Genomic DNA, 57,671 nt, shown 5'->3' on the forward strand with positions numbered 1-57,671 from the left:
GTTCAATTTTTTTTACATTTATTAAAAATAATTTGAAGAAAAGAGAAATTTAGCGCGAAAAGTATTTTTTGATATCTCTCGCAGCCCTTGTATAGCTTGAAAATTATTTTCACCGAGAATTGCTGTAAAGCAATCGAGGTTTGCTATGAACTGTTCCTTTGTTATATTCAAGTATGATAAAAAATCAGGGGTATATTTCCAAGGTACTTGTCCTTCGCTAGAGTCTCTTAATGCTTGGACAGCTTGTTCCCGCGTCATTCGCCCGGCTCGAATTTCAATACAAAGTTGGTCAGTTGCTCGCCCATACCCATATTTAATAAACTTCATATAGTCATGAAGTCCACCAATCCATTTACAATCCAGATTTTCAATATCATTAAAAGCACCTTCTACAGGGCCATCAGGATTTTTATTCCACCCTAAACTGCAGCATAAATCACTATTTCTTTTAGAGTCCCACTTTTCGAAATACCCTAAAAATAACCCTGTAACACCAACCTGTTCAATATCTTCATCGCTGGGATAAATTAACGTTTTAATGCTTTTTAAATCTATACCATCATGAACAACATCTGACAATCTATGACCACTCATCTGAAATTGCTCTAGCCAATTACGATCTAAATAATTATTATCTTTTTTTGCAGCTGGGCCTCCATATTCAAACTGAGAATTTTCCCCCCAGATAAGTAAAGGTATCTTATAATTTACAGCAACTCTAACAGGTGCAGTAAAAATACCGATATGCTCAGGCCAACAACAATCTCCTAACTTAAAGAAACCGAGCCTAACTAATTCCTTATAATTTTTACGGTTTGCTGATATTTGGATTAAATCAAAACCTTGATCTCGTAAGAAATTTAAATTTTTCAAACCAACGTCGGTCAAATCGCAAGGAGTATGAGTAACACAAAGAGGCGTCATCCCATATTTATCTCTCATTGTTATCGCTTGATAACAACTATCTTTTCCCCCACTGACAGGGATAATACAATCATAATCACTACCATCACCACGATACTGATCCAAAATAGATCGAAACTCAGTTTCTCTTTTCTGCCAATCAATGTGGATATGTTTATCAACAGCTGAATGACAAGCATCACAGACACCATCAGTGAAAACCTGCTCGGGTCTCGTTGTTGGCATAATACATTTCGTACAATATCTCATAAAAACTAACCTTGTGTTACATTCGACATTTAGTATTTTGCAGGTTTATTATAATGTGCTTTTAATTCTTCGAATGACCATTTTAAATGTGTGTTCATCGTCATTAAGCAAAATTGAATGTACTCTTCTTGTTGAGTTTGCTCTGAGTATAAATATACGTTGCTCATAATGTTTGCTTGTAAGTAATTCAATGAACCACGCATAAATTTACTGAATAACCTTTTACTTTTAGACTGTTGACAGTCTTCAATAAATTTATACTGAGCGCTAAACATTTCGGATAATTCAACTCTTGAACGTACATTCTGAGAAAAATCAAGTAATTGATTTAAATATGCTTGCATTTTAGGTAATAGCTTTTCAAACTCTTCAAACAAATCAGTTTGTGAATAGTCATTATTATCAAAACTTTCAAGTAGTATTCTTTTAACTAACTCAGATTTATCTTCAAAGTCTTTAAAATCTGGTAAATCATTTATTTGACAAGGTGTAGAAAGCTCTACCATAGCGCCATCACTGGTATTCACACAGTTGATATCAGGGTTTGCTTGTAAAAGCATTTCAAGCATCATTCGCGAACTATCGAACGTTTGCGTGGCAAAGACCTCCCCACCAAAATTCCCTGGAACTTTTAATTGCCCTTTAATAACACCTAAGTCGAGATCTTGATTTGTTTGCTCTGTAAAATATAAGCTGTCTTTAGAATGATGATGATCTTCGCTCTTAAAACCATAGTCGACACCAAACAGATACAAATTTTTAAAACCAAGAGCCACGACCGAAGAGGTGGCTGCATTTGAAACCGTTGGGTTACAATAATATATTTCAGGATATTTCTTGGAAATATAATCTCTAATAAAGAGGCTTCCAGCATCTTCCGGTTTTAATATCAAATGCGCCTGTTTAAACAATTTCAATACTTCTGGGTACACTGTATTCAAACAAATAAGATCAATTTTTTGCAATTGCTCTTTTTTTCCTGCTTTTATTACCCAGTCATACAAACTTGCTGTACGTTCCATTTCAATGTGAATATCAGGAACAATCCCATTATCTAATAATGGTTTTAATGCACTGCCACATGAAATGAAAATTGCTTTCTTTTTATTCGTTTTTAAATATGTAAAACTCTCATCAAGAGATGGTCCATTACCAATAATAAATACAGGTTGGTCTTTTGATTTTTCTTTTGCTGAGGCTAATATTATAGGGAATTTATGTATTCCAATATTAGAAAGTGTATGACTTATTCCAATCACTTCATCTTCACAAAATCCCCAGCCACCGGCATATCGATAAGCAAGGTCATGCACCATTTGGAATGCTTCATTGGTCTGCTCACTTAGATAATGGCGGTAAAGGAACATTTTGGATAGGTTAAAGTAACCTTGACGTTTAAATATTCTCGATATTTCATTTACAAAACCGTTAGCGTTACCACCAATTTGTAATGTTAACTGCCCCCCCCTAGAAAAACATTTTTTTATCATGTCACCAATATCTACACTGTGTAATGTGCAATAAAAACAATCAGGATCAGGTTCATAAACAAAAGCATAGCGAATATCATTAGTGACAAATAAACTTTGTAAATGATATCCCAATCCGGTTCCCATAAAAGCGATAAAATCTATTTGTTCATTTTTAGGGAAAATAGCCGTGTTATTAAAACCGGCTTCTTTTTGACGGCGTTCACATATATTGACAAGCACTTTTTCATGTTCAAAATTATAACTACCATCCTGCGCCACGTGATAAGTCAAGTTATGTGGCTTTTCTAAAAACTCAGCAACTTGCTGATCACTTAATTTTTTAGGATCGCCTTGATAAATTAAATTGCCATTGGAGACAAGATTGAGATGCCCCTTGTCATCAAAAGTTAATTTCACACGCGTTGGGGTATAACTTTCATAGAATTTAAAGACATCTGGCATATATTTCTTCAATACTGCCATATTATTAATAAAAGTTGCGCGTAACACTTTGGTTTGAATATCCAATAAAGGATCAACTTGTGCGGTCATATTAAAACTCACTTCGGGGAGGATGCATTGATTATATCTAATGATTATATAAATATATGCAAGTTGCTATCCACAATTAGATATTTGCGACTAGAAACAAAAAAATGTGTGCTTTATCTGGTAAAAATTTAACAAATAGCACACCAATTGACTATGCCGATAGAACTAGCTTAATTATCTCGGGTGTAACCCGGTAGGGCTTCTAATGCACCGGTAAGGTAGTTCATGGTATTATTTAAGCTAGAAACCGCTATATCCATGGCATTAAAGTCTTTATATAGGCGAGCTTCCAGCTTATCGGTACGATAAATTAAATTCTCTTCCTGTTTTTCGAGATCTTGCATCTTTTTATAAAGTGAGTCGACTTTACTGTCTAACAAGCCTTCACTTAAATCGACATCGCCACTGGTTGATGTCACACTTTTATCTATAATACTGCTCAGCAGATTATTCATGACCGTGGTCATCCCCTCTGCATAGGTAACATCTCCTCGATCCCCCAAGACCCCACCTTCAATCAGTAATTTAATCCCACTTGAATCACCACTTTCAGAAAGTAAAAACTGACCATCACCCAAAGCAGGGACACCAGCAATGCTTCCTTCAACATTCACACCCGCTGTACCCGATTGTACATCAATACCTAAATCAGCTAAGAAGTTAGTGTCCACTTCTGTAAATGCAACGTTAGAGGAGGAGCCATATTTAGTAGAAGTAAATGAAAGTTTACCTGCATCTTCAATCACTTTGATACTGATCCCTTTATCAATAAAGGTCGAGTCTGAGTTTATTTTTGACTGTAACTCTGTCGCCAGATCAGAAATAGAAGCATAAGAGGCCTGAGACAAAGTAATATCGTTAGATAAAATACCATCCATGCGCATTTTAAAAGTGTCGTTATCTGCATCAATAGTCAGATTATTGACAATCAAGCCATTTAAGGTGCCTTGTGTTGCCAGTTGCGTAACCTCTACCGAGTATGTCCCAGGTTGGGTTAAACTATTACTGCTGTCAAAGGAAATAAATGAATCATTGGCGGCACCCGATGCGGTAAAAAAGTTAGCCACACTATCCATATTATTTTTTAGCACATCAGCCAATTTTGTTGCGTCTAACTCCAGTGTGCCGTCTCTTTTTGTTAACATTCCTAAATCAGCAAAGCTTTGTACTGCACCGCCAATATGATCGACACGAGTATTCAGCACGCCACGCATTAGACCTTGTATATTACGCACAGTCGCATCGCCATTAAGAATACCATTTTCAGTACCTTCGCCGTTGAAGGCGGTCAGCTCATTCATTTTAGCAATGGTGCTATTGTAGTTATCAACAAAGGCTTGTATCTGCTCTTCCACTTTGCTGGTATCCTGTGTAATAGTGAGTTTGACTGTTTTACCTATTTCAGTTTCACCGTTGATATTTAATGTCACGCCTTCGATCACACTCGTGATCTCATTGCTATCACGAGCAATGGTAATACCATTCATAATAATTTTTGCATCTTGTGCAACAGAAGTTTGATCTAAATTCTTATCCGCCGCACTGTAGGTAAATCGGGAAAGTCCTAGCCCGTCATTCACTAAACCGCCATCATCATCCGCTACCGTCATTTCCACCGCATTTTGTTCACCAGTCTCTTTACTGGTCAGTACTAAACGATAATTGCTACCATCATTAAGGATAGAAGCCGTAACACTGTAATCCCCCTCATTAATGGCATCTCGCATAGCGGAAAGTGAATTATTACTGCTATCAATAGTCAGCGTTTCGATAGGTTTATCGGCATTAACAGAAAAAGCATCACCAATAAAATCACCATTTACGTCTTTATTGTAACTACCAAAACGAAAAGAAATGACCCCTGTACCAACAGGTTCATTGACACTAGAGAATTTATTCGCTTCAGCTGACACTAAGGTTTGCGATTCGGCGCGCTGCTTAACTTCGAATTCCCAACTACCAGTTTCTGCACCAACACCTAATGTTGTATCCAAAATATCACTGTCGCTACTGGATGAACTGGCCGCTGAAAAGCTTGAACTGCGACCAAGATCGCTGTAAGAGGATTTAAAACTAGAAAGTTCACTGTTAAGCATACCGTAGGCAGAAATCTGCGCAGTGGCTGTTGCCGCTGATTTAGTCATCTTTGCCAAGGCGGGATCTTTTTCAGCGCCAACAATCGCGGTCACGATACTGTTGATATCAAGCCCTGATCCGAGACCTGTTGAGGTAATTGAAGACATGACAACTCCTTACTGTGCAGAAAAATAGTTAACAGAAAAACAGTTCACACTTAACTTAGTAAATGTAACTATAGCAATCCAATTCGTAATAAGATGCAATATTCGCACCATGTAGCTTGAGTTAAGTACCTAAAATAAATAATTTAATTTTCACTATGACTTAAATAATGCGTTTGCAACTATTAAACTTTAGTATCAAATAGGATGCCGACCACATCATCCATTTTTTTACGCAGTACGACTAATTCCTCTGATGGAATTTGGCGAATCATTTCATGTGTTTCCGCATCCGTTACAGAGATGATTTCCTGCCCCAGCTGTTCATCGATAGTGAAAGAGAGATTGCGTTGCATGCTTTGCATAAAGGCATTTATCTCTTGTACCGCCACCTCAACTTCAGCAGGCTTGAGGTCTTTATTTGCATTGGCCGCAGTGATATCGACTGTTTTTTCTGCGTCTTTATTTTCCACTTTTTCGGTTTTATTTGTTGTTGTGGTTGCTGTTTTTTCAGACTCCAAACCGATAAACCCTGTTGCTGATAGTGAGACAGTTAAATCAGACATACACCCTCCAGATTTATTAACCCGTTAATGGCAAAAAAGCCCCCTACGGATAGGGAGCTATTATTTGACCAGATTATAAGCTACCTAGTATTACTAACCAAGCATTGACAATACACTTTGTGATGACGCATTTGCTTGCGCTAACATCGATGTACCTGCTTGTTGTAAGATTTGCGATTTACTCATTTTTGAACTTTCAGCTGCGAAATCAGCATCTTGAATTCGTGAGTTTGCCGCCGAGATATTTTGCGATACGTTTTCTAAGTTAGAAATCGTAGAGCCTAAACGGTTTTGAATCGCACCCAGGTTGGCTCTAGATTCTGTGATTTTATCCAACGCATCATCAATACGGTCGATACTGTTTGATGCATTTGCCGCGCTGTTTACGCTTAGCCCCATACCAACAGCAACTTCACTACCACCTTGCGAGGTTACTCCCAATTTGTCTAATGCTGCATCTTTAAGTGCTTCATCATCTGCTGTACTGGTAATCACAACATCTTTACCCGCTTCACCCGTTAAAGTGAGTTGACCATGCGTAATATCGTCTGTATCAAGGGCTAAACTGTCCACAACAGAGCCAACAGTTACACTTTTCACTCCAATGTCATTACCTGCGTTGGATGTTAGTACCAATTTACCTGTATCTGCATTTGCAGATGCAACAACACCTTGTACACCGGAGGCATTTATCTTAGTAACAAGATCATCCAAGTTTGTCACAGGTGCTGTTTTCAAATCGATGCTCACACCATTAATTTGGAAATTCGATTCTGTCGCTGCAGCAGATATTTGCACCGAGTACTCAACAGTAGTTTTTGCAGAAGCAGTGACCCCTGATTCATCAGAAATCGCATTAACCGCAAAGGCTTTATCGGCAGCAGTTAACCCTGAAACAGCACCTAAATCGACGCCATTAATTTGCACTCCATCATTGGCACTAATTGTACCTGATGTTGCATTTACAGCCATGCCTTTCACTACATCCGATCCGGTTGACTCATTTAGCCCCAATGCTTTTAAACTTGTAGCTGTATTAGCTGCAGTTTCTAACCCAGTTGAACCTATTTCAATTGTTTCGCCACCAGCACTGGTTAATGAAACATAACCTTGGTATGTATCTGCGGTTAGTCCAACATCAGACGCAGCGGCACCAGCGATAACAATCTCATTACCTGTATCATTACTTAATACTAACGCCCCTTCACTGCTCAGAGTTGCCGTTACCCCTGATACATCACGGTTAATTTTGTCCACCAAATCTGAACTACCCGATGTTGCACTAATTGTTGTACCGTTGACACTCAATGAACCGTTTGTAACACCTGAAATACCACCAGTACCTTCGACTGTATTGTAAGCAGATGCCGTTACCCCTGTTAAACCTGTTTTGGTATTAATATTATCTTTCATTGCGGCTGCCGCATTAGCAGACGCAGCTTCAGCACTCAATGTAACGCCATTAACCGTTACGGCACTTGCTATAATTCCACCTGAATTGGCACGACCACCATTTAGCTCACCCGTACCAGATACAGCGTTTAAGTTAAGATCTTTAGTCGTTACTGCATCGATAGAGAAAGACAGGGTTTCACCGGAATTTGCACCGATTTGTAGTGTGGTTGATTTAGTTGAACCATCAAGTAAGTTAATACCATTAAACTGAGTAGTTTCAGCGATACGGTCAAGCTCACCATAAAGTTGATCCACTTCTTTCTGGATTGATGCTCTGTTTGAAGAAGAGTTAGTATCATTCGATGCTTGTACAGAGAGTTCACGCATACGTTGTAGTATGTTGGTCATCTCATCCATTGACCCTTCAGCGGTTTGCGCCATTGAGATACCATCGTTAGCGTTACGCACACCTTGGTTGATACCTTTAATTTGTGATTGCATGCCTGTTGAAATTGCAAGACCAGCCGCATCATCTTTTGCACTGTTGATACGTAAGCCAGAAGATAAACGTTCCATAGCTTGGTTACTTGTTGCTTGTGATTTGCCTAATTGACGCTGTGCGTTCAAAGACATTACATTGGTATTTACTACTGCAGCCATGATGTGCTCCTTGGTTATTTATTTCTGACTTAAGTCGTTTATAAAACTTTTAATCAGTTTGATTAAGTATGTATCTCTTATCGACCGCTTAAAAAATAACTTTAATGTTTTTTTAAACTTATTTTAAACTTTTTTATTTCTTTAACGGTTCATTTCTAAACAGTCGAATGTTCAGACTTAATAACTTTATCGACAGGTCAATAAATAACTTTAGAAGAAAGTCGAAATTAATTTTATTTTTTTACAGCCGCCTGAAGTCCACACCCCTTGCCTGCACTGCAATTCTGGATGTGAACTTTAGTCACACGGGCCGCGGACTTTAGTCGGATTGTTGCATGGTAAGGCATTCAAGCCGCGGACGTCATATTAGATGGTAGGGAATTCGGGGCGCGGACTTCATATTAGATGGTAGGGAATTCAAGCCGCGGACTTCATATTAGATGGTAGGGAATTCAAGCCGCGGACTTCATATTAGATGGTAGGGAATTCAAGCCGCGGACTTCATATTAGATGGTAGGGAATTCGGGGCGCGGACTTCAGTCCGCATTATTGCCTGGTAATATAAATTTAAAAATAAACACGCACCACTGAAACAGCAACACAACCGGGTCGGCGCATATTTTTTATTTCGATGGAGATCTCTTTTTCTATTTCCAGACCGCGTTTAATTGGCGTCACTTTAATTAAACGACTATGGGCACGCACCACACTGCCCGTTTTGACCGGATAGGGGAAACGCACTTGGTTAAGACCATAGTTCACCGTCATTTTTGCATTGGGATAAAGCGGCTTTTCAGGGTTAACACTGTCGGTTAATCGCGGTAATAACGACAGAGTCAAAAAACCATGGGCAATCGTGGTTTTAAAAGGAGACTCTTGTTCAGCTCTAGCAATATCATTATGCAGCCATTGATGATCTTCAGTGACATCGGCAAATTGATCAATGCGCTGCTGAGAAATAGTAAGCCAATCGCCAACATGCACCTCTTCACCAATTTGTCCCCGTAGTTGAAAAAACAGCTCAGTTGCTTCGGGCGAAAGCTGTACTGGTTTTTGGGCAATATTGATGGAACGACCATCTTTTAAAATGGAGTACTCTTTAACCCAAGAAAGTAACTGACTGCGATTATTATTTGCTTTTTTGATAAATAATGAATAATAATCTCGAATCGCAGGCGACATCCACTCTTTAAATTCAAAAGTAAATTTTTCCATAAATTCAATTTTATATTTATTAATATCAATTTTTTTCATTAAGCAATTCCAATAATAAAATAGAAGGCATTAGGCCTTCTATTTATCTGTTAGTTATTAAGTTTAGTTAAGCTAAGCTTGCATTTATCTCATTTAATATCAGCACCGGATTTTTAGCTTGCGTAATCGGGCGACCAATTACTAAATAATCAGCCCCAGCATCTAGCGCTTGCTTTGGTGTCATAATTCGACGCTGATCACCTGCGTCAGCGCCTGCGGGACGAATACCAGGGGTGATCAATTTAAAATCGCTACCCAGTAAGGCTTTTAGTGCAGCAGCTTCATGAGAAGAGCAGACAACGCCATCGAGCCCCGATGACTTGGTTAATAACGCCAAACGTGTAACTTGCTCTGCGGGTGAAAGATTAATTCCCAACTCTGTTAAATCAGACTGATCCATACTGGTTAAAACAGTGACAGCAATAAGTAGGGGCGCCTTTTCACCATAGGGTGCGAGGATGGCTTTAGCAGCTTCCATCATGCGCCGCCCGCCACTGGCATGTACATTCACCATCCACACACCTAAATCAGCCGCTGCTTTCACTGCGTGTGCAACGGTATTTGGAATATCATGAAACTTAAGATCTAAAAAAACATCAAAGTTTTTTGCAACAACTGCCCGCACAAAGTCAGGACCAAAATGGGTAAACATCTCTTTGCCTATTTTTAATCGACAGCAAGCAGGATCGAGTTGATTGATAAACTCCATAGCTTGTTGCTGTGAGGCATAATCTAAGGCGATCACGACTTTTGGATCTGATAGTTGGTTCATTTTTTTCCTTATATTATTTTTTAGCGATCAGCTATCAGCCAACAGCTTTCAGTTAAAAGCAAGGCGTCGATAGCTATCAGGTATTCTAATAAGCTGACAACTGACAGCTAATAACTTCTCTATCTAATAATTGCATTGTGCTAAGTATTTTAATGCAAGTTCAAGGCGAAAGCGCGGAGCTTGGCTTGCCAAGTGAGCACTTTCAACGCAGTAAATTGCTTTAAAAGACGACGCACAATCCATTATTCACCGTCGAGGCCACGAATAGGCTTTATCCTTCCCCAGCTTTTACAAGAAGGGCACAGCCAAAATAATTTTTTACTTGAATACCCGCATTTTTGGCAACGATACTGCGGCCGAAGGGTAATCTGTTCTGAAACTAATTTATGTAAGAAAGATAAACTCTCTTTTTCATTTTCCAACTCTGCCAAACGTAGATGATAAGTCATTAAATGGTTAAAACCTTTCATCGTCGGGTTACGCCGCAACTCTTGTAACATAAACGCTTGTGCTTTATCAATGCTTTGATATTTAGCGATCAATTTAGCTAATAATATAACCGCGCTTGCGCCCCCCCCTGAGCTGACAATCTGATACAGATAAGTGATCAAAGCCTGTTCACTGCCTAGCTGCTGGTGTAATGCTAATAACTTATCTAGAATAACTTCTGTAAAATCAATATCTAGTTCAGGTATCGACTGTAAAATTTGGAGGGCTTTTTGCGGTTTCTGTTGCTGCGAATAATGGTCAGAAAGTGCGATGCTAGCACGGATCCCCTTAGGAAATATATGCACCGCCTTTTGATAAAGTTTTATTCTTTGTTTCTCATCACTCGGTTTTTTTAATTGATCAGCCAAACTGCAGTAAAGATGCGCTAACGTTCTTCTGTTGGTTTTACCTTTAGTCAGTTTATGCAGTAATTCCGCCACTGAAACTGCTTCTTCCCAATCTTTAAGCTGCTGATAAATGAGCAAAAGATTCTCAAGTGCTACATCTTTATATTCGGGGGATTCTTTAAGCTGAATAAATATTTTTTCGCTTCGATCAAATAAACCAGACTGGTAAAAGTCTTTTCCTAATTGCAATAAAGCGAGGTCACGCTGCTCTCTTGTTAAGGCCGGACGGGCAATTAAGTTCTGATGAATGCGAATAGCGCGTTCGACCTCGCCGCGTTGGCGAAATAAATTGCCTAAGGCGAGATGGGTCTCAATGGTTTCATTATCAACTTCTAATAAAGCAATAAAATGATCAACCGCTTTGTCGGGTTGCTCACTTAATAAAAAGTTCAAGCCTTTTACATAATCTCGGCTAAGTTTATTACCTTTTTTTTGATTTTTCTGATAAACGCTTCTTACCCCCATATACCAACCATATAAGGCGGCCACTGGGAGTAAAAGAAAGAATATCTCTTGCACTAAGAATTACTCTTTTTCAAAAGTATTGGCGATACGTAGTTGTTCAAGCTCTTTATACTGCTTTTTATTAATTTTGCATAACTTCCTGTTTATTACTTTTAATTTCAAATAAAAAAATACGCCAAAAATAACTGCAACGACAAATCCCAGCAAAAACGTAATAGCCAATAGCGTCGAAAGCCGTATTTCACTTTGTGCAACTAAATAATCAACATTCATTAATTGTTGATTTTTCAAACCAAGAACAATAGCAATAACAAAAAGAAAGACCGTAACAATTAGCGTTAGAAAGCGTTTCATGGCAACACCTAAAAGAAAAGTATGAATGTAACAGTGTATTATAAATACATTTTGGAATAAATCATTGATATAGATAGTTTGAATATTTTTACTTAACGACTCCCCCGCACGACTCATTAGATGATCTATTGAAGCGTCAAAAAAATGAATAAAAGCAAGCAATCAATCGCAGTAGCTAGGGTTCTACTTGAAGGGGAAAAATAGTAGGTAGAAAAATGGTGCTATAAAAGCACCATTTTTAATTAAGCATTTGCGGCATTTACTCGCTCTCTCAATGCTTTGCCTGGTTTGAAATGAGGTACATATTTCCCCCCTAGTTCAACTTTCTCTCCCGTTTTGGGATTACGTCCAACGCGTGGGGCTCGAAAATGTAATGAAAAACTACCAAAACCTCTGACTTCAATTCGCTCACCATTAGCCAGTGAATGAGTCATTAACATCAGTATCTCTTTTACACTATCCTCAACTTCTTTAACCGACAATTGAAAGTGCTTGCTGGTTAGTCTTTCAATCAGATCAGACTTAGTCATAACTTACCTCGTGTTCATAAATGAATGCAGTAAACCGACTCCAGTTAATGCTAATTAAGGGCAGCAGACAAGCTGCTGCCTGATTAATTATTTGCCTTTAGCAGCATTAAACGCGTCAAGCATTGCATTACCCATGCTTGCTTCGTCTTGTTGTTTTAAGCTATCAATCGCTTCTTTCTCATCAGCTTCATCTTTCGCTTTAACAGAAAGGCTAATTACGCGGTTTTTACGATCTACACCAACGAATTTAGCTTCAACAGACTCACCCGCTTTTAGTGCTGTAGATGCATCTTCGATACGCTCACGAGAGATATCAGCTACACGAATGTAACCTTCAACGCCGTCTGCAAGTGTAACCGTTGCACCTTTTGCATCAACTTCAGCAATCGTACCTACAACAATAGCGCCTTTTTTGTTTTCTGCTAGGTAATTATTGAATGGGTCTAAAGCAATTTGCTTGATACCAAGAGAGATACGTTCACGCTCTGGGTCAACTTGTAGTACAACAGCTTCGATTTCATCGCCTTTTTTGTACTCAAGAACTGCTTTTTCGCCTTCAACATCCCAGCTGATATCAGAAAGGTGCACAAGACCATCAATGTTACCGTCAAGACCGATAAAGATACCAAAATCTGTAATAGATTTAATCTTACCAGATACTTTCTGACCTTTATCATGAGTTGAAGAGAATTCTTCCCATGGGTTAGGTTTACACTGTTTAAGGCCAAGAGAGATACGACGACGTTCTTCGTCAATATCAAGCACCATTACTTCAACCATGTCACCAAGGTTAACAACTTTAGATGGGTGAATGTTTTTGTTTGTCCAGTCCATTTCTGAAACGTGAACTAAACCTTCAACGCCTTCTTCGATCTCAACAAAACAACCGTAATCAGTCAAGTTAGTCACTTTACCTGTTAAACGAGTTGCTTCAGGGTAACGCTTAGCAATTGCTACCCATGGATCTTCACCAAGTTGCTTAAGACCTAATGATACGCGAGTACGCTCACGATCATATTTAAGTACTTTAACGTTGATTTCATCACCAACATTAACGATTTCACTTGGATGTTTAACACGCTTCCAAGCCATATCTGTAATATGTAGTAGGCCGTCAACACCGCCTAGATCTACGAAAGCACCGTAGTCTGTTAGGTTTTTAACGATACCTTTAACGTCTTGACCTTCTTGAAGGTTCTCAAGTAGTTCATCACGCTCAGCACTGCTTTCAGTTTCAATAACAGCACGTCGAGAAACAACAACGTTGTTACGTTTTTGATCTAGCTTGATCACTTTGAATTCAATTTCTTTGTTTTCAAGGTGAGCAGTGTCACGTACCGGACGTACGTCAACTAATGAGCCAGGTAAGAATGCACGAATACCGTTTAATTCAACAGTGAAACCGCCTTTAACTTTACCGTTAATAACACCGATAATAGTTTCTTGGTCTTCGTATGCTTTCTCAAGCTGGATCCAAGCTTCATGACGTTTCGCTTTTTCACGAGAAAGTTTAGTTTCACCGAAACCATCTTCCACAGCGTCAAGTGCTACATCACATACATCGCCTACAGCAACTTCTAATTCGCCAGCTGCATTTTTAAATTCTTCAACTGGGATTGCAGCTTCAGATTTAAGACCTGCATCAACGAATACTAGGTTGTTACGAATTCCTACGATTGTACCTTTAACAATCGTACCCGGGCGAGTTTCTACCTGTTGAAGAGATTCTTCAAATAGTTCAGCAAAAGATTCCATCATCTATTTATTCACACTTATTTTATACAACCACATACAATCCATTAGTAAGGGAGGCAAGAAAGATTACCACTTCATCCATAAAGTAGTATTTTAAAAGCAGTGGATTATTCCACTGCCAAGTTTAATTTAAGTTTAGTTAACTCAAGAACCTGATTAACAACTTCATCAATAGTTAATAACGTTGAATCGATTACCAATGCATCAGCAGCAGGCCGCAAAGGCGCTACAGCGCGATTTCGATCTCGATAATCTCGTTCTTTTATTTCGCTTAAAATTTGCGCGATGTTAACATTAAAGCCTTTATCTTGCAACTGATTAAAGCGCCGTAAGGCCCTCTCTTCAGCGCTAGCATCTAAAAATATTTTCACTGGCGCATCCGGGAAAACCACGGTCCCCATATCACGGCCATCGGCAATTAACCCTGGCTCTTGGCTAAAGTTTTGTTGTCGAACCAGTAGCGCATCGCGAACCACCTGCAATGATGCAATTTGAGATGCTATTTTACCGATCGTTTCTGTACGTAATTGATCGCCAACGTTTTCACCCGATAACAGCGTATCGACTCCGCTGCCATTAGATTGGAAAGAAACCTCTAAGTTTAGGGCTAATTCAGCTAATTCAGCGGCATTATCTAAACTCACTTTTTGCTGTAATGCTGCATAGGCTAAAATCCGATACAGGGCACCGCTATCAAGCAAATTCCAATTCAGTTTTTTTGCCAAAATATGACAAACGGTTCCTTTTCCTGAGCCACTTGGGCCGTCAATGGTAATTAAATTAATGTGGACCACTCCCTAATGTTAGTTTGCATCTATCTGTATTGCTTTTAAAGACAGAGCAACTTAATTGATTTCATCCATAAAGTCTTCCAAATCAGCATTCAAAGTCTCTTTTTTCTGTTGTGATTTTGGTTGCATCGACTGATTGATATTTTCATTATGCGAATAAAATTTAAATGCTTCATATTGTATATAAGTTTCTTTAATATAGATGTAAGGATCAAGTGACTGTTCAAGAAGTGGCTCTTTCCCTAGCACGCTTTCACGCTTATCTAAACCATCAAGTCCCATGAGAGTATACGTTTGCCAAGTGGTAAAGTAACTGCCTGGAAAATACAGCCCATCAACGACGTTCCCCACCAGTTTACGAGTACTACTAGGCCCTAACACAGGAAGCATTAAGTAGGGTCCATTTGGCACTGACCAGCGTCCAAGTACATTGGAAAAAGTCTCACGGCGGCGCTCAACGCCCATTTTTTCAGCCACATCTAAAAATCCCAATAGGCCAAATGTTGAATTAACTGAAAAGCGAAATAACGCTCTCACTGAATGCTTAAGCTCTAGTTGAACTAAATTATTAACCATGGTTGATGGCTCGTCAAAATTGTGAACGAAATTGTTAATCGCTTGACGCCCTTTTCCCGGTACCCAATCGACATAGCTTTGTGTTACCGGACGATAGATATAAACATCTAAAACTTGGTAGTTAAAATCCCAAATCAGGCGATTGATAGGTTCGATGGGATCGCTCATTTGATGCTGAGAATCACCATTTGCCGTTTGTGCCACAGAAAAGCAGGAAAACAGGAAAGAAAAAATAAAAAAAATTCGTTTTAACATAAAAAAATAATATTCCCCAAAGAAAAAGAAAGTCAGTATATTTGATAAATACCCGCTATCCAACTAAAAAAGTATAGACTTATACGCGCATAATTTATTGGCTATAAAATAAATCGTTTTATAACGGTTGCGCAATATGCACTTTAATCGCCCCCTTTTCACCGGTTTTTATTAAATCGCTCTGCCCTTGCCACTTCCCTGAGGTAATACTGCCGTCTGATGAAATGCGCGCCTTAATAATAAATTCAGGATACAAGCTGAGTTTATTCCCTGCCACCATAGAATTAGCATCAGAGAGTTCAACCGCAACAGGAAAGCGGGTTATCTTAATTTTCACTGCTGCAATGGGCATCTTTGCGCCGACTTGTTGCGCAAAAACAAATAAGTATCCCGGCTCAGGAATAATCACTCTGTCAGCAATTGAAATTTGTACTTGATAAGTTTGTCCCACCGGCGCGGCAAGGCGCTGCTGCGTTGTAGGCTCAATCGTCGCGGAATTCGGTGTTGCAGAGACGGCGCGCGCGATTATCTGTTTTTGAGCATAAGCGATACTGTCATGCAAAACAGTCGCCTGCTCTGAATTGTCATCAACTAACGTTAACATCTTTTGCCAACGCACAATTGCCGTACTAAAATCATCTTCCTCAACTGCCATAAACGCATACATTGACCAAGCCTCTATATTATGGGGTTGTTCTTTTAACAAGGACTGTAACATCGCTTTGGCTTGCTCTTTATCATACTCTTCGCCTTGCATTTTCAGCTGAATATAGACAAAACGAATAGCATTTGAATTAGGCTTTAATTGATAAGCTTTTTTAATTGCATCTAAAGCCATGTCTGCGTCTTTAAATACCATGGCTAAACGACTATATAGTAACCAACCATCGGCATCATCAACTTGTGTTGTAAGATGACTACGTAGTCCAAGCATAATATCCCGTAAATTTTGCTCGCTTGGGCGGATATTTTTATCGTTGAACAATTCATCCTGAAGTGCGGGATAACGCTGTAGTACGCTCTCCCAGTTAGCGACCTGCTGATAGGACCCCACTGACCAATATAAAGCAACGCTGCCTAAAATTAAAACCACTAAACCTGGGAACCATAACCGGGTGTTTACTTTGCTTTCTTTTTTTGATCGTTTTGGATCGGTATCATCGAGTAAATTATACTGCAACTCACTAATCATTTTATCTTTGTCTATGATAAGACCTTGCGCATCGTCCTGCTCAATTTCGGCTAGGCGGATCTCATATAAATTACGATTAAGTAAATCTCGGCTAGATAGGCGATGACGGTCACCGCGTTGAGCGTTGTGCGCTACAAAATGAAAAATCAAAACCGCACAGGCGATAACCAGCAGTAATATTGCCCCCAACCAAAACTGTAAAATCATTGCTTATTTTCCTCTCGCCGTTTTTTATCAGAGCCTACTTTTTTTGCTAACATTTTTTGTAAGCGCGCCGACTCTTGCTCATCTAATGGGTCATTTTGTTTCTTCTGTGTTTTTATTTGGCTCAATAAAAAATAGAAGGCAAGTAAAATAAAAATAAGTGGGCCTATCCATAAAAAGATAGTCGCGGGAGTCATTGGTGGATCGTAACGCACAAAATTACCAAAACGGGCCACCATATAATCGATAACCTGTTGCTCACTCTTCCCCTGTCTAACCAACTCGTAGGTTTTGTTGCGAAGATCTTTCGCTAGTTGCGCATTTGAATCAGCAATATTTTGGTTCTGACACTTAGGGCAACGCAACTGTTTACTTAAATCATAAAAAAGTTGTTCTTGCGCAACATTATCAAACTCGAAAGTATCAATAGCGCTATACGCCAGCGAACTAAAACAAAAAAAGAGCGAAACCACTAGAGGCGTTAAATATATCGGCTGTAAATTTAATCGCATCATCTACTCCATCTCATTAAAACGTGGCAAGACAGTATCTTGCCAATTGTTTTTATTTAAGTCACCCACATGGCGATAACGAATAATCCCTTTGCTATCGATCAAATATGTTTCTGGTGCGCCATAAACACCCAGATCCAGTCCTAACATGCCATTTTTATCAAACAAGCTTATTTGATAGGGATCCTGTAAATCAGTTAGCCACTTAATTGCTTTACTGCGTTCATCTTTATAATTCATTCCTATAATGTAAACCCCCTGCTCAGCTAATTCATTTAAGAAATGATGCTCGGCATAGCAGGTAGGACACCAAGTTGCCCATACATTGAGCAGCATCTTTTGCCCTTTAAAGATCGCTGCATCGTACTGTTTTTCATGGTTATAAAGATCTTGCAGGGTGAAACTAGGAACACGTTGCCCGACCAAGGCTGAGTCTAGTTTGCGCGGATCGGTTCCTTTGAACAAAGGTGCAGCTAAGAAATATATACCAATAACAAAAATAACTAATGGTGCTGATAAAAAGAGCTTTTTGCGTGTATTAGCCATTTCAAAAACGCTCCTGTAGCGGCTTAGTTCGGTAACGACGATCCAATATCATCAGCACCCCAGCCAGTGCCATCAGCAATGGACCAAACCAGATCCAGCGTATAAAAGGTTTGTAATAGATGCGCACCGCCCATGCCCCATCCGGCAATACCTCTCCCATCGCAATGTACAGATCACGCGTAAAACCAGCATCAATAGCCGCTTCCGTCATGGGCATTCTTTGCACCGTATAAATCCGTTTTTCGGCCTTCAAAGTGGCAATCAAGTGATTATCTTTACGCACTGAGAATATGCCCATATTGCCCGTATAATTTGCTCCCTGCACGCTTTGTAGGCCATCAAAATGGAAATCATAATGCTCAAAAGCGATGCTCTCCCCAATAGCTAATTTCACATCTCGCTCAATGGAATAGTTTTGTGTCATCGTGATTCCTATGACTAAAACAGCAAAACCCGCATGTCCCAAGCTCATCGCCCAATGGCTATTACTTAATTTTATTAAGCCTTTCAATAGGCTAAAACGATGCGTTGCACGTAGATACAACTCATAGCAGTTTGTACACAACATCCAAAAGCCCAGAAAAATACCCAGCAATGCAAGCCAAGTAAAGTGCGAGGCAAACGACACTAAAAATAGAACAGTCAGCACAACACTCAATATAAGCAGGCTGCCAAGCGGCTTAGATAATTCAGATAGGCTTTGGCGCTTCCAGCGCACCAAGGGGCCAACACCTAAAAACAATGAAAATGGCACAATCAATACGCTAAAGATACGGTTAAAGAAAGGTTCACCGATTGAAATACTGCCGAGCCCGATCTCTTTATGAACAAGCGGTAATAAAGTTCCTAATAAAACAACAATCAGTGCGGCGATCAGCAGAATATTATTAGTCAGTAGCATGCTTTCACGTGAGAACAGTTCAAAACGGCCGCGACTTTTCACTTTTGAAGCTTGCACAGCATACAGCAGTAATGATCCTCCAATGACCAAAATCAAAAAGCCAAGTATAAACAGTCCTCGGGCAGGATCACTGGCAAATGCATGCACGGAGACCAACACCCCAGAGCGCACTAGAAAGGTACCCAGTAGGCTCAGTGAAAAGGCACTAATCGCCAATAAAACCGTCCATGATTTAAACACACCGCGTTTTTCACTCACCGCTAAGGAGTGAATTAGCGCAGTTCCCGCAATCCAAGGCATCAAAGAGGCATTTTCCACGGGATCCCAAAACCACCAACCGCCCCAACCTAACTCCGAATAGGCCCACCAACTGCCTAGCGATATGCCTAACGTTAAGAAAATCCAAGCCGCCATTGTCCAAGGACGAGACCACTTTGCCCAAGCACTGTCTAAGCGCCCTTCCAGCAAAGCAGCAATAGCAAAAGCGAATGCTACGGAAAACCCAACATAACCCATATAGAGCATAGGAGGGTGAATAATCAGACCGATATCTTGCAACAGTGGATTCAAATCCCGTCCATCAACAGGGAAATACGGTAAGGTGCGAGAGAAAGGGTTGGACGTTAATAAAACAAACAGGTAAAAGCCCAGCGATAACAGCCCCAAGACCGCCAGCACTCTAGCAACAGACTCAATGGGCAGGCGTTTACTCAACAGCGCAACCGCCGCACTCCAGAATGACAGTAAAAACACCCATAATAAAAGAGAACCTTCATGCGCGCCCCATACTGCGGACAGACGGTAATACCAAGGCAATGCCGAATTGGAGTTGGTCGCAATATAGGCGACAGTAAAATCATTGATTAGAAAAAGGTAGCTTAAAATAAGAAATGACAATAGGACAAATAAAAACTGTAAAACAGTCAGTATTTTTGCCGATTCGATAGCGCTTTGCTGGCGAGTATAAATTCCGTAAAACGGATAAACGGTTTGTAAGAATGCCAGCATACACGCGATTGCTAACGCAAATTGACCCATTTCAGCAAGCATTAAACAGCCCTTTTATTTATTACTATTAATTTTAAGATGATCCAACCCTTTTAACGCATCAGATACTTCGGGCGGCATATATTCTTCATCATGTTTAGCCAGTACTTCAAAGGCATTGATTTGTGTTGCATTGATTAATTCGCCTTGTGCAACGATGCCTTGCCCTTCCCTAAACAGATCCGGTAAAATACCGTTAAAGAAGACAGTCACGCTCTCCCCACCATTATCAATCAAATCAAAACTCACTTTTAAATTGCTAGGGTCGCGCTTGACTGTATTGGGCACCACCATTCCGCCAATCCGCAATCGTTGGCCAATTTCAGGCTTGACACCTGTTTCATTCTTACCTTTGATAATTTCTGAGGGTGTATAGAAGAGATCTATATTTTGCTGCAGAGCATACAAGACTAACGCAATGCTAACGGCTAAACCGGTAACTAATAGAGAGGTAATTAATAACCGTTTTTTACGCCTTGGATTCATAATATACCCTCTCTGCTCGGTGCGTTTTTAATGCGTTGCTGACGAGCAATGCGCTTGTTAAGCATTTTTATAATTTTGTTTTTTCTATTGATGGTATTGATTATCAGAATAATTAAGGAGAGAAAAGAGACACAATAAGATAGCCACACATAAAAGCCATAACCTCCCATAGAAAAAAAATCTGCGATTGAATTAAATGCCATTTTATTTATCCTTCTGTAAACGTTGCGCATCGTCAGTTTCTATTAATCGCAAAACCCAAGGTCTGTGACTTTCCCTCGCTAGTATTTCATTGCGGAAACGCATTAGCATCAGTGTCCCCAAGAAGGCAGCAAAAGCGATGATCATAATAATTAGCGGCCACAGCATTTCAATAGCCATCGACGGTTTTTCAAATTTACTGATGGTTGCTCCTTGATGTAGCGTATTCCACCACACAACGGAATAATGAATTATTGGTAAATTAATCACCCCGACTAAAGTAAGAATAGAAGCGGCACGCCCTGCTAACACCTTGTCTGAAAATGCATTATATAAAGCAATAATACCAAGATAGATAAACAATAAAATCAGTTCAGACGTCAAACGGGCATCCCAAACCCACCATGCGCCCCACATAGGTTTACCCCATGCTGCGCCAGTAAATAAAGCGATAAAGGTAAAAACAGCACCAACAGGGGCTGTTGCAATAACGGTTATTTCTGCCAATCTAATTTGCCAAACTAATGCAACAAAAGCTGCCATGGCCATGCTGGAATAAGCTGCCATGGCCATCATAGCAGCGGGTACATGTATATAAATAATTCGAAAACTATCACCCTGCTGATAATCAGCTGGCGCAAATAATAATCCCCACACAGTCCCCACTATAAAAGTAATGGCACTAAAGATAATAAACCAAGGCAACAATTTGCCAGCTAACTGATAGCTTTTTTCAGGCTTGGCATAAGGGTGTAAGCATTTCCACATAATTATTCTCTGTCTATATTAATCAATTTTCAGCTCACACTAACACGCAAGGATGCGGCTATAGCAAAAGGAGCAAATGTAACTGAGGCCACCAACATCGCCCCTAGAAGTGCAAGTAACCCTAAATAAGATTGCCCATAAGCTGCCGCTTCAATCGCCATTGTAGAAAATATCAAAATGGGAATGCTCAATGGCAACATAATCAGACTCAGCAAAATCCCGCCTTTACGTAATCCAACGGTTAAAGCGACACCGATCGCCCCCAGTAAGCTCAAAATTGGCGTGCCAATTAATAATGTTAATAATAATGCATAATAAGTATCCATATTAAGGGATAAAAATATGCCTAATAGCGGTGATACTAACAGAATAGGCAGACCAGTTAGCAGCCAATGCGCAAAGACTTTAGCACTCACTATCCACGCTAGGGGGTAAGGGCTTATCATTAATTGCTCAAGTGAACCGTCAATAAAATCATCTTTAAACAAACGCTCAAAAGATAAAAGCGCAGCCAACAATGCAGCTACCCAGATAATACCAGGAGCAATCCGTTTTAATAAGGCCGGCTCAGTACCAATAGCTAAAGGGAAAAGCATCACAACAATAACAAAAAACCAGATCGGATTTAAAATATCACTTCGACGCCGGAAAGCGCCTTTAAGCTCTTTACTGACGACCTGTAAAAAAGCATTAAACATATAAATCATCCACGGCCGCAATCAATCTTATTTTTGATAGCAAACTTGCATCGATTGACAGATCTTGATGTGTCGTCAATAAAACAATACCGCCATTTTTCACATGCTCGATAAACAGCGCTTCTAAAACAGTAATGCCCAGTTTATCTAGCGCGGCAAAAGGCTCATCAAGTACCCATAATGAGCTGTCATTAAGCCATAAACGAGCTAATGCGACACGTCGCTGTTGTCCGGCTGAAAGTTGCGAGGTAAGAATATCTTCGTAACCGGCCAATCCTACCTTCGCTAAAATATCCCATAAATTAAGATCTAAGCGGCTGCTTTGCATTGCTTGAAAAAACTGCAGGTTTTCTAATGCAGTTAATTCCGCTTTGATCCCTGTTTTATGCCCGAGATAGAGAAGCTGTTGATAAAAAGATTCTCTATCTATTGAGATATCTTTTCCTTGCCAAAAAACATTTCCTGCATAAGCCGTTGATAACCCTGTAAGTAAGCGCAAAAGCGATGTTTTACCCACACCGTTTGCCCCTTCAAAATGGACTATCTCACCCGAGTTAACGGTAAAGCTGAGATCTTTAAATAAGATCCGCCCCTCACGGACGCAAGTTAATTTTTTGCAGTGAAGCATCAATATGCCCTAACAAATAAAATGGAATAATTACACTACAGTTAATAGAGCAATTGTTTTTTTTGATCCTAACACAGATGATAATGCTAAGTAATAAACATAAAGCGTTAATATGAGAAACCCTTTGTTCTATAAAACTAGTCTATAAAACAAATGGTTACACCTACATTTAATAGGGGATTGGCGGGAGAAACAGATCGGCAGCAGAATTATTTTTTATGCAAATTAATCAGTAATTCAGCCTCCGCTTTCGGCAATTCACATTCCGCCATTAACTCCTCAATAGACGCGCCTAGCGCAACCATTTTAGCGGCTCGAGTATAAAGTCGATTCTCGGGCGCCTGCGCAACAAAGTTTAGCTGGTTTTCCTGAGTCTGTTTTACGACTAAATCTAACTGCTGAATTTTTTTCCCCATTCCCACTGCGCCAGAGTGGAGCTCCGTAAATTGTCGCTTAAAGGATTCATTACTTGCGAGCAATGATTTGACCAGCAGTTGCAACGCATCAGCTTTAGTGGTTAATTTTTTTATCCAGATACAACTGATAATAAAAAATACAATGGCTAACAGTAACGCTAGCCATGTGATATATGCTAAATACATTTATTGCTCAATCTATAAAATACTTAATTCATCCCACTCTTCATCGCTGAGTAACTTATTCAAATCAACCAAGATAAGCAAACCGTCGTCGCGATTAGTCACACCTTGAATAAACTGTGAACTTTCTTCTGTACCAACATGTGGGGCATCTTCTATCTCTGATTTTTTCAGGTAAACGACTTCAGCAACGCTATCGACTAAGATACCAATGACCTGTTTTTCAGCTTCAATAATAACAATACGACTATTATCGGTGATTTCTGAGGAAACCAGGCCAAATCGAGCACGTGTATCAATAACGGTGACCACGTTGCCCCGTAAATTAATAATACCTAATACATAATCAGGGGCGCCAGGTACTGCCGCAATTTCAGTGTAACGTAAAATCTCTTGAACCTGCATTACATTGATACCGTAAGTCTCATTTCCTAATTGAAAAGTGACTCGTTGGAATACTTCGTCATCTGAAACCTTATTTGATGCTTTGCCATCTCTATTCATAATATTCTCTGCTCAATTTAGTGAGTTAATGAGTTCATCTTAGTTGTTAATTTTGATTTTTCCAATGCTTAATTACCCTGAATATTAATTCCACTATTCAATAGCTTAACTAATTCATCAGCATGCAGCAACGCGCACATTTTTTGCTTTACCATGCCGGCTAGCCAAGGCCTTTTACCTTGAACTTTACGCCACTTTATTTGTGAAGTCGTCAACGTCTCGGTACCTAATAGTTTTTCACAAGCAAGCCCCCACTCTGTTGAACCTAGCAGAATATAATGGGTGTAATTGAGCGTGTCATACGATTTCCCTGTATTTATCCATTTCGCGGTATCAACAATATTATACAGTGATTCACCATTCGCCATTACCCCAGAAAACCAATCTGGTTTACCTAATAGTGAATTTAGTGATTTATCAAGATGATGAATGCCGCCCAGATCAGTTAACGGTACCGCAAACGTTAACCCTGCCAATTCAAAAAATAGAACTTGAAATTCATTTTCAACATCCAGATTTTTCCATTCTTGCGGTTCTTCTTTTTCCACTGCAACAGGCACTGATAATTGTACTGTTGGGGCAGCACAAGTCGTTTCTTCCGTATCTGAAAAAATAAGCTTTTCAGATAAAATAGGCGCAGCCGTTTGTAAACTTTCTAATTGATTATGGAGATCATCGACAAGAGTGTCAGTAACGTGTTCTGCTTGTTCAGACAACATGGCGCCAAAATAACTTTGCATTGCTTGATCGTTATGATTTTTCATTTAATACTGCTCTATTTGTAACAGGTAATTGAGTAATGTTTCATAAGCAAATGCTCCCCTACAATGTGGTGAATACATAGAAAGGGGTAAATGCTCTAGACTTGCGTCTCTAAACTTTGTATCTACGGGAATTACACCATTCCAAACTTTATTTGCATAGCTATTTTTCAATAGTTCAAGGGTATTAAATGAGGCACGCGTTCGTTTATCATACATAGTAGGAATAATACAATAATCAAACTCTCCAATGCGTGATTTTTGCATAATTTCTAACGTTTTGACCATTCTTTCTAGCCCTTTGGATGCTAGAAACTCAGTTTGAACCGGCACTAACAGTCGTGCACAAGCAGCTAATGCATTAACCATCATCACCCCTAATACTGGAGGGCAATCAATTAAAACGAAATCGTAATCATCTTCCACCAGTGTTAATTGCTTCTTCATAAATAACCCCATACCTTCCTTGTCACCCAACACACGATCAAGTGTCGCGAGCGCCATTGAAGCGGGAATTAATGAAATATTACGGATTTCAGTTGGTAAAATCAACTGTGCTAACTCAGCTTTAGTTTTCGCAGGCTCGACAAACAGATCGTATAAACTAACAGGCAGTTCATCAGCATCATATTGCAAATAACTAGTTAGCGATGATTGTGGATCGGTATCAATAAGTAAAACACGAAACCCGCGCTCAGCGAGTAACCCAGCCAATGAAATAACGGTTGTCGTCTTACCTACACCACCTTTTTGATTTGCCACTGTCCAAACTAACAACGTTATTCCTGCCTTGTCGTAATAATTAATCGGTTATTAGGTAGATGCAGTTCCTGCATCTGCTCACTATCTGGCTTGACTAAAGCGGGTAACTGCGTTTGTATTTTTTGATTTTCTTTATCTACTGCTATTGAATTTTTAATAGCTTTATCAACCAAAGCATACTTAGAGATAGCAATAACGACACGCCGGCTCTTTAAATTGTCCACATATCCCTTTACATCGATAACAGGGTAATATTCACCATAAGCTTCAACCACCATTCGTTGTGCCTTAATATCAAAGTCCGTCAATGCATGTAATACACTGAATGCCCTAGCAGCAGAAAGTTCCCAGTTAGAACTGTAAATTTCGTTGGATATTGCCCTTTGATCAGTATATCCACGGATCCTTAACATATTGTTTACTGACTTTAATACCTTTGCTAATTTAGCAAGTTGCTCAACAGCAGAGGTTAACAATGTATGACTCCCTCCCGCAAATAGCAACTGCCCACCCATTTCGATCGTTAACCAGTCACCATCGAGATTAAGCTTAACAAGCTCGTTATCAAGCTCAGAAGCGAATGATGATTCTAACTCAACTTTTAATTCATTCAGATCTCCACCGAATTTTAATGAGTCAACATCTGATAGTTCATTATCGGCTTGGTTAAGTGCGCCATCGGAAAGTATTGCAGGACCCGTTACATCCTCGATAATACTATTACTTTCTTTATTTAATATGCCTTCCCGATGAGAACTCAAGACTGATTGGTTAAGCAACTTACTCGCATTTTGTATGCTCATTATGACATCTTTATATTTTTCTTCATGGCTTAATGTTACCGCATATAACACAACAAAAACGGCAAACATCAAAGTCATGAAATCAGCTAAAGAAATAGTCCAACGATTAATATCATTGCCAGAATGCATTTGTAGACGAGAGCGTGGCCGAACACGCATTAATAAGATGCCCTATTGATGTAACCGTTTAAACGGCGTTCAAGCAATAAACTATTGTCTCCTTGGGCAATTGCAATTAATCCGATTAATGTCATCTCCTTATACAAAGCCACATATTGGTAATATAATCGGATTTTATTCGCTATGGGTAAATAGATGAAATTTGCAAAACCGACACCGTAAATTGTCGCAATAAATGCAACAGCAATACCTTCACCTAATTTATCCGGCTGATCCAAATACCCCATTGCATGGATTAAACCTAGCACAGCACCAATAATACCAATGGTTGGACTGTACCCACCCATGGACTCAAAAAGCTGCGCACTGCGTTCATGATGCTCACTGTCTAACTCTATATCTTGTTGTAAAATATCTTGTAACACGGCCTGATCACAACCATCAACTAACATTGCCAATCCTTTTTGGGTAAAAGGATCAAGATTTTCACCATTTTCTTCTTCTAAACTTAATAAACCATGTTGTCTCGATTTATATGACCACTCTTGAATTTTTTTGGACTGTTCAGTAAGTGAAAGCGACGGGCTAGTAAATATTTCAGGCAAGAGAGTTAATGCATGTAGCAACTGCTTACTGGATGTTTGCACTAAAACAGCACCTAAGGTTCCACCAAATACGATTAAGAAAGCAGGTAAATCAAACAATCCTTTAAGTGACGAGCCATGATAGATTTGTGCAAATAACAAGCTCGAAATGATAATAAAAAAGCCTAAAAAACCAAGCTTATTCATGTTTAAGTTCTACTTTGATCCGCTTGGCAACTTGATTTAATGCTAAAGATTCGGTCGCAATACCGGCTTTAACGACTGCTTGCGGCATACCATAAACGACGCAACTTTCCTCATCTTGCGCCCATATAACTGATCCTTTATCTTTTAGCATGCGCGCACCATCTCGGCCATCAGCTCCCATACCAGTCAACACGACTGCGAGCACTCGGTTTGCGTAGCATTTTGATAATGAAGCGAATGTAATATCAACACTCGGTTTGTAATTGAGCTTTTCACTACCTTCATGAATACGAATTTTAGCATGTCCTGATCGACCATCTATTAACATCTGCTTGCCACCAGGAGCTAAGTACGCACAACCTGGTTGCAGCAGGTCTCCATCACAAGCTTCTTTCACTGTGATTTTACAAATGCCATTTAGGCGCTCAGCAAATGCTTTAGTAAATGTACCTGGCATATGCTGGATCAATAGTATCGGTAATTTAAAGTTAGCCGGCAAGTCGGACAAAATAGTCTGTAAAGCAACTGGTCCTCCCGTGGAGGTACCGATTGCCAGAATGTCATATGATTTACCCGATGCTTTGAAATGTTTAGTTGTTGCAAGCAATGGCACGCTATTATTGCTCGCTTGCGTATTCCTATGGGATTTTTGTAAAGCGGCCAATGCGGATCCCGCTGCCGAACGTATCGGTGGTGCTATTTTTGTCGATGCAGTTGTTCTTGTAGACTCAGCAGTCCGAGCCGACTCTGTTGCTCTCACGGATTCCGGCGCCCTTGTTACAACACGATATGAACGGCGATTTGCTATCGCTTTGATCCGCTGTTGCAACAGTAAAATAGCCTCATCTTTATCTCGTGCAATATCCTCAAACTTTTTAGGTAAGAAATCCGCAGCGCCGGCTTCTAGAGCATCTAATGTAGCAGTTGCCCCCTGATGGGTTAGCGAAGAGAACATAAGAATAGGCACTGGATTGCTGGCCATTATCTTTCTCACAGCCGTTATACCATCCATCACTGGCATTTCAATATCCATAGTAACAACATCAGGTTTGAATTTAGCAACCATTTCAATTGCTTCTAAGCCATTATTCGCTGTAGCAATCACCTCTAAATCAGGTGATTTATTAATAATTTCACTTACTCGACGACGAAAAAAGCTTGAATCATCAACAACTAATACTTTTACCACCATACAAAATCCTATTTTTATTATTATGCGTAATGTTTCAGTAAGCTTGGTAAATCCAGAATCAGTGCTATGCCACCATCGCTGGTAATTGTCGCTCCAGCCATACCGGGTGTACCCGATAATAATTTATCTAGCGCTTTGATAACCACTTCTTCTTGACCAAGTAGCGCATCAACAACAAAAGCAACTTGCTGAACACCTAACTGTACGATTACAACATGTCCCAAACCTTTATTTTTTTCAATCGGCTCCGCATTTGGCGCCAACCAGTCACGGAGATAAAATAGAGGAATAGCGCGGCCACGTATCACAATAGTGCGTTGTCCATTAACCACATTTGTTTTACCCAAATCTAAATGGAATATTTCATTTATATTAATCAAGGGTAATGCAAAGGTCTGTTTTGCTATCACGATCATTAATGTGGGTAGAATTGCAAGTGTTAGCGGCACTGTAATTTCTAAGCGCGTTCCTTTACCCATAGCGGAATCAATCGAGATAGTACCATTTAACTTGCTTATTCCCGTTTTAACTACGTCCATGCCAACACCGCGACCAGAGATATCAGAAATTTCAACTTTGGTTGAGAATCCCGGTGCAAATATAAGCGAAAATGCTTCTTTATCAGACATGCGATCCGCGCCATCTTTATCTAAGATGCCTTTATCCATTGCAATCTGTTTTAATTTGTTGGCGTCCATACCCGCGCCGTCATCTTCTATAACGAGAAGAATGTGATCGCCTTCTTGTGAAGCCGATAATAAAATGCGCCCCTCTTTATCTTTACCCGATTGCATACGAATGTTCGGCATTTCGATGCCATGATCAACTGAATTTCGCACTAAATGCACCAGCGGATCAGCAAGCGCCTCTACTAAATTTTTATCTAAATCAGTTTCTTCACCAACTAGCTCAAGACGAATGCTTTTACCTAATGTACGAGCCAAATCACGCACCACGCGAGGGAATTTGCCAAATACTTTTTTGATCGGTTGCATACGCGTTTTCATTACCGAGCCCTGCAGGTCCGCAGTGACGATATCAAGATTAGCAACAGCACGTGATATCTCTTCATCCTCAGATGTCGATTCAAGGCTAACTAAACGATTTCGTACTAAAACTAACTCCCCAACCATATTCATTATTTCATCAAGCGTTGCGGTATCAACACGTACAGTTGGTTCACTCGTCGCTACAGGCGTTTTTTTGACAATAGGTGCTTTAGCAGCAGGAGCAGGAGCTGACGCTGGTTTCGGTGGTGGGGACGCAGGTGCAGCTTGTGGTTTGACTTCTGCTACTGGTGTTGCCGTGATTTTCGGTGCTGGGCTAGTCTGAATACTTTTACCTACACCATGTAACTCATCAAGTAATGATTCAAATTCATCATCGGTAATTTCATCACTCAAATTTTCAGGAATATTATTTTCAACAACGGGTTGCGCATGTGGCACTCCACCATGCACACCTGCACCATGTAATTCATCGAGTAATGACTCAAACTCAGCATCACCAATATCATTACTGGTACTGTTCGTTGTCACCGGTTTTACTTCGCTAACCGAAGCCATCGAATGTTTGCCCACACCATGCAGCTCATCGAGCAATGATTCAAATTCATCTTCGCTGATATCGGCACTGTCAGCGGTAGCGGCTGGCGCAGTGACAGTTGAACCTGATTTGTCATGTAGTTCGTCTAATAAGGCATCAAATTCAGACTCTGTGATATCGTCGATGCTTGCAGAGGAATTATTGTGCGTTTCCATCGCCACCGTTTTAACCGGTGTTTCTTTAACTATCTCAACAGCAGCAATAATCTCGTCTTGTGAAGCTGGTTTACTTAATTTGTGAAGCTGTTGAAGAATTTCGGCGGGCGCGGCATTGGCCACATCGCCTGATTTTACTGCATCAAATTGCTCATTAATAACGTCTAATGCGGCGAGAATAGTATCCATAAGCTCAGCACTAACACTACGATTATTCTGGCGTAAACAATCGAATACATTTTCAGCACCATGGCAAGTTTCAACTAATTCCGTTAAAGATAAAAAACCAGCTCCCCCTTTTACTGTATGGAAACCTCGGAAAATGGCATTGAGTAATTCAGTATCATTGGGATTATTTTCCAATTCAACCAGTTGTTCTGATAATAATTCTAAAATCTCTCCCGCTTCAACTAAAAAGTCTTGCAAGATCTCTTCATCTACTTCAAATGTCATTTTCCGATTCCTTAAAATCCTAAACTAGAAAGCAGATCATCTACATCATCTTGTCCATTCACAACATCATCACGTTCTTCTGCATTGATAATTGGACCTTCTGCTTCAATGTCTCTTTTTACATCGCTTTTATTTGTGTTCAATTTTAACCCAGCACTTCCTGCATGGCATACAGTCAAAATACCCACCAGTTTGGATTCGATTTCTTGCACTAATAAAATAACACGCCGAATCATTTGCCCTGTTAAATCTTGAAAATCCTGAGCCATTAGAATATCTGTAAGAGAACTTCTTAATGTTAATGCTCTGCTTGTCGATTCATTAATCATGTCATCAACTTGGTGGCAAAGAATTTTAAATTCGCCTAACGCCAGCTCCCTTCGCATCAGCCCTTGCCAATTTGGTATAACGGCCTCGAGGTCTTCAATGAGCTTATCAGCTATCGGTAAACAAGTATCGACTGCATCCATGGTTTTGTTAGCTGCAGCATCAGTCATTTCAATAACATAATTCAAGCGATCTTTGGCGTCAGGGATATCTTGTCCCGCCATATCAAGCAACCGAGTATCATTTTGGAAACTCAATAATGTATCATGCAGTTCACGTGTTAACTCGCCAACTTTGCCAAACATACTATCTTCACTTGCAGCTGCGATTCCGGCGCTCTCTATGATTTCATTTGCAGCGCTGATCTGTTGCGCTTCTAAATGAGCGACGAGTGCTTTTGCTTGTGAAAGTGATAGCAGTGGCATCAATTCGTTTGCCATTCCTATCCCCTTTAACCTAATCGCTCAAACACTTTATCAAGTTTCTCTTTTAATGTTCCAGCAGTAAAAGGTTTTACAATATAACCATTTACGCCAGCTTGTGCCGCTTCAATAATTTGTTCACGTTTCGCTTCAGCGGTTACCATTAGTACAGGTAGATTTTTTAATTTGGGATCTTTGCGGATCTCTTTTAAAAGGTCGATACCTTGCATAATGGGCATATTCCAATCGGTGACAACAAATTCAAAATCACCCTCTTTGAGCATGGGTAGGGCAGTGTTACCATCGTCGGCTTCAAACGTATTCGTAAAACCAAGATCCCGTAGTAAATTTTTGATTATTCTTCTCATTGTTGAAAAATCATCGACAATCAAAACTTTCATATTTCTGTTCAAAACATTCCCCTAAGTAACAACTTATCTCTTAATTAATTTACTTAAAATAGATCTAAGTAAATATAAATAAATATAAAAAAAAATATACAATAATAACCTTAGATTTTAGGCTGCATGGTGCATCTGTGACTCATCTCTTATCAAACCGCAGATATTGCTTGTAATCTAAGCGCCTTCGCTTTTAAGCGATGCAGTGCTTGGCTATGAATTTGGCTAACTCTAGATTCGCTAATATCAAGTATTAAACCAATCTCTTTTAAATTTAATTCTTCATCATAATATAATGACAAGACTAAAGCTTCTCTCTCAGGTAACTGCTTAATCAGAACAACCAGTCGGCTAGCAAATTGATTTTCACTTACTGCATGAAAAGTTGCATCGTGATTTACAGGGTCATGACTCAACCCCTCTTCCGAACCAGATAAATCTTCATATGCAACCAGCTTTGCACAATTAACATCGCGCAACATTTGTTGGTATTCAGATAAGGTGACATTCATCTGCTTTGCAACTTCCGCCTCTTTCGCATCTCGTCCGGTACTTTTTTCTACATCGGCAATGGCACTAGCAATATTGCGACTATTTTTATGTACTGAGCGCGGAACCCAATCTCCCCTGCGCATCTCATCTAACATAGCCCCTCGGATACGAATTCCGGCAAATGTTTCAAAGCTAGCACCTTTAGCGGCATCAAAATTCTGTGCGGCTTCTAACAAGCCAATCATACCGGATTGTACAAGATCGTCCACTAGCACGCTTGCTGGCAATCGAGCGATTAGATGATAAGCTATTTTTCTAACCAGTTCAGAGTGACGCTCAATTAAATCTGAGGTGTTACTGTAATAGCCATGCGTTTTTATCACTTATAAGAACTCTCTTATCTGATCAACATCATTAAGCAGTAATTTTTCAATAAAGAATTCAAGATGTCCACCAGGTTGGTGTGGAATGGGCCAATCACAAGCTCGATTTGCCAACGCTTTAAAGGCAAGAGAAGCGGGTGTTTTCGGAAAAGCGTTCACAACTACCTTCTGTTTTCTAACCGCTAAGCGTACATTGTTATCAAAAGGAATACAGGCGACCAACTCTAAAGAGACATCTAAAAAGCGATCTGTTACGCGCGTTAGTTTTGTAAAAAGATCTTGCCCTTCACGTAAACTGCGCACCATATTAGCGACAATTTTAAAACGGTAAACCCCATTTTGTTTACTTAATATTTTAATCAACGCATAAGCATCTGTAATGGAGGTAGGCTCATCGCAAACAACCATCACAACATCTTGTGCCGCTTGGGCAAAACTGACCACCATATTGGAAATACCGGCAGCGGTATCAATTAATAACATATCAATAGGTGTCTGCAGTGAACTAAACGCTTGAATTAAACCAGCATGCTCTACATCCGTTAATTCAACCATAGATTGCGTACCAGAGGTGGCAGGAATAATCATTACCCCTTCCGGGCCCGTCACAATAACTTCATCCAAGGTGCACTCACCAGATAAAACATGAGAAAGATTTTTGGTAACACGAATACCTAATAAAACATCCACATTAGCCAATCCCAAATCGGCATCAAGCACTAATACACGTTTACCCCGCTGCGCAAGCGAGACGGCCATATTCAACGTGACATTGGTTTTACCTACGCCACCTTTACCACCGGTGATAGCAATTACCTTCACTTGGTTGTTTTTCATTCTTCGTAAGCCGCTTGCTTGATCTGAAATCATTATATTACTCATTATCTAAAATTGTTAATTCAAAATACTCAATAAAGCTTATTCATTATCAAAGCTGCTGTGCCATTGGTGCTGCTGTTGCTCAAACAACTTATTCATCATGTCTAATGTGCCACTGATTAGTTTACCCGTTGTGGCTATCTCTATATCTTCAGGCACTCGTTGCCCATTTGTTACATAGGTAATTGGCAATGCATGCTGCATAGTCACACTAAGCACTTCCCCCAAGCCAATACTTTCATCTGTTTTGGTTAAAATACACCCCGAAAGTGTGATCCGTTTAAAGTGCTCGAACGCCTCTTCAACGACTCTTCGCTGCGATGTGGAAGAGATAACTAAATAGCTTTTAATATTAACACGGCTATTACGCATCAATGTATCTAATTGCTCTGATAGCCTGACGTCGCGCTGTCCCATGCCGGCCGTATCTATTAACACTAAGCGTTTTTCTCTAAACTGGTATAAAATATCCGATAACTCATCGGCGTCTTTAGCTACGCGCACGGCACAGCCCATAATTTTACCATAAGTCGCTAATTGTTCATGAGCACCAATGCGGTAGGTATCCGTTGTAATCAATGCCACTTGATCAGCACCATATTTCATGCCAAATTGTGCCGCTAGTTTCGCAATAGTGGTCGTTTTACCAACCCCAGTCGGGCCTAAAAGAGCAATAGCGCCGCCTTGCGCTAAAATTTCATTTTTACCAATATAAATTTTATCTTGTAATAATGCTTGAATATAGCCCTGTACTTCAGTAGCAGAAGCATCTTCTGGGATATAACTCGCAAGTTGATCCGCTATATCGTCCGAAAACCCGGCATTGGTTAACCATTTTATCACCATCGCCCGAATCGGCTCTCGACGTTCCATCTCTTGCCACATCAACCCCGATACCTGATGTTCTAATAATTTACGTAAAGAGGCAACTTCTGCACCTATTTTAGCGATCTCATTCTGATCATTATTACGGCTAGCAGGTGCACTTCGACGGGGTGCTGCGCTCGCTTGCGCGCGCTCTTTCTTTTGTGCCCAATGTTGCTGCTCAGCAAGTGTTTTAGGCTGATTTGACTGCAGTTCGGTTTTCCCCGCGGGCAACGTGAAATCAGCTAGCTCATTTCTTGCCACTGGATCTTTACGCACATTGTTCTTTGCTTGTTGCGCACTCACTTTACCAAAAAACGAGTGCAGTGATTTAGCAAAATCTTCACCGTTCTCTTTGACACCATTACGCGTATTTTTTTGTAATTTTAGCGGTGCTTTGGTGGCTTGTGTTGAAAGTTGCACATTATCATCTAATAAAGATGCAAACGGATCTTCTTTATCTTTGTTTTTTTGTAACTCTGCCTGTTCTGATTGATAATCAACTGCTGCAACAATTTCAATGCCACCGACTACTTTCTTATTAGACATAATAACAGCATCCGGCCCTAATACCTCTTTTACTTCAGCCATTGCAGTACGCATATCTTTTGCAAAAAAACGTTTAATTTTCATTTATGACAACCCATTACTGCCCTATCGAGCTGATTATTTTTATCTGTTTATCGTCAGGTATTTCCTGATAAGAAAGTACATGCAAACTCGGAATAGTATGTTTTACGAATTTAGCTAAGGTACTGCGTAATACCCCTGACGTTAACAGTACAGAAGGCTGCCCGAGCAACTCTTGCTGCTGTGAAGCCTCAACTAATGAGTTTTGAATTCGTTCGGCAAGCCCAGGTTCAATCCCTGCTCCCTCATTTCCACCCGCCTGCATAGATTTGTGCAAGATCTGTTCCAACTCAGTTGATAGCGTAATCACCGGCAACTCTGACTCATTACCAATGATTTCTTGCACAATCATGCGTTTTAATGAAATTCGACAAGCTGCGGTTAGCACATCAGCATCTTGCGTTCGTGGCCCATAATCAACTAAAGTTTGCACAATGGTGCGAATATCTCTGATCGCGACATTCTCATTCAGTAAGCTTTGCAATACTTTAACAATAGCACTTAAAGACAATATTTCGGGCACCAATCCCTCAACCAACTTAGGATGTTTTTTGGCTAATAAATCCAGTAAATTTTGTGCTTCTTCATGACCCAACAGCTGTGCGGCATGATTACTTAAAATCTGACTTAAATGAGTCGCAACAACGGTTGCAGTATCAACAACGGTATAACCTAAGGCTTGTGCCTGCTCGCGTTGCACCTCATCAATCCAAACAGCCTCTAAACCAAAAGCGGGATCAATACCGATAACCCCGTCGATCGGACCAAATACTTGTCCTGGATTAATTGCCATTTCCTTATCGTGGTAGATATCGGCAAATCCACAACTGACCCCCATCAATGAGATATTATAGTTATTTGGAGATAAATCTAAATTATCACGAATATGAACAGGCGGAATTAAAAATCCCATCTCTTGCGATAGTTTTTTACGCACCCCTTTAATACGTTCTAATAACTGCCCTCCCTGACTTTTATCAACTAATGGTATTAAGCGATACCCTACTTCAAGTCCTATTGTATCTACACTACGCACATCGTCCCAACCAAGCTCTTTCAGCTCTGTCGGTTTACCAGCCGTCGCTGACGTATTTTCTTGTGCCTGAAGATCTGTTGAGGCTTTTTGTTTAACACGATTAAACTGCCAATAAGCACCACCAGCAGAGATGCCGCCAAGTGTCAAAAAAGCAAGATGAGGCATGCCAGGTACGATCCCCATAATCAATAAAAGACCCGCGGTGATCATTAATGCTTTCGGATCGTCAAACATTTGACCGAGCATACGCCCGCCCATATCTGCATCGGTATTTTCACGGGTAACAGTAATAGCGGCGGCAATGGACAGTAGCAAAGAGGGTATTTGCGCAACCAAGCCATCACCAATGGTTAAAATAGTATAAATTTCGGCTGCTTGGGCAAAAGGTAAATCATACTGCACCATGCCGATTAAGAATCCGCCAATAATATTAATAAATAAAATCATAATACCGGCAATCGCATCACCTTTTACGAATTTACTTGCACCATCCATAGAACCATAAAAATCGGCTTCCATAGTCACTTCTTCTCGGCGTTTCTTAGCCTGCTCTTGATCAATAAGTCCCGCATTCAAATCAGCATCGATCGCCATCTGCTTACCCGGCATTGCGTCGAGTGTAAAGCGAGCACTTACTTCGGAAATACGGCCGGCACCCTTAGTAACAACCACAAAGTTAATAATCATTAAAATAAGGAAGACGATTAGACCAACCGCCAAATTACCACCGATAACGACCGAGCCAAATGCTTCGATAACATTCCCAGCAGCCGAACCACCTTGATGACCTTCCAATAAAACAATACGCGTAGAGGCAACGTTCAGCGCTAGGCGTAACAGGGTTGCAATTAATAGCACCGTCGGGAAAGCAGCAAAATCTAATGGTCGCCGAGTATAGATACAGACGAGCAGAACAACCAATGCAAGCGCGATATTAAAAGTAAAGAGCATATCCAACAACAAGGTCGGCATAGGTAAAATGACCATGCCCAATGCAGCCAAAACTAAAATAGGCGTGCCAAGCCCACCTACAATTTTTAATTTATTTGCCCATAAGGAAGTGAATACTGTATTAATGTTGGTAACCTGCAATTATTAAATGATTTCTTGTAAGCGTGAATGATGCCATAAATAGCAAAATCATGCCGCAATCATAGAGCGTGTATAGTGAATTATTTACAATAACTTGAACAACTTCTAATTAAACAGGCCCTAGGGATTGTAAATTAATCGTTATATTGAAAATCTGTTGGGATTTGCAAATCATCGGGCAGCGGTTTAGGTCGACCGGAGCGTCCTTTACGGAACTGTTCTAATTGGTAAATATATGCCAGCACCTGCGCTATCGCAGCAAACAACTCTTCAGGTACCTCACCATCAATTTCAGTAGTGTGATAAATCGCTCGACAAAGTGGTGGAGACTGCATAATAGGCACTTCATATTCTCGTGCCACTTCTCTGATTTTAAGCGCCATAAAATCGACACCTTTAGCAACAACATAGGGCGCGCGGTCGCCATCTTTTTCATATTTCAAGGCGACTGAATAATGTGTTGGGTTGGTAACGATAACATCTGCATCAGGCACATCCCCCATCATTTTACGCTGTGACGCTTCATACTGAAGCTGCCTAATTCTTTGTTTTACTTCTGGTTTACCCTCTGAGTTCCTAAATTCATCTTTGACCTCTTGCTTGGTCATTTTTAATTCTTCGCTATGTTTATAAATTTGATACGGTACATCAACCGCAACAATGATTATCAGAGAACAACACAAAAGCATAAACATCCAAGAGATCATATCCAACGCCTCAAAGACACTACCGGGTAATGGTGTGACAGAAAGCTGTAAGATATGCGTAAACGTAGCACTCAATATCCACCACACCATCCCCACCACCACTAAGACTTTAAGTATAGACTTCAGGAGTTCAACCCAAGCTTGCATGCCAAGCATCCGCTTTAAGCCAGCAGCCGGACTCATGCGACTCCATTTCGGCATCATCGCTTTGGTGCTAAATAATACGCCGCCCAATAAGGAGCTGCCTAAGATGGAAACAATAAAAAGCATCAGTAGAATAGTAAACATCGGCATTGCAAGCCCGGTAAAACTACTGGCAAGGTGTAACCACATCTGTTCGGGATCAAAAATCACTGCGCGCTCAAAGGTAAATGCATTAGTCATCATCAGCGACAATTCGTACGCCAAACGATCCCCAAATACCATCATTGCTAAAGCAGCAGAAATTAGAACGGAAGCGGTCGCCAACTCTTTAGAGCGAGCTACCTGACCTTTTTCCTTGGATTTTCGAATTCGCTCGGGGGTGGCATCTTCGGAGCGGTCAGTGCCATTCTCATTTTCAGCCATGGATCATGCTCCTACCATTAAAGATCAACATTAAAATGCAATTACTAGGGTTTTTCACAAGGGTTATTAAGTAATTCACACATGAGATTAATACCACGTAACCATTGGTTTTCGAAATGAATAGGTACATTGACCATGGTTATCCATAACACGAACAAGCCAAATACCATGCTGATTGAAAATCCCAGGCTGAATATATTTAATTGCGGTGCCGCTTTGGTCATAATACCAAAGGACAAATTAACTAGTAACATCGCCACCATTGAAGCAATGGAAAAGGCGAGTGCAGCACTAAACATCAAGGAGAACCAGCCTGCAAGTTTTTCATAATCGGTCGCTAATAACCCCTCCATTGAAATAGGCAGGGTATCAAAGCTTCTTACTATCATTTCTATCATTAATAGATGACCATCAGCAGTTAGAAAAAGCAGGGTCACCAATAACACATAAAACTGCCCGACAACAGGTGATGATTGGCCATTCATCGGATCTGCCATAGAGGCAAAACCCAAGCTGGTTTGCATCGCGATCACTTGCCCTGCGACAACAAAAGTCTGCACCACAAAAACAGAAATGGTGCCAATAGCGATGCCAATTAATATTTGCTGTAAAATAACAAAAGCACTGGCTAGAGAGAACAATTCTATATCGATCGGTGCAGAGGGAAGAACAGGTAATACAGCAAGTGTTATCGTAAGCGCGTAAAAAAGACGAATACGTGTCGGTGTTGTCCGAGAGCCGATGGCAACCATGACCATCAACATCGCAGCGATGCGGCAAAAAGCCCATAAATAATTCGCTAGCCAGTCAAGTAACAAGTCTGCAGAAAAAGTCATCAACCAACAACTTGTGGGATTTGGTTAATCATCGCAATGAAAAACTCCATCAATTTTCCAAATCCCCAGTGTGCCCCAAATGCTAATGCCGTTAAGGTCATCATCAAACGCGGTAGGAAACTGAGCGTTTGCTCATTAATAGAGGTGGCAGCCTGAAAGACAGCAACCACTAAACCGATTAATAAACTGGGTATAATGGCAGCAGAAACCAGCATCAGTACAGTCCAAAGGGCTTGTCGGAAAATATTTACAAAGACTTCGGGTTCCATATATCCTCCCTACAAACCAAAACTATTAGCTAAACTACCCATAATTAAATTCCAGCCATCAACCAACACAAACAACATTAACTTAAAGGGCAGCGAGACAATCATCGGAGATAACATCATCATCCCCATTGCCATCAGAATACTCGCGACCACCAAATCAATAATTAAGAAGGGAATGAAGATCATAAAACCGATCTGAAAAGCAGTTTTTAGTTCACTGGTTACAAATGCAGGAATGAGTACAGTAATCGGTACCTCTTCCGGTGTATTAACTTGAATGTCGGCTATTTCAAGGAAAGTTTCCAGATCCTTAAGACGCGTTTGCGCGAGCATAAATTCCATCAGCGGCTTTTTACCTTTCTCAAGAGCCTGTGTGATGGTCATCTCTTCGTTTAAATAAGGCTGCAAGGCGCTTTCATTAATTCGGTCAAATACGGGCGCCATGATAAAGAAAGTTAAAAACAGTGCGATACCGTTAACCACTTGGTTGGAAGGCGTCTGCTGCAATCCCATCGCTTGGCGTAAAATTGACATGACCACCACTATACGCGTAAAGGAGGTCATTAATATCAGCATGGCAGGTAGAAAGCTTAGCGCCGTCATAAAGGCTAAAACTTGCAAAGTGACACTATATTCTTGATCGCCCCCCGCATTGGTCGTTACCGTGACAGCCGATAAAGCGCCTGATTGCGCAAGCAGATGTGGTGATACAAACAGTAATATAAGACCAATGATTGGAAATAATTTATTCATTGTTTCTATTGCTTATTTTAGATAATAAAACTGAGAAAGGCGTTGCCGTCACTCGACTTTCGATCTTTTTTTCTGTTGTTAATGGTGCATCTAACTTATCAAGCAGGGTGATATTTTGCTCCGTCACCCCCAGCAAATATTGTTGACCATCAATGTCGATCAACTGCACGCGACCTTTACTGGTTAATGGTTGCGTAGCAATAACTTTAATAAGCGCTCGGCCTTTACCATTTTTTAATAAGTTCGTTTTTTTCATTAGATAGGCAAAAACAAAAATGCATGCAAGCACCAACAGAAGTGATGCCAGCATACTTCCGATAGCTAAATCAGGCCGACCAGCACTTTCCTCTAACGCTAATGCGCTGAACGGGAAAAAAATGCATAACAAAAAAACAATATATTTCATTTGAGCTTTTTAATCCGTTCAGTTTGGCTGATCACATCGGTTAAGCGAATACCAAACTTGTCATTGACCACGACCACTTCTCCATGCGCGATCAAAGTACCGTTTACGAGCACATCTAACGGCTCCCCGGCCACCCGATCCAGTTCAACAACAGAGCCTTGATTTAATTGCAGTAAATTACGAATATTAATTTTACTACGTCCCACTTCCATAGAAATAGTCACAGGAATATCTAAAATGCTATCTAAACGAGAGAACTCTTCTTTGCTGATTGACGTGGAGGTGTCAGTTAACTCATCAAGTGCAATATTGGTGATATCGTCCCCTTTTTCCGTATCCCCTGATTCCTCAAGTGCAGCAGCCCATTCATCAGCCATATCTTGTTCATTACTCATTTATTTTCCCTCTTTATTCTGTCTTTAAATTCTATACCACTAAAAGGTTAGATCGTGCTGTCTTGCTTCTTTTTTAATTTATCCAATTGCAGTTTACTATTCTGTATTTCCGGTCGGCGAATCCGCTCCGTAATTTTTAATGCTAAATTATCATTTGATTGCCCTAAATGTGCTCGAAAGGTAGGTAAACCTTCAACATAGACAAGCAGAGACTCGGGCAGATCGACGGGAATTACATCACCCGCTTTTAACCCCATCATATAGCGCAACGATAACTCTTTTTCCAGCACTTTAGCAGTAAAATCAACCGATACATCCATAATTTCATCTTCTAACGCTTGACACCAACGCTGATCCGTATCTTCTTTATCGCTTTGCACCCCCGCATCAAGCAGTTCTCGAATCGGCTCTAACATGGCGTAAGGCATCGCTATATGAAAATCACCGCCTCCACCATCAAGCTCAATATGAAATGAATTGACGACAATGACTTCCGTTGGACTGACAATATTTGCCATTGCAGGGTTTACTTCTGAATCCAAATATTCAAAATCAGCATCCATTACTGGCGCCCATGCATCATGGTAATCTTCAAACACTATTTTTAATAACATTTGGATAATACGACGTTCAGTGGGGGTAAACTCACGCCCTTCTATTTTAGCGTGATAGCGCCCGTCGCCCCCAAAAAAGTTCTCAACTAGAATAAAAACGAGACGCGCTTCCATCGTCACTAGCGCAGTGCCTTTTAATGGCCGAAAGCGAACCATATTTAAACTTGTTGGCACAAAAAGCGTGTGCAAATATTCGCCAAATTTAAGCATTTGCACCCCATTAATAGAGACCTCTGCGGTATGGCGTAACATATTAAATAAACTAATTCTTAAATGACGGGCAAAACGTTCATTCACCAACTCAAGTGTTGGCATTCGACCACGTACAATACGGTCTTGCGATGAAAAATCGAAATGGACAAGTGCATCTTCTTCACTTCCATCACTTTCAACGACATCCTCTTCAACATCATCAACACCATGTAAAAGTGCATCAATTTCGTCTTGGGATAATAGATCTGCCATGAAAAATCCTACTATTGTAAAAAAACGGCTGTAAAGTAAAGCCTGCAAATAATATGTTATAGATTAATGTATTTTTTCTAATCTTGTAGTCACTCAATTAAACCTTGCTGATAGCACATAAAATAATAGTGCAGCAGTAAGCAAGCCGACTTGTGTAAGACAGTTATAAATCAAGCAGACAAAATATCCTTATTATAAAACACTACTGTAAAACAAAGCCGGTAAATAATACGGCATCGATTATTGCTTTGTTTTCAACTTTCGACGTTGCCTCGTTTAACGCCTCTAACGCATGAATCCTAAGTTGGCTTTTACCCGCAGGACTACGCAGTTGCTCAACGGTCGCAGCTCCAAACACACGAACTAAAGTACCTTCTAATAAAGGGGTGTGTTTTTTTGCCAGCTCAGCATTTTCATCGCTGTGTACCATCAATTGCACTTTAATTTGCACTAAACGGTCACGTTTTCCATCTTGGACATTAAAAACAAAAGGCCGAGGCATCGCGACATAGGTTGTAAAAACGGCTTGTTTTGTTACCTCATCAGGCACTTGTGCCTCAATTTGTTCTGCGGCCGTCGCATCATCGCCACTGAAAAATAAAAAATAACTGCCGATAGCGATACCTGATAACAACACGACACTCGCGATAATAATAATGAGTTTTTTCTTACGCCCCAGAGAGGGGGTTTCCTGGCCTTCTAATGAAAGTGCTTCTGTATTTTCTTCTTCAGGCATGCTATTTCGTCCTCGTTATTATTGTTATTCTTATTGGTGCTGATTTTAATCCATCTTTGCCACTAATTCAGTAACAATCAGAAAGCGTTAAGCATAATAATCAATTCCTTGAGCTGAGCGCGGTATTTTAGTCGCAATCCACTCAGCTTTATCGCCTATTGCTTGTGATGAGCTATCATTCGCCGAAATATCCGTTCTATGCTGTAGTGCATTTCTTCCTTGCTGATTCTGATTCTGATTTTGATTTTGTTGCTCAACGCTTGTTTCACCTAAATTAATGCCTTGCTGCGCAAGTTGCTCTCGTAATTTGGGTAAATTCTGTTCAATAAGATCACGACTTTGTCCGATTTGCGTTTGAATAGCTACATGCAGTTGATCCTGTTGTACGTGTAATTTTATATGCATTGACCCGAGTTCTGCAGGATCTAGACGAATTTGTACCTCTTGCTTCCCTTGACCAATCATCATCAGAATACGTTCACCCAATAAAGCGGAGGCATGCTTTGCTTGCAGATCTAACGGTTGTTGCTGTGCCGATGAAGTCGGTCCGCTTTGAATATTTTGATTAATTGCTTTACTTAAACTAGATAGTTCGACATTAGCGGCACGTGGCGTAGCCCCATCAAGGGCCGTTGCTGATAGGTTACGCTCTCCTTCACTTCTATGGGCCAATGAAAATGATTCAATTTTATCGTTCATCACTTGCGTCATTTCTGCTTTTAACGGATCTGGTGTTGAATTTTTTTCACTTTCAGAGCCTTTTACATTGAGACTTTCAGCCACTAAGGATGATTCACTAAGCTTATTGGCCGGTTTTTCTTGCTCTTTTTTGACCTGCATGCCGAGCTCCGGCGTTTCACTGCTCACTTGGGCTGTTTTTTGCGCATCCGTCACCTGAGTATCAACTTTTTGCGCTGCTTCTATTTGTGCAATAATTGCCGGTTGCGCCGCCATAACAGGCGGATTTTGCCCCTCCACTACACCATTAGCCTTGAGCGATTGGTCTACACCTTGGTTATTGTGTGCTTCAACTTTATCAGCCCCCTTATTCTGAGGTGTTGTTGTTAGTGGTTCAATGGGGTACATTTCTTGGTAATCATCGGAGATATCGCGGTCCTCTGAATCCGCTACATTATCAATAGCCCAAAGCGGCAGTTCATCGACAGCCACCGCCTCGCCTGCCTCGCGCTCTGAATTAATGAATTCAAGATCAGCACTTGCAGCTAAAGCCTCACTATCAACGTCATCATTTTGGCTATCAAGTAAAAGTGCGCTGTCAATTTCGGCCTCTTGCACAATATTGCCATCAGCAGCGTCCTCTTTTTTTCCTTTTGCATTACCCGCTAATAGCGAATCAAATAAATCCGTAAAACGTTCCCCTGACTCGGCCGCTTGTCGCAATTCATTACGTCTTACTTCGCTATCGAGGGGGACCTCAGATAAACCGTCACTGTTTTTTACTTTGACTGGGCTGGTTGCTAATATTGATTGCATCATACAATAGCTCTCTATAAAAAAATCGATTGCCATTGACTAGCAAGCGAATAAAAAGGAGAGGAAACACCTCTTTTTCAATTTAAAATGGATTAGCTAATTTGTTGTTGACCGATTAATTAGCATCATATAAAGGAAAGCAATTTATAGACCAGATCTTTAAAAAACAAGATCAACTAGTCGTTTTTTTTTGGAAAAATTGAAAGGTAGAGAATTCGTCTAGCAGTTGTTGCTCTTTGCGATCTGCAATTTTTACTTTTTGTAGCGCTTTCTTCTTAAGCAACATGGCCATCGCTTTACAACTCACTTGGCTTTCTAACCAGCGTTTTTTCTGCGCATGCACATCATACTCAAATTTGACTAACCCTTGTTGCTGTTTCGTTAACCCTTGATCTATTTGTACAATAAACTGTTGATATTTACCCAGTTGTGAAATAGACAATCCTTGTGACCCCTTTTCTGTTAACTGGGCAATATATTGACGGCGATACTGATCAAGATTTTGCAATTGACTGCGCTGTTCAAATAAAAGCTGCTGCGCTTGCTGATAGGCACGTAATGCTTGCTCAACTTGCTTTTCTCGCTGCTCATAAACAAGTTGTAATGCATCTCTTGCCATGAAAAACTCCTTTTAAAGGTTAACTATTTACGAAGCGCTGAGTTAATGTTGCTAATTGTGTCAAACAATCGTTATAACTGATACTTTCTTTCATCCCTTGTTGCAAAAAATGATCCAACATAGGCCGAATAAGAATCGCTTTATCAATACGCGGATCACTACCTTTAGCGTATGCTCCAATAGTGATTAACTCTTTGTTCTCTTGATATAGCGAATATGCTTGCTTTAATACGCGCGCAAGCGTTTGGTGCTCTTCTGAGGTCACCATTGGCATCACTCGGCTGATTGATTTACCAACATCAATAGCAGGAAAATGACCGGAGTCGGCTAACTCCCGTGATAAAACAATATGCCCATCGAGGATTGCCCGTGAGGCATCGGCAATAGGATCTTGCAGATCGTCCCCCTCTGTTAATACGGTAAAAAAAGCACTGATCGAACCTTGGCTTTCATTACCATTACCCGCACGTTCAACTAAAGCGGGTAATTTAGCAAATACAGAAGGTGGGTAACCTTTAGTCGCTGGCGGCTCGCCAATGGCTAATGCGATTTCACGTTGTGCTTGTGCAAAACGTGTTAATGAATCCATCAACAGCAAAACATTCAAGCCTTGATCGCGAAAATATTCCGCAATAGTGAGTGATGTTTCGCATCCTTTTAAACGCATTAATGGTGATGCGTCAGCAGGAGCTGCAATCACCACGGAACGTTTACGTCCCTCAGGGCCTAAGATCTCTTCGATAAATTCTTTCACTTCTCGACCACGCTCACCGATTAAACCAACCACAACCACATCAGCATTAGTGCCCCGCGTCATCATACCCAGGAGCACACTTTTACCCACACCAGAACCTGCAAAAAGGCCCATTCGTTGACCTTGCCCGACGGTCAATAATGCATTGATTGCTTTAATACCAACATCGAGGGGATCTTTAATGGCTTTGCGACTTAATGGATTTATGCGCGGATTGCTATACTGGCTGGTTTGTGCGGTAATAATTTCGCCTTTACCATCAATCGGCTTCCCCAATCCATCGAGTACGCGCCCCAGTAACTCCATACCAACAGGAATACCTTGAGCTTCTTTTTGCGGTATCACTTTTGCACCGGGTAACACCCCCGTCAAACGCTCACTGGGCATTAAGAAAAGACGCTCACCAGAAAAACCAACCACTTCAGCATCGATAAAACCATCATTCGTTTCCACACGGCACAAACTCCCCACTGCAGCACTGCAGCCGATAGCCTCTAATGTCAGGCCCACTACGCGTATCAGTTTTCCTGACACAATGGGGTGAGTGAGCAATTCGCCCGTGTGGTATTGTGCAAGACGTTGCGCAAGTTTATTCATTTATGGCGTCTTGATTAGGGGCGATCTCCGGATCAACGGAGCGAGAAGATGGTTGCGCAGTTTCAGCTGCAACAAGTTTACTTTGCAGAGGATGCTCATTAAGCAAATTTGAATCATCGTTTTTTTCGGGTAGTTGCGAATGGTTTTCTTTAAAAAAATGTTTTAATACTTGTTCGATACGAGTGGAAAAAGCGTAATCAACACTCGACGTTTGCGTGTGAATCTGACAGTCCCCTCGCGATAAAACAGGCTCAGACTGCAGGTCCCAACCTCGTTTTAAGCAAACAGCTTCTGGGTAGGCGCTTTGCACAAATTTAAGATCCTCAGGATGTAATAAAATGCGCAATGTTTGCTCTGCAACAGGTAATGCTTCAACTGCTTGCTTTAGCGCTTGCAAAATAATTTGAGGATCAGTTTGTACTTCACTGCGGGTAATTTGTTCTGCAAGCGCAGTCGCTAAACGGATAAGTTGATATTCGACATTATCATCCAACTTTTCAAGCGGGTTATGCAAACGCTCAATTAATGATTGCCAAACAGCACTTTGTTCATCTATCTGCACTTGTCCTGCGAGCAATCCTTGTTCAGTACCTTCTTCAATACCTTGCTGCAAGCCCACTTTTGAGCCTTCTATTTTGCCTTCATCGATACCTTGTATAAGTCCAGCCTCGTGGCCCTCTTTGAAACCATCTTCATAGGCGGATTGACGGATCGCTTCGATATCATCGAGAGTTAAAGGTGTCAGTTCCTCTTCACTCGCTGTCTCTGCGATATCCTCGTGCTCACTGTGATACCAAGTGGCAGGTTTGCCAAATAATGTCGTTTCTTCCGTTTCATTTTCGGCACTTTCTTCAAGTTCAGGCAGAGGCCAGTGTTTAAATTCTGTTTCTTTGTCGCTCATGTCTAGTGACTCCTATCTACCTATTTGAGTTTTATAAGAACTCATCACCACCGCCACCACCTAACATGATTTCACCCGCATCAGATAAACGACGAGCTATAGTCAGGATCTCTTTCTGAGCCGCTTCGACTTCACTTATACGAATAGGTCCCATCGCTTCAAGATCATCTTGCAACATTTCGGCTGCACGTTTAGACATATTCTTAAATATTTTCTCTTTGAGCTGTTCGTCTGCACCTTTTATTGCACGCTGTAACTGCTCACCAGGTACTTCTCGCAACAGTGTTTGGATACCGCGATCATCGACATCAATCAGATTATCAAATACGAACATAAGATCTTGAATCTGCTGACTCATATCTTCATCCGTTTCACGTAATGCATCCATCAACGGTCCTTCAATGCCGGTATCCAAATAGTTCATAATGTTAGCAGCAGCTTTGGCTCCGCCCATTTTAGCCGCCTGAGCGCCCGCTTGACCAGCAAACTGTTTCTCCATTATCTCGTTTAATTCTTGCAATGCGGCTGGTTGTACCTCTTCTAAGTCTGCAATACGCATCATCAGATCCAAGCGATTTTTCTCTGGAAATTGGGTTAATATTTCTGCTGACTGTTCCGGATCTAAATAGGATAAAACAATCGTCTGAATTTGTGGGTGCTCATTTTGAATAATGGAGGCCACTTGACGAGCATCCATCCATTTCAGTGAATCAAGTCCTTTGGAACCACTTCCCAAAATAATTTGATCAACTAAGTTGCCCGCTTTATCTTCACCTAACGCCTCAATTAATGAAGCTCTTACAAAGTCTTCACTATCGAGTCCGATATTACTGAATTTTTGAATATCTTCGATAAAGGCGCGATGTACACTTGATACACGGTTCTGCGAAGAATCTTTGAGGGCTGCCATCTCCATCCCTAATTTTTGCACCTGTTTCGGCTCTAAATTACGAAATATTTGCGCGGCATCAGCGGGTGTTAAACTGAGCATCAATAAAGCCGATTTTTCGACTCCATTTAAACTGCTTACATCAAATTCACCCGTTGCGAGTTGTTTAATCTCTTTCGTTTCTTTCTTTTTATCATCCATCGGTAGCTAACCACTCTTTAATCACTTGTGCTGATAAACCTGGCTCATTGGCAACCAATGCACGGACGGCTTTAAGTAAATCTTCATCTTTATGTAAATCAGGTAATTTAATATGCCCATTGCTCATACCAAATTCAACACCATTATCTTCTTCGTTTAACAGTTGTAAATTATCACCCGCCATTGCGCCAATTGCGCCACCTAAATCATATTCATCAACTTGCTCAATCGCTTCTGGATAAAGTAGTTTTTTCATGATCGGGCGAACAATCAGTAACAGTGTTAACAAAATGACTAACATGCTGCCACCAAAGCGAACATAACTCTGAAAAGTTTCGGTTTTCCAAAACGCTTCTTCCACTATTTTCTCTACATCGGGTCGGTTAAAACTGACCGAAGCAATTTCTAAAATATCACCCCGTTCACTATTAATACCTAAGCCTCCCATCAATAAGCGACGAATATTGGCTACTTCTTCTGGCGAACGCGCCACATAGGAAACCTCACCAGCATCATTGGTTTGCATCATGTAATCTAACGCAACAGAGACAGCCAATCTATCCACGGTTCCTATTTTATGCTTAATATAAGTAACGGTACTATCGACTTCGTAGTTTCTAGTCGACTCATTATGAGAAGTTCCATCGTTAAGGTCTGCAGCTCCAGGATCACCGCCTAGTACTTCAGGAATACTTGAATTAGCCGGCGGTTGATTACTTAATGCACCCGGTACAGAACCGACAACTGCCGTTGAGGATTTAGTTTCCACCAACATCTCACTGCGTACCGCTTGATTTTTTGGGCTAAAGGTTTTTTTGGTTTCTTCAATGGCCGTAAAGTCCATCGCTAGATCAACCTCAGAGGTATAATTTGCGAGGCCTAAAACTGGAATCAAAATCGCATCTATTTTTGCTTTATATTCCTCTTCGCGTTCGCGCTCTACCGCGAACTCTTTACTCGATTGAGCCGAAAAACCACTTTGACTGCCGGAGTGTAATAAACGCCCACGCTGATCCGTTACTGTCACGCTATTCGGAGACAACCCCTGCACTGCAGAGGCAACAATATCAACAATTGAATCCACTTCTTGTGCTGACAATGCGTAAGATCGTTTCGTTGTAATTACCACAGTTGCACTGGCTGTACGCTCTTTTCGAGCAAAAACACTCTCCTTGGGAATAGCCAATAACACTTGCGCGTTAGTAATGTTCTTCATCTCTTTAATAGCTAAAGCTAACTGGCGCTCACGACTTAATTTCAAACGCTCTTTCTCAACGCGCTGACTAACACCAAAGCCCATGTCTTGTAATAAAATGTCGTCCCCACTGTCATCACTATCACTCACTAACCCCGCGCGAGTCATTAATAGTTTTATTTTTTGATATTGGTCAGCCATAACGAGGACAGAATTATCTTCTAATTTGTATTGAATTTGTTGCTTGTCAAGGAAATCCAATGTGCTGATAAGCTCATCAGTTTGATAACTACCGAGAGGGCGATAATCCGCTTCTTTTCCCCACGACCAAATAATAACCACAATGGCTAAGACAATTAATAAACCTATAATCATGCTAATTTGGCGCAGTACATCGACATTTGAAAAGAATGATGCGAAGACACCTTTTTGTGAATGCGCAAGTGACTCATCACTATCAAAGCTACTGTTTTCGATTAAAACATCTGCATTGTTACCTAACTCAGCCACTATTTTTCCCTTTTATCTTAGCGATAGCACTTAAACCGGCATACTCATAACTTCTTTATATGCTTCGACCATTTTGTTTCGTATTTGCACGGTTGCTTCAAATGCTAGACTTGATTTATTCGATGCAATCATTACTTCGCCTAAACTAACCTCTTTATCGCCCATTTCAAAACGATTACGTAGCTCGGAGGTGTTCTGTTGCAAACCATTCACATTATCTATAGCTTGCTTCAACATTTTCGAGAAATCTACCTGTGAAGTGCTGACTGATCGGCTAGAAAGTTCACTACCCAAACCTTTACTTTGCAGACCTTGCGTTTGGAGATCATTAAATAAAGCAGAAGAATTGAGGTTCATAGTATTTATCCATTTATTGACACATAAGCAGATAAAAGCAATATTTGTGCCACAAAAAAGACGCCAACAAGAGGGCGTCCTTAACAATAACCACCGCGCGATGATTTCGACACCCAAGTTACCTCAAGGTGCGGGAATCAGCATGATACTTTAAGATGCAAAATCAGCAAGTCAAATTGTGCATAGTTTCGAGGCATAAAACATTAATGTTTTATGCCAACCAAAATAAGTGACAATTCGCTTAGCCTGCGGAGCGATTCTGCGCAAAAATCAGCATTACTTGGCCGCAGACAAGCATTCCCCTGACTCCGTGCCTTATGATTGACGCCATGCGCAGCTCTGATAAGCACGTAACCGTGTCATGGGTATGGCATTATTGGCGTTTTTCTAATTCAGTATCGAGCTGTGCGTCAGCACGTTGAGCCTTAAACTCAGCATATAATAGATCTTTTTGTGGTACCGACATAGGTCGCTGTGCTTCGTCTAAGAGAGTGTCAAATATACCTCTTGTGGATTCTTGACCGATAACAACTAACACACATAAGTTATCTTGCTTGGCAATTTTAACTATATCTGTCTTCACTGGAGTCGTACCTGTTAATGTTTGTTGCGTTACTTGCTTAACCACACTTGAAAACGTTGAACCTGATTCCCCTCCCGACATCACTTCAACTTTATCACGATAGGTTTTGTCCATTGCACTGACGCGAGTTTCAATGCGCTGCGCAAGCGCTGTGCGCGCATTGACAATTGCTTGCTGCCTATCAATCGAGATATTCCCCGAAAATAATACGCATTCAGCAACGGCAATACCATCTTCAACCTGCGGATTCAAAATCCAGCTTGGGATTTCACCAACAGAGGTATCTTGGACCGAGGAGGCTGCGCAACCAGCCAAAAGTATGAGCGGGGAGAGACTAAAGAAGTTAAATTTAAATGACATCTCATATTTCCTTATGTATCCGATGTGGCTGTTATCTACTGTTATTTTAGGGATCAATCATTACCTAAGCGGAAGATGATTTTGTATGGCAGATATAACCTAAAATTATCCTTTTACCATTCTAACGCGCAAAAAAAAACCTGACTTAATAATAAGTCAGGTTTTTGATACTCACTCGCATTTTTTATTTAATCAGTGAACTCAGGGTAAGCTTCTACACCACAATCATGTAAATCCATTCCTGTTTCTTCTTCTTCTGCAGTAACACGTATGCCCATTGTTGCTTTGATAACAGCCCAAACAATCCAAGAAGCTACAAATACAAAGCCAAAGATAACCGCAGCACCATACAATTGACCAGCAAATGTAGTGCCCTCTTTACTGAGAGGAACCACTAGCAAACCAAATAGGCCACAAACACCATGAACAGATAAAGCGCCCACAGGATCATCTAATTTTAATTTATCAAAAGTAATAATACTGTAGACAACAATAATACCCGCAATTAAACCAATCGCAGTTGCCAGCAATGGCGATGGCGAATCAGGCGCAGCTGTAATGGCAACTAAACCTGCTAATGCACCATTTAATACCATAGTAAGATCCGCTTTACCCCATTTCAATTTACTTACTAATAGAGCAGCAATTGCACCAGCAGCAGCAGCAGTATTGGTGTTTACAAAGATAAGGCCTACTGCAGTTGCATTTTCTGCATCAGAGATAAGCAATTGCGAGCCCCCATTAAAGCCGAACCAGCCCATCCAGAGAATTAATGTACCCAACGTTGCTAAAGGCATATTTGACCCTGGAATAGGATGAATTGATCCATCTTTACCATACTTACCTTTACGTGCACCCAGAAGAATAACCGCTGACAGCGCAGCTGCAGCCCCCGCCATATGAACGATACCCGAGCCTGCAAAGTCACTAAAACCAGCTTCAGTCAGAAAACCACCACCCCAAGTCCAGTAACCTTCTATTGGATAAATAAAGCCAGTTAAAAATACAGAGAAGATCAAGAACGCCCATAATTTCATTCGCTCAGCAACCGCACCTGATACAATAGACATCGCAGTGGCAACAAATACCACCTGGAAGAAGAAATCAGACTCAAGTGAATGATTTGCATCAGCAGCTTGTGTGCCAATTAAACCGCCAAATGAAGGTAACCAACCTCCTGCGATGTTATCAACATACATAATGTTGTAACCGACTAATAAGAACATAATGCAAGCAATTGCATATAACACGATATTCTTGGTTAAAATTTCAGTGGTATTTTTAGAGCGAACAAGACCCGCCTCTAACATGGCAAAACCAGCTGCCATCCACATCACTAAAACACCCGATATTAAAAAATAAAAGGTATCAAGTGCAAATCTAAGTTCTATTACTGTGTTTTCCATAATAATTCCCTTCTTACAAAGATTAAACTAAATTAAAGTGCTTCATCATTAAGTTCGCCAGTACGGATACGCACCACTTGCTCGATAGATTGAATAAATATTTTTCCGTCGCCTACCTTCCCTGTGTTAGCAGCCGTTGTAATCGCTTCAACTAGACGATCCACATCTTCATCTTTGATAGCAATTTCTAATTTTACTTTAGGTAAGAAATCAACTTGATATTCAGCGCCACGATAAAGCTCGGTATGCCCTTTTTGACGGCCAAACCCCTTTACTTCAGAAACAGTGACACCTGCAATCCCTGCATCCATAATTGCTTCTCTTACTTCATCTAACTTAAATGGTTTGATTATCGCGGTTAACATTTTCATAGTAATTCCTCTTTTATTTAAAATAAGATCAAACAGTATGTTTCGATATTGCAAAAACGATGCCCGATAATATGTTATAACGGGCTGCAATATCTGTTCTTAAATAGGCCCTGAGCATATTATTACAATTATCATGCCATAATATTAAAACCTTTAAATACAATACCTTAATGAAAATAGTTTAAGTATAAACAGTTTCGCGCACCATCTTAGTGCGAATTTGCATTGAGCAATGCACCGAAACAAATCATCACGTAAAAAAGACAGGTAAACTTTATCGGCTGGTTCTTCCGATCCTTCTACATGTCGAAAATATTGCTTTGCGTAGCCTCTTAAAGAAGAAATCTTGCGCTCTTCTCTTAGCAAACAAAGGGCTATCTGATATAGTGTCTAATAATTTTTTGCATCCATACCCAAAGTAGCTGGGTATAACAACTCAAAGGTATTATCCATGAAAAAAATAGGCCTACTGCTTATCACTTTCGTTCTAAGTTTTAATGTTATTGCGACCCCGCGTATTATCCCAAATGCTCCCGCGATCGCCGCAAGGGGCTACCTTTTAATAGACTTTGATTCAGGCAAAGTGCTTGCTGAAAATAATAGTGAAGAAAGATTAGAGCCCGCAAGTTTAACTAAAATGATGACCAGTTATATTATTGGCCGAGAAATAAAATCCGGCAATTTAAACCCAACCGATAAAGTCACTATCTCAGAGAAAGCGTGGTCAAAAAACTTCCCTGATTCTTCTAAAATGTTTATTGAAGTAGGCAAAGAGGTCACCGTTGAAGATCTGAACCGTGGCATTATTGTCCAGTCTGGTAACGATGCTTGTGTGGCAATGGCAGAGCATATCGCAGGTAGCGAGGGTGCGTTTGCCGATTTGATGAATACTTGGGCACTGCAGTTAGGTATGAATAATACCCATTTTGTAAATAGTCATGGTTTACATGCAGAAGGGCACTACACCACGGCGCTCGATATGGCGATATTAGCAAAAGCATTAATTACTGATGTGCCTGATGAATACCATTTTTACAGTGAAAAATCATTCAAATTCAACGGCATTGTGCAATATAACCGTAACGGACTATTATGGGATAAAAGCTTAAATGTTGATGGCATTAAAACAGGACATACCAGCGATGCCGGTTACAGCCTTGTCTCTTCAGCAACAAAAGAAGGCATGCGTTTAATCAGTGTGGTAATGGGGACTAAATCTGAAACAGCGCGTAAAGTAGAGAGTAAAAAATTACTCAACTGGGGTTTCCGATTTTTTGAAACTATTACTCCTTACAACGCCGGAGACCAACTTGCTAATGAGCGAATTTGGATGGGATCGCAACAGACGATCCGTTTAGGTGTTGCCGTTAACACGCCTATTACAGTACCGCGCGGGCAAGCTAAAAATTTAGATGCTAACTTTGTTATTAAGAATGAGTTGCGTGCCCCCCTGAAAAAAGGCGATAAAGTAGGCGAAATACATTACTCAATTGCACAGGAGCCGATTGCAACTTACGACTTAATAGCCTTAGAATCGGTCGATGAAGGCGGTATATTCAGCCGCTTAATTGATTATATAAAATTGTTATTTATCGGTTGGTTTGCTTAATTCAGTCCCCATATAGTAATGAGTAAAGTGAGGCTTATCGCCTCACTTTTTTCATTGACGTTGCGTTAGCCTGTGGAGTTATAAATGGCATTAGATACCAAGTTTGACGAGCTTTTAGATTTTCCCTGCTCCCTTTCATTCAAAGTAATGGGCATTGCCGATCCCCAAATGATCCTCGATGTGATTGCCGTTATACAAAAAAATGCACCCGGCGATTATGCTCCAAAAGCAAAAGCGAGCTCAAAGGGAACTTATCAGTCACTCAGCATCCCAGTCACAGTTACCAGCAAAGAGCATATTGAAACTATTTATAGTGAATTAGACGCTCTTGACCTGGTTCGTTGTATTCTTTGATCTGTAGATAGATAAGATGACCGTTATCGAAAAAAAACTGTGCGTGCGTCATTTGGGCCTACAACCCTACCTTGAAACGTGGCAAAAGATGAGCGACTTCACAACCCAGCGCGACGAAAACACCGTTGATGAGATATGGTTGGTTGAACACCCCGCCGTTTTTACGCAAGGCAGCGCAGGTAAAGCTGAACATCTACTACACAAAACAGATATTCCTGTTATAAAAAGCGATCGCGGTGGACAAATTACCTATCATGCCCCGGGGCAGTTGATTGTTTACCTGTTAATTAATATCCGCCGCCAAGATTTCAATGTGCGCACACTGGTCTCCATTATTGAACACAGCATTATTGACTTATTAGCGGATTATCAAGTCAACGCAATAGCCAAGGCAGATGCCCCCGGCGTTTATGTGGAGGGCAAAAAAATCGCATCATTAGGATTAAAAATTCGCAAAGGTTGTTCATTTCATGGCCTAGCACTCAATGTCGATATGGATTTATCCCCCTTTTTACAAATTAATCCCTGCGGTTATGCAGGCCTGGAAATGACCCAGTGTAAGAATCACGGTATCGGGCTTTCAGTAAACGAATTAGCACCGTTATTAATTGAAAAATTAAACAAACAACTACATTATTCACAGATAGAGAGTTTTTTTCATGACTAATAAACCAAGCCAATTAAGTGCAGGAAAAAAACTGCGTGATGCCGATAAACTATCTTATATTCCAATTAAAGTGATCCCTTCTGATAAAAGTACTGTTTTAAAAAAACCAGCGTGGATGAAAATCAAGCTTAAAGCAGATAACTCTCGGGTTAATGAAATTAAAGCAGCCCTGCGTAAAAACAAACTGCACTCAGTCTGCGAAGAGGCTTCGTGCCCGAATCTAAATGAATGTTTTAATCATGGCACAGCAACCTTTATGATTTTAGGCGACATTTGCACTCGACGCTGCCCGTTCTGTGATGTTGGCCACGGTAAACCGCTTGCAGTGGATACTGATGAGCCAAAAAAACTAGCTGAAACCATCAAAGATATGCAGCTAAAATACGTGGTCATCACCTCCGTCGATAGAGATGATCTACGTGATGGTGGCGCACAACATTTTGCCGATTGTATCCGAGAAATCCGCCTACTCAATCCGCACATTAAAATTGAAATATTAGTCCCTGACTTTAAGGGGCGGATGGACAATGCCCTCGCCTGCTTTGAAAAAGAGGTTCCCGATGTGTTTAACCACAACTTAGAAACCGCGCCGCACTTATACAAACAAGTAAGACCAGGTGCAGACTACAACTGGTCTTTACAGCTACTTAAAAAATTCAAAGAGCAGCATCCCCAAATCCCGACAAAATCAGGGCTAATGATGGGGCTAGGGGAAACAAAAGAAGAGATTGAGGCAGTAATACAAGATCTCGCCGACCATGGCGTCACCATGCTGACCTTAGGGCAGTATCTACAACCTAGCCTACAACATTTAGCTGTTGAGCGTTATGTGCCACCTGCTGAGTTTGATGAGCTAGGTAAAAAGGCTAAGGCAGTGGGATTTGATCATGCAGCATGTGGCCCCTTTGTGCGCTCTTCCTACCATGCAGATCTACAAGCAAAGGGTGAAGAGGTCAAATAAAACCTCAATATGGTTTGATAAAAAAGGCGCATTTAGCGCCTTTTTTGTGTTTGCTGTCTTCGTAAGCACAAAAAAAACAGACCGAAGTCTGCTTTTTTAGTAGCAATTAGCTGGCGCCATTAGGCACCTCGCTAGCATCAAGTTAATGATTAGTCAGCTGCTGGAGTGTCTTTCTTTTCCATCGCTTCTTTGATACTTAGACGTACACGTCCTTGGCGATCAACTTCTAATACTTTAACTTTAACTTCTTGACCTTCTTTCAAGTAGTCAGACACTTTCTGAATACGTTCTTCACAGATTTGTGAGATATGCACCAGACCATCTTTACCAGGAAGAATATTAACGAATGCACCAAAATCAGCCAGACGTACCACTTTACCCGTGTAGATAGTGCCCACTTCAACTTCAGCCGTTAGCGATTTAATACGGTTAATTGCATCTTCCGCTTGCTCACCAGAAGTTGCTGCAATTTTAACAGTACCATCATCTTCGATTTCAATCGTTGTACCCGTTTCTTCACAAAGCCCACGAATAGTCGCGCCGCCTTTACCAATAACGTCACGGATTTTGTCCGTAGGGATTTTGATAGTATGAATACGTGGTGCGAATTGAGAAATATCTTCACGACCTTTTGGAAGTGCTTGATCCATTACAGATAAGATATGTAAACGAGCTGCTTTTGCTTGGTTCAACGCAATCTGCATGATCTCCTTAGTGATACCTTCAATTTTGATATCCATCTGTAGCGCAGTAATACCTTCGGTAGTACCCGCAACTTTAAAGTCCATATCACCAAGATGATCTTCATCACCCAAGATATCTGAAAGAACAACGAACTCTTCGCCTTCTTTCACAAGACCCATAGCGATACCGGCAACGGACGCTTTAAGAGGCACACCAGCATCCATTAGCGCTAGCGATGCACCACACACAGA

At 40.7% G+C, this 57,671-nt stretch carries 59 protein-coding genes (1 of these 59 running past the window's edge); 4 read left to right on the top strand and 55 right to left on the bottom strand.

Translation table 11 applies throughout. From position 1 onward, the window contains the following. Nucleotides 1-21 precede the first annotated feature (21 nt). The 54 genes from KSO91_RS00810 to KSO91_RS01075 all read right to left on the bottom strand — a co-directional run bounded on the left by KSO91_RS00810 (nt 22) and on the right by KSO91_RS01075 (nt 53,145). The gene (locus tag KSO91_RS00810; protein WP_238740365.1) at nt 22-1,173 is read right to left on the bottom strand and encodes an N-acetyl sugar amidotransferase; all 1,152 of its coding nucleotides are present in this window, start codon (nt 1,171-1,173) and stop codon (nt 22-24) included. 29 nt (nt 1,174-1,202) lie between these two features. Beyond that, the gene (locus tag KSO91_RS00815) at nt 1,203-3,197 is read right to left on the bottom strand and encodes a motility associated factor glycosyltransferase family protein (RefSeq protein ID WP_238740367.1); all 1,995 of its coding nucleotides are present in this window, start codon (nt 3,195-3,197) and stop codon (nt 1,203-1,205) included. A gap of 170 nt (nt 3,198-3,367) precedes the next feature. Continuing rightward, a complete protein-coding gene (gene fliD, locus KSO91_RS00820; RefSeq protein WP_238740369.1) occupies nt 3,368-5,440 on the bottom strand; it encodes a flagellar filament capping protein FliD in 2,073 nt (690 codons plus the stop codon). 182 nt (nt 5,441-5,622) lie between these two features. Further along, nucleotides 5,623-6,003 carry a flagellar protein FlaG gene (locus KSO91_RS00825; protein ID WP_238740370.1) on the bottom strand — a complete coding sequence of 127 codons (381 nt, stop codon included), beginning with the start codon at nt 6,001-6,003 and terminating at the stop codon, nt 5,623-5,625. 93 nt (nt 6,004-6,096) lie between these two features. Beyond that, nucleotides 6,097-8,058 (bottom strand): flagellin N-terminal helical domain-containing protein, encoded by a 1,962-nt coding sequence (locus tag KSO91_RS00830; protein WP_238740372.1) that lies wholly within the window; start codon nt 8,056-8,058, stop codon nt 6,097-6,099. A 567-nt stretch (nt 8,059-8,625) separates the two neighbouring features. Then, nucleotides 8,626-9,312: a MaoC family dehydratase gene (locus KSO91_RS00835; RefSeq protein ID WP_238740374.1), complete on the bottom strand. Its 687-nt coding sequence runs from the start codon at nt 9,310-9,312 to the stop codon at nt 8,626-8,628. Between the two features lie 67 nt (nt 9,313-9,379). Then, nucleotides 9,380-10,084, bottom strand: a complete 705-nt coding sequence (pyrF, locus tag KSO91_RS00840; RefSeq protein WP_238740376.1) for an orotidine-5'-phosphate decarboxylase — start codon at nt 10,082-10,084, stop codon at nt 9,380-9,382. Nucleotides 10,085-10,326: 242 nt separating this feature from the next. After that, nucleotides 10,327-11,499, bottom strand: coding sequence for a lipopolysaccharide assembly protein LapB (gene lapB, locus KSO91_RS00845; protein WP_238740378.1), 1,173 nt, complete (start codon nt 11,497-11,499; stop codon nt 10,327-10,329). A 6-nt stretch (nt 11,500-11,505) separates the two neighbouring features. Continuing rightward, nucleotides 11,506-11,799, bottom strand: coding sequence for a LapA family protein (locus tag KSO91_RS00850; protein WP_238740380.1), 294 nt, complete (start codon nt 11,797-11,799; stop codon nt 11,506-11,508). 242 nt (nt 11,800-12,041) lie between these two features. Then, nucleotides 12,042-12,329, bottom strand: coding sequence for an integration host factor subunit beta (locus tag KSO91_RS00855; protein ID WP_238740382.1), 288 nt, complete (start codon nt 12,327-12,329; stop codon nt 12,042-12,044). A gap of 87 nt (nt 12,330-12,416) precedes the next feature. After that, nucleotides 12,417-14,087 carry a 30S ribosomal protein S1 gene (gene rpsA / locus KSO91_RS00860; RefSeq protein WP_238740384.1) on the bottom strand — a complete coding sequence of 557 codons (1,671 nt, stop codon included), beginning with the start codon at nt 14,085-14,087 and terminating at the stop codon, nt 12,417-12,419. A gap of 104 nt (nt 14,088-14,191) precedes the next feature. Further along, a complete protein-coding gene (gene cmk, locus KSO91_RS00865) occupies nt 14,192-14,878 on the bottom strand; it encodes a (d)CMP kinase (protein WP_238740386.1) in 687 nt (228 codons plus the stop codon). 51 nt (nt 14,879-14,929) lie between these two features. Next, on the bottom strand, nt 14,930-15,706 hold the full coding sequence (locus KSO91_RS00870) for an MlaA family lipoprotein (protein ID WP_238740388.1): 777 nt from the start codon (nt 15,704-15,706) through the stop codon (nt 14,930-14,932). Nucleotides 15,707-15,824: 118 nt separating this feature from the next. After that, a complete protein-coding gene (gene ccmI / locus KSO91_RS00875; protein WP_238740390.1) occupies nt 15,825-17,105 on the bottom strand; it encodes a c-type cytochrome biogenesis protein CcmI in 1,281 nt (426 codons plus the stop codon). Next, on the bottom strand, nt 17,102-17,617 hold the full coding sequence (locus KSO91_RS00880) for a cytochrome c-type biogenesis protein (RefSeq protein WP_238740392.1): 516 nt from the start codon (nt 17,615-17,617) through the stop codon (nt 17,102-17,104). Before KSO91_RS00880 ends, ccmI begins: the two co-directional genes overlap by 4 nt. Continuing rightward, nucleotides 17,618-18,160, bottom strand: coding sequence for a DsbE family thiol:disulfide interchange protein (locus tag KSO91_RS00885; protein WP_238740394.1), 543 nt, complete (start codon nt 18,158-18,160; stop codon nt 17,618-17,620). Nucleotide 18,161: 1 nt separating this feature from the next. Beyond that, nucleotides 18,162-20,111: a heme lyase CcmF/NrfE family subunit gene (locus KSO91_RS00890; RefSeq protein WP_238740396.1), complete on the bottom strand. Its 1,950-nt coding sequence runs from the start codon at nt 20,109-20,111 to the stop codon at nt 18,162-18,164. Nucleotides 20,112-20,123: 12 nt separating this feature from the next. After that, nucleotides 20,124-20,594, bottom strand: a complete 471-nt coding sequence (ccmE, locus tag KSO91_RS00895; RefSeq protein WP_238740398.1) for a cytochrome c maturation protein CcmE — start codon at nt 20,592-20,594, stop codon at nt 20,124-20,126. After that, the gene (gene ccmD, locus KSO91_RS00900) at nt 20,591-20,797 is read right to left on the bottom strand and encodes a heme exporter protein CcmD (RefSeq protein ID WP_238740400.1); all 207 of its coding nucleotides are present in this window, start codon (nt 20,795-20,797) and stop codon (nt 20,591-20,593) included. The genes ccmE and ccmD overlap by 4 nt, the downstream gene beginning before the upstream one ends. 1 nt (nt 20,798) lies before the next feature. Next, nucleotides 20,799-21,563 carry a heme ABC transporter permease gene (locus KSO91_RS00905; protein WP_238740402.1) on the bottom strand — a complete coding sequence of 255 codons (765 nt, stop codon included), beginning with the start codon at nt 21,561-21,563 and terminating at the stop codon, nt 20,799-20,801. Between the two features lie 29 nt (nt 21,564-21,592). Continuing rightward, the gene (gene ccmB, locus KSO91_RS00910; protein ID WP_238740404.1) at nt 21,593-22,261 is read right to left on the bottom strand and encodes a heme exporter protein CcmB; all 669 of its coding nucleotides are present in this window, start codon (nt 22,259-22,261) and stop codon (nt 21,593-21,595) included. Continuing rightward, nucleotides 22,254-22,889: a cytochrome c biogenesis heme-transporting ATPase CcmA gene (gene ccmA, locus KSO91_RS00915; protein ID WP_238740406.1), complete on the bottom strand. Its 636-nt coding sequence runs from the start codon at nt 22,887-22,889 to the stop codon at nt 22,254-22,256. Before ccmA ends, ccmB begins: the two co-directional genes overlap by 8 nt. Before the next feature lie 209 nt (nt 22,890-23,098). After that, nucleotides 23,099-23,491, bottom strand: coding sequence for a DUF2802 domain-containing protein (locus KSO91_RS00920; RefSeq protein WP_238740408.1), 393 nt, complete (start codon nt 23,489-23,491; stop codon nt 23,099-23,101). A gap of 12 nt (nt 23,492-23,503) precedes the next feature. Then, complete coding sequence (locus tag KSO91_RS00925; protein WP_238740410.1) at nt 23,504-23,992, bottom strand: chemotaxis protein CheW; 489 nt, start codon at nt 23,990-23,992, stop codon at nt 23,504-23,506. 68 nt (nt 23,993-24,060) lie between these two features. After that, nucleotides 24,061-24,756 carry a chemotaxis protein CheW gene (locus KSO91_RS00930; RefSeq protein ID WP_238740412.1) on the bottom strand — a complete coding sequence of 232 codons (696 nt, stop codon included), beginning with the start codon at nt 24,754-24,756 and terminating at the stop codon, nt 24,061-24,063. After that, on the bottom strand, nt 24,757-25,530 hold the full coding sequence (locus KSO91_RS00935; protein ID WP_238740414.1) for a ParA family protein: 774 nt from the start codon (nt 25,528-25,530) through the stop codon (nt 24,757-24,759). 2 nt (nt 25,531-25,532) lie between these two features. Further along, the gene (locus KSO91_RS00940; RefSeq protein WP_238740416.1) at nt 25,533-26,477 is read right to left on the bottom strand and encodes an OmpA family protein; all 945 of its coding nucleotides are present in this window, start codon (nt 26,475-26,477) and stop codon (nt 25,533-25,535) included. Continuing rightward, nucleotides 26,477-27,229, bottom strand: coding sequence for a flagellar motor protein (locus tag KSO91_RS00945; RefSeq protein ID WP_238740418.1), 753 nt, complete (start codon nt 27,227-27,229; stop codon nt 26,477-26,479). Before KSO91_RS00945 ends, KSO91_RS00940 begins: the two co-directional genes overlap by 1 nt. Then, nucleotides 27,222-28,421 carry a protein-glutamate methylesterase/protein-glutamine glutaminase gene (locus KSO91_RS00950; RefSeq protein ID WP_238740420.1) on the bottom strand — a complete coding sequence of 400 codons (1,200 nt, stop codon included), beginning with the start codon at nt 28,419-28,421 and terminating at the stop codon, nt 27,222-27,224. The genes KSO91_RS00945 and KSO91_RS00950 overlap by 8 nt, the downstream gene beginning before the upstream one ends. 20 nt (nt 28,422-28,441) lie before the next feature. Further along, on the bottom strand, nt 28,442-30,634 hold the full coding sequence (locus tag KSO91_RS00955; RefSeq protein ID WP_238740422.1) for a chemotaxis protein CheA: 2,193 nt from the start codon (nt 30,632-30,634) through the stop codon (nt 28,442-28,444). An 11-nt stretch (nt 30,635-30,645) separates the two neighbouring features. Further along, entirely contained in the window at nt 30,646-31,401 is a 756-nt protein-coding gene (locus KSO91_RS00960; protein WP_238740424.1) for a protein phosphatase CheZ, read from the bottom strand. Between the two features lie 11 nt (nt 31,402-31,412). Next, nucleotides 31,413-31,796 carry a chemotaxis response regulator CheY gene (cheY, locus tag KSO91_RS00965; RefSeq protein ID WP_238740426.1) on the bottom strand — a complete coding sequence of 128 codons (384 nt, stop codon included), beginning with the start codon at nt 31,794-31,796 and terminating at the stop codon, nt 31,413-31,415. Between the two features lie 140 nt (nt 31,797-31,936). Next, nucleotides 31,937-32,659: an RNA polymerase sigma factor FliA gene (locus KSO91_RS00970; protein ID WP_238740428.1), complete on the bottom strand. Its 723-nt coding sequence runs from the start codon at nt 32,657-32,659 to the stop codon at nt 31,937-31,939. Further along, a complete protein-coding gene (locus KSO91_RS00975; RefSeq protein WP_238740430.1) occupies nt 32,660-33,529 on the bottom strand; it encodes a MinD/ParA family protein in 870 nt (289 codons plus the stop codon). 48 nt (nt 33,530-33,577) lie between these two features. Next, on the bottom strand, nt 33,578-35,035 hold the full coding sequence (flhF, locus tag KSO91_RS00980) for a flagellar biosynthesis GTPase FlhF (protein WP_238740432.1): 1,458 nt from the start codon (nt 35,033-35,035) through the stop codon (nt 33,578-33,580). A gap of 13 nt (nt 35,036-35,048) precedes the next feature. After that, on the bottom strand, nt 35,049-37,145 hold the full coding sequence (gene flhA, locus KSO91_RS00985; RefSeq protein WP_238740612.1) for a flagellar biosynthesis protein FlhA: 2,097 nt from the start codon (nt 37,143-37,145) through the stop codon (nt 35,049-35,051). A 149-nt stretch (nt 37,146-37,294) separates the two neighbouring features. Further along, nucleotides 37,295-38,434 (bottom strand): flagellar biosynthesis protein FlhB, encoded by a 1,140-nt coding sequence (flhB, locus tag KSO91_RS00990; protein ID WP_238740434.1) that lies wholly within the window; start codon nt 38,432-38,434, stop codon nt 37,295-37,297. A gap of 44 nt (nt 38,435-38,478) precedes the next feature. Then, nucleotides 38,479-39,270 carry a flagellar biosynthetic protein FliR gene (gene fliR / locus KSO91_RS00995; protein WP_238740436.1) on the bottom strand — a complete coding sequence of 264 codons (792 nt, stop codon included), beginning with the start codon at nt 39,268-39,270 and terminating at the stop codon, nt 38,479-38,481. Further along, nucleotides 39,270-39,539: a flagellar biosynthesis protein FliQ gene (gene fliQ, locus KSO91_RS01000; RefSeq protein WP_238740438.1), complete on the bottom strand. Its 270-nt coding sequence runs from the start codon at nt 39,537-39,539 to the stop codon at nt 39,270-39,272. The genes fliR and fliQ overlap by 1 nt, the downstream gene beginning before the upstream one ends. A 9-nt stretch (nt 39,540-39,548) precedes the next feature. Further along, entirely contained in the window at nt 39,549-40,292 is a 744-nt protein-coding gene (gene fliP, locus KSO91_RS01005; RefSeq protein ID WP_238740440.1) for a flagellar type III secretion system pore protein FliP, read from the bottom strand. Continuing rightward, a complete protein-coding gene (fliO, locus tag KSO91_RS01010) occupies nt 40,285-40,698 on the bottom strand; it encodes a flagellar biosynthetic protein FliO (RefSeq protein WP_238740441.1) in 414 nt (137 codons plus the stop codon). Before fliO ends, fliP begins: the two co-directional genes overlap by 8 nt. Beyond that, a complete protein-coding gene (gene fliN, locus KSO91_RS01015; protein ID WP_238740443.1) occupies nt 40,695-41,093 on the bottom strand; it encodes a flagellar motor switch protein FliN in 399 nt (132 codons plus the stop codon). Before fliN ends, fliO begins: the two co-directional genes overlap by 4 nt. Before the next feature lie 47 nt (nt 41,094-41,140). Beyond that, complete coding sequence (gene fliM / locus KSO91_RS01020) at nt 41,141-42,172, bottom strand: flagellar motor switch protein FliM (RefSeq protein WP_238740445.1); 1,032 nt, start codon at nt 42,170-42,172, stop codon at nt 41,141-41,143. Nucleotides 42,173-42,374: 202 nt separating this feature from the next. Next, on the bottom strand, nt 42,375-42,908 hold the full coding sequence (locus tag KSO91_RS01025) for a flagellar basal body-associated FliL family protein (RefSeq protein ID WP_238740447.1): 534 nt from the start codon (nt 42,906-42,908) through the stop codon (nt 42,375-42,377). Between the two features lie 87 nt (nt 42,909-42,995). Further along, nucleotides 42,996-44,405 carry a flagellar hook-length control protein FliK gene (locus tag KSO91_RS01030; RefSeq protein WP_238740449.1) on the bottom strand — a complete coding sequence of 470 codons (1,410 nt, stop codon included), beginning with the start codon at nt 44,403-44,405 and terminating at the stop codon, nt 42,996-42,998. 169 nt (nt 44,406-44,574) lie between these two features. Continuing rightward, nucleotides 44,575-45,021 carry a flagellar export protein FliJ gene (fliJ, locus tag KSO91_RS01035; RefSeq protein WP_238740451.1) on the bottom strand — a complete coding sequence of 149 codons (447 nt, stop codon included), beginning with the start codon at nt 45,019-45,021 and terminating at the stop codon, nt 44,575-44,577. 19 nt (nt 45,022-45,040) lie between these two features. After that, nucleotides 45,041-46,372 carry a flagellar protein export ATPase FliI gene (fliI, locus tag KSO91_RS01040; protein WP_238740453.1) on the bottom strand — a complete coding sequence of 444 codons (1,332 nt, stop codon included), beginning with the start codon at nt 46,370-46,372 and terminating at the stop codon, nt 45,041-45,043. After that, entirely contained in the window at nt 46,365-47,273 is a 909-nt protein-coding gene (fliH, locus tag KSO91_RS01045; RefSeq protein ID WP_238740455.1) for a flagellar assembly protein FliH, read from the bottom strand. Before fliH ends, fliI begins: the two co-directional genes overlap by 8 nt. Before the next feature lie 31 nt (nt 47,274-47,304). Beyond that, complete coding sequence (gene fliG, locus KSO91_RS01050; RefSeq protein WP_238740457.1) at nt 47,305-48,363, bottom strand: flagellar motor switch protein FliG; 1,059 nt, start codon at nt 48,361-48,363, stop codon at nt 47,305-47,307. Further along, complete coding sequence (gene fliF, locus KSO91_RS01055; RefSeq protein WP_238740459.1) at nt 48,356-50,068, bottom strand: flagellar basal-body MS-ring/collar protein FliF; 1,713 nt, start codon at nt 50,066-50,068, stop codon at nt 48,356-48,358. The genes fliG and fliF overlap by 8 nt, the downstream gene beginning before the upstream one ends. Nucleotides 50,069-50,098: 30 nt before the next feature. Further along, on the bottom strand, nt 50,099-50,425 hold the full coding sequence (gene fliE, locus KSO91_RS01060) for a flagellar hook-basal body complex protein FliE (protein WP_238740462.1): 327 nt from the start codon (nt 50,423-50,425) through the stop codon (nt 50,099-50,101). Between the two features lie 373 nt (nt 50,426-50,798). Further along, nucleotides 50,799-51,368, bottom strand: coding sequence for an LPP20 family lipoprotein (locus tag KSO91_RS01065; RefSeq protein ID WP_238740464.1), 570 nt, complete (start codon nt 51,366-51,368; stop codon nt 50,799-50,801). Between the two features lie 188 nt (nt 51,369-51,556). Then, nucleotides 51,557-52,774: an ammonium transporter gene (locus KSO91_RS01070; RefSeq protein WP_238740466.1), complete on the bottom strand. Its 1,218-nt coding sequence runs from the start codon at nt 52,772-52,774 to the stop codon at nt 51,557-51,559. Between the two features lie 32 nt (nt 52,775-52,806). Continuing rightward, nucleotides 52,807-53,145 carry a P-II family nitrogen regulator gene (locus KSO91_RS01075; RefSeq protein ID WP_238740468.1) on the bottom strand — a complete coding sequence of 113 codons (339 nt, stop codon included), beginning with the start codon at nt 53,143-53,145 and terminating at the stop codon, nt 52,807-52,809. A 451-nt stretch (nt 53,146-53,596) separates the two neighbouring features. Here KSO91_RS01075 and KSO91_RS01080 point away from each other — a divergent pair, with 451 nt between their 5' ends. The 4 genes from KSO91_RS01080 to lipA all read left to right on the top strand — a co-directional run bounded on the left by KSO91_RS01080 (nt 53,597) and on the right by lipA (nt 56,736). Then, on the top strand, nt 53,597-54,754 hold the full coding sequence (locus tag KSO91_RS01080) for a serine hydrolase (protein WP_238740470.1): 1,158 nt from the start codon (nt 53,597-53,599) through the stop codon (nt 54,752-54,754). Between the two features lie 84 nt (nt 54,755-54,838). Then, complete coding sequence (gene ybeD, locus KSO91_RS01085; protein WP_238740472.1) at nt 54,839-55,108, top strand: DUF493 family protein YbeD; 270 nt, start codon at nt 54,839-54,841, stop codon at nt 55,106-55,108. A 16-nt stretch (nt 55,109-55,124) separates the two neighbouring features. After that, nucleotides 55,125-55,775: a lipoyl(octanoyl) transferase LipB gene (gene lipB / locus KSO91_RS01090; protein WP_238740474.1), complete on the top strand. Its 651-nt coding sequence runs from the start codon at nt 55,125-55,127 to the stop codon at nt 55,773-55,775. Continuing rightward, entirely contained in the window at nt 55,768-56,736 is a 969-nt protein-coding gene (gene lipA, locus KSO91_RS01095) for a lipoyl synthase (protein WP_238740476.1), read from the top strand. The genes lipB and lipA overlap by 8 nt, the downstream gene beginning before the upstream one ends. 149 nt (nt 56,737-56,885) lie before the next feature. On the opposite strand, the gene pnp is transcribed toward lipA, so the two are convergent. Beyond that, nucleotides 56,886-57,671, bottom strand: partial view of a polyribonucleotide nucleotidyltransferase gene (gene pnp / locus KSO91_RS01100; RefSeq protein WP_238740478.1) — the 3' end only. Its footprint extends 1,320 nt past the window's final position; 786 of the gene's 2,106 nt are visible here — the last part of the coding sequence; the start codon falls outside the window, past its right edge; the stop codon is at nt 56,886-56,888.

This window comes from Psychromonas antarctica (assembly GCF_022267535.1).
GTDB lineage: Bacteria > Pseudomonadota > Gammaproteobacteria > Enterobacterales > Psychromonadaceae > Psychromonas > Psychromonas antarctica.

Excerpts from the sequence above, each read along its gene's own strand:
- KSO91_RS00920 (WP_238740408.1), bottom strand. The coding sequence starts at position 23,491 with ATGTATTTAGCATATATCACATGGCTAGCGTTACTGTTAGCCATTGTA.
- fliE (WP_238740462.1), bottom strand. The coding sequence starts at position 50,425 with ATGAACCTCAATTCTTCTGCTTTATTTAATGATCTCCAAACGCAAGGT.
- fliH (WP_238740455.1), bottom strand. The coding sequence starts at position 47,273 with ATGAGCGACAAAGAAACAGAATTTAAACACTGGCCTCTGCCTGAACTT.
- KSO91_RS00880 (WP_238740392.1), bottom strand. The coding sequence starts at position 17,617 with ATGATGCGATTAAATTTACAGCCGATATATTTAACGCCTCTAGTGGTT.
- KSO91_RS01075 (WP_238740468.1), bottom strand. The coding sequence starts at position 53,145 with ATGAAAATGTTAACCGCGATAATCAAACCATTTAAGTTAGATGAAGTA.
- fliG (WP_238740457.1), bottom strand. The coding sequence starts at position 48,363 with ATGGATGATAAAAAGAAAGAAACGAAAGAGATTAAACAACTCGCAACG.
- KSO91_RS00930 (WP_238740412.1), bottom strand. The coding sequence starts at position 24,756 with ATGAAAAATCATAACGATCAAGCAATGCAAAGTTATTTTGGCGCCATG.
- fliO (WP_238740441.1), bottom strand. The coding sequence starts at position 40,698 with ATGAAATATATTGTTTTTTTGTTATGCATTTTTTTCCCGTTCAGCGCA.
- pyrF (WP_238740376.1), bottom strand. The coding sequence starts at position 10,084 with ATGAACCAACTATCAGATCCAAAAGTCGTGATCGCCTTAGATTATGCC.
- KSO91_RS00815 (WP_238740367.1), bottom strand. The coding sequence starts at position 3,197 with ATGACCGCACAAGTTGATCCTTTATTGGATATTCAAACCAAAGTGTTA.
- ccmA (WP_238740406.1), bottom strand. The coding sequence starts at position 22,889 with ATGCTTCACTGCAAAAAATTAACTTGCGTCCGTGAGGGGCGGATCTTA.
- KSO91_RS00955 (WP_238740422.1), bottom strand. The coding sequence starts at position 30,634 with ATGACATTTGAAGTAGATGAAGAGATCTTGCAAGACTTTTTAGTTGAA.
- KSO91_RS01070 (WP_238740466.1), bottom strand. The coding sequence starts at position 52,774 with ATGGAAAACACAGTAATAGAACTTAGATTTGCACTTGATACCTTTTAT.
- KSO91_RS00835 (WP_238740374.1), bottom strand. The coding sequence starts at position 9,312 with ATGAAAAAAATTGATATTAATAAATATAAAATTGAATTTATGGAAAAA.
- KSO91_RS00890 (WP_238740396.1), bottom strand. The coding sequence starts at position 20,111 with ATGCTTGCTGAAATGGGTCAATTTGCGTTAGCAATCGCGTGTATGCTG.
- KSO91_RS00950 (WP_238740420.1), bottom strand. The coding sequence starts at position 28,421 with ATGGTGGTAAAAGTATTAGTTGTTGATGATTCAAGCTTTTTTCGTCGT.
- KSO91_RS01025 (WP_238740447.1), bottom strand. The coding sequence starts at position 42,908 with ATGCCTGAAGAAGAAAATACAGAAGCACTTTCATTAGAAGGCCAGGAA.
- fliM (WP_238740445.1), bottom strand. The coding sequence starts at position 42,172 with ATGGCAGATCTATTATCCCAAGACGAAATTGATGCACTTTTACATGGT.
- rpsA (WP_238740384.1), bottom strand. The coding sequence starts at position 14,087 with ATGATGGAATCTTTTGCTGAACTATTTGAAGAATCTCTTCAACAGGTA.
- fliI (WP_238740453.1), bottom strand. The coding sequence starts at position 46,372 with ATGAATAAACTTGCGCAACGTCTTGCACAATACCACACGGGCGAATTG.
- flhB (WP_238740434.1), bottom strand. The coding sequence starts at position 38,434 with ATGGCTGAAAATGAGAATGGCACTGACCGCTCCGAAGATGCCACCCCC.
- KSO91_RS00960 (WP_238740424.1), bottom strand. The coding sequence starts at position 31,401 with ATGGCAAACGAATTGATGCCACTGCTATCACTTTCACAAGCAAAAGCA.
- KSO91_RS00855 (WP_238740382.1), bottom strand. The coding sequence starts at position 12,329 with ATGACTAAGTCTGATCTGATTGAAAGACTAACCAGCAAGCACTTTCAA.
- fliR (WP_238740436.1), bottom strand. The coding sequence starts at position 39,270 with ATGACTTTTTCTGCAGACTTGTTACTTGACTGGCTAGCGAATTATTTA.
- KSO91_RS00850 (WP_238740380.1), bottom strand. The coding sequence starts at position 11,799 with ATGAAACGCTTTCTAACGCTAATTGTTACGGTCTTTCTTTTTGTTATT.
- ccmE (WP_238740398.1), bottom strand. The coding sequence starts at position 20,594 with ATGAATCCAAGGCGTAAAAAACGGTTATTAATTACCTCTCTATTAGTT.
- KSO91_RS01065 (WP_238740464.1), bottom strand. The coding sequence starts at position 51,368 with ATGTCATTTAAATTTAACTTCTTTAGTCTCTCCCCGCTCATACTTTTG.
- fliN (WP_238740443.1), bottom strand. The coding sequence starts at position 41,093 with ATGAGTAATGAACAAGATATGGCTGATGAATGGGCTGCTGCACTTGAG.
- KSO91_RS00870 (WP_238740388.1), bottom strand. The coding sequence starts at position 15,706 with ATGTTAAAACGAATTTTTTTTATTTTTTCTTTCCTGTTTTCCTGCTTT.
- KSO91_RS00940 (WP_238740416.1), bottom strand. The coding sequence starts at position 26,477 with ATGCGTGTTCGGCCACGCTCTCGTCTACAAATGCATTCTGGCAATGAT.
- KSO91_RS00975 (WP_238740430.1), bottom strand. The coding sequence starts at position 33,529 with ATGATTTCAGATCAAGCAAGCGGCTTACGAAGAATGAAAAACAACCAA.
- KSO91_RS00825 (WP_238740370.1), bottom strand. The coding sequence starts at position 6,003 with ATGTCTGATTTAACTGTCTCACTATCAGCAACAGGGTTTATCGGTTTG.
- ybeD (WP_238740472.1), top strand. The coding sequence starts at position 54,839 with ATGGCATTAGATACCAAGTTTGACGAGCTTTTAGATTTTCCCTGCTCC.
- fliQ (WP_238740438.1), bottom strand. The coding sequence starts at position 39,539 with ATGGAACCCGAAGTCTTTGTAAATATTTTCCGACAAGCCCTTTGGACT.
- fliJ (WP_238740451.1), bottom strand. The coding sequence starts at position 45,021 with ATGGCAAGAGATGCATTACAACTTGTTTATGAGCAGCGAGAAAAGCAA.
- ccmB (WP_238740404.1), bottom strand. The coding sequence starts at position 22,261 with ATGTTTAATGCTTTTTTACAGGTCGTCAGTAAAGAGCTTAAAGGCGCT.
- lipA (WP_238740476.1), top strand. The coding sequence starts at position 55,768 with ATGACTAATAAACCAAGCCAATTAAGTGCAGGAAAAAAACTGCGTGAT.
- KSO91_RS00925 (WP_238740410.1), bottom strand. The coding sequence starts at position 23,992 with ATGAATAGAGATGGCAAAGCATCAAATAAGGTTTCAGATGACGAAGTA.
- fliD (WP_238740369.1), bottom strand. The coding sequence starts at position 5,440 with ATGTCTTCAATTACCTCAACAGGTCTCGGATCAGGGCTTGATATCAAC.
- ccmI (WP_238740390.1), bottom strand. The coding sequence starts at position 17,105 with ATGATTTTACAGTTTTGGTTGGGGGCAATATTACTGCTGGTTATCGCC.
- lipB (WP_238740474.1), top strand. The coding sequence starts at position 55,125 with ATGACCGTTATCGAAAAAAAACTGTGCGTGCGTCATTTGGGCCTACAA.
- fliP (WP_238740440.1), bottom strand. The coding sequence starts at position 40,292 with ATGAATAAATTATTTCCAATCATTGGTCTTATATTACTGTTTGTATCA.
- KSO91_RS01030 (WP_238740449.1), bottom strand. The coding sequence starts at position 44,405 with ATGATGCAATCAATATTAGCAACCAGCCCAGTCAAAGTAAAAAACAGT.
- flhF (WP_238740432.1), bottom strand. The coding sequence starts at position 35,035 with ATGAAAATTAAACGTTTTTTTGCAAAAGATATGCGTACTGCAATGGCT.
- KSO91_RS00945 (WP_238740418.1), bottom strand. The coding sequence starts at position 27,229 with ATGAATAAGCTTGGTTTTTTAGGCTTTTTTATTATCATTTCGAGCTTG.
- KSO91_RS00830 (WP_238740372.1), bottom strand. The coding sequence starts at position 8,058 with ATGGCTGCAGTAGTAAATACCAATGTAATGTCTTTGAACGCACAGCGT.
- ccmD (WP_238740400.1), bottom strand. The coding sequence starts at position 20,797 with ATGGCATTTAATTCAATCGCAGATTTTTTTTCTATGGGAGGTTATGGC.
- KSO91_RS00905 (WP_238740402.1), bottom strand. The coding sequence starts at position 21,563 with ATGTGGAAATGCTTACACCCTTATGCCAAGCCTGAAAAAAGCTATCAG.
- KSO91_RS00885 (WP_238740394.1), bottom strand. The coding sequence starts at position 18,160 with ATGGCTAATACACGCAAAAAGCTCTTTTTATCAGCACCATTAGTTATT.
- KSO91_RS00810 (WP_238740365.1), bottom strand. The coding sequence starts at position 1,173 with ATGAGATATTGTACGAAATGTATTATGCCAACAACGAGACCCGAGCAG.
- KSO91_RS01080 (WP_238740470.1), top strand. The coding sequence starts at position 53,597 with ATGAAAAAAATAGGCCTACTGCTTATCACTTTCGTTCTAAGTTTTAAT.